This is a genomic window from Streptomyces sp. NPDC054847 (assembly GCF_053610925.1).
Map to the genome: position 1 here is coordinate 1 of NZ_JBSGZJ010000011.1, position 41,584 is coordinate 41,584.

Sequence of the window (41,584 nt, forward strand, 5' to 3'; positions counted from 1 at the left end):
CCCGCGTTCAGGGGCCGTTACGGGACCTCGACCCACACCGCCTCGGACGGTGTGCCGGCCTCGTCCGTCACGAAGAACATGTAGTAACCGGACGGCACGAGTGCCCTGTTCCTGGGCACGGTGATCTCCACGCCGTCCGCGGTCTTCTTCATGTCCAGCGCGATCGAGCGCTGGTCGACGTCGGTGACGTGGGTGACCGCGCTGGGACGCATCAGCTTCGCCGTCTTCAGTGCCTTCCCGCTCTTGACCTTGAAGGTGCCCTTCTCGCCGCGTCCGATCGTCTTCGGCCCGCCGGTCACCTCGGGCCTGCTGTCCCGGTAGAGGTAGGGCGGGGTGTAGATCTCGATGCGCTGCTCGAAGACGCCCGGCCGGGTGTTGGCCTTGTCGGAGAAGAGGGAGTCCGAGCCGAAGATCATGACTCGCCCGTCGGGCAGCAGCACGGAACCGGAGTGGTAGTTGCGGCCCACGGCCGGGTCGGCGACGCGCTTGTACGTCCCCGTCTTCGGGTTGTACGTGCGGGCCTGGAGCACATCGGATCCGCCGCGCCCCCGGTAGTCCTCCGAGCCGCCGGTGACGAGTACGGAGTCGTCGGGCAGCAGCGAGGCGCTCGGGTAGCGGGTGCCCCTGTCCAGCGAGGGTCCGTCCTTGAAGCGGGGGTTGTCGGCCTTGAGATCGACCAGCCGGGACTTCTCGCTCGACTTCTCCGACTCGCCGACCCCGCCGCCGCCGATGACCATGAACTTCTGGTCCTGGGCCGGCGGCAGCATGACCGTCGCGGAGGTCTCCATCCGGTCGGGGTCGGACAGGCCGGGGATCTTGGTGAACTTGTTGGTGTCCAGGTCCCAGACGCCCGGGTCGCGGCCCACTTCGGCGGGCCCGTAACCGGCGTTGGAGCCGGAGTAGAACAGCTTGCCGTTGTCCATCAGGAAGATCGCCGGGTAGGTGGGGAACTTCCTGATGACCCCGGTGTACTCCCAGGTCTTCGTCTTCGGGTCGTAGATCTCGTCCTTGCCGGGCACGATCTGCCCGATCTCGTCGAGGCCGGAGAGCGAGAGGACCTTGCCGTCCTCGAGGGTGGTCAGCGTGGGATACCAGCGGGCCTCGTTCATGGGGTCGACGGGGACGTACTTCTCCGCGACCGGGTCGAACTCGAAGGCCTCCTTGATGCCCTGGAAGTCCTTCTTGTCGAGGGCGAGTTTCTGGGCGATGCCGTAGACGTTGCGAGCGTCGGATCCCTTGAGGCCCTGCACACGGTAGTTGTCCTCGGTGCCGGTCTCGTACTGCTTGCCCGACTGCTCGGCCTCGACGTAGATGCGGCCGAGGCCCGCCTCGGTGCGCAGGAAGCGGCCGGTCTTCGGGTCGAAGATCTTCTTCGCCTTCTCCACCAGGACCGGGTCCTTGGAGACGAACGTCCTGCCGTTCTTCTTCCCGGTGAACTTGGTGCCCGCGGGCAGGGTCTTGGGCGCGTCCGGGTCCTCGTTGTGGACGATCATCAGGCCGCCGGCCTTGGTGACGTCGCCCTTGAGCTTCTCGTACCGCTTGGTGCCGCCCGCGACCAGCAGCTTGCCGTCGGGCAGCTGGGTGTGCCCGGCGCAGAACATGTCCTTGGGGGTGGGGATCTTCTTGAACTTGTTCGTCTCCGGGTCCCACAGCACCGACTCGAACTTCTTGGCGTCGAAGTTCTTCTGGTTGTTGCCGGAGCCGGCGATGAGCAGCACCTTGCCGGTGTGCAGCAGCGCGGCGTGGATGCTGTTGATCCTGAACTCGGAGGGGACGTCGAGGAAGTCCCAGTGTCCGTTCGCCGCCTTGTACTCCGGCTTGTTGATCTCGTAGTCGTGGTACTGCTCCGAGCCGAAGCGCCAGATGGCGGGCCCGTTGAACCCGGCGACCACCACGATCACCGCCGCGCCGATGGCTATTCGGCGGGCGCGGTTCTTGCGGTGGTTCGGCCGCGCGGGCATCGTGCTCATTTCTTACGTCCCCCAAGGGCGATCTGCATGGTCTGGTCCGTGGCCGCTCCGGGACCTGGTCGGGGGTCCGCGAAGCGGGGCCGTTGCTGCGGCACATGAGGTCCGCCGGAGCCCGGCCCGTCCGGGGGCCCGTCTCCCGTGCGCCCTCTCCTGCGCTTCTTCTTCTCCGCGGCGATGCCGTGCCGCCAGGCGAAGATGGGCGCGGCCGTGATCAGCAGCGCCAGCGACGCCCAGGTGATCATCGCCGGATGGTTGTGCCCGAACCAGAACGACGAGGCGAGCGAGCCCCCGAAGACGGCGATGAAGAACAGGTGGATGCGGAACGTGCCGAACAGGGTGTCGGGGCTGGACGAGTCGCCCTTGGGGGTCACCACGAACGAGCTCTTGCGCCGCAGTACGGCGTCCATCAGCGAACGGGCGTAGATGGGCGCGGAGAGCGCCGACATCACCATGCCGGCGAGACCGCCGGAGCCCTCCGGCTCGTGCGGCGACACGTTGTGCCGGCGGTTCCAGATGTACAGGCCGATCTGGAGGGCGGAGGCGTTGCCGTAGAGCATCATCCAGATGGCCGGGTCGATCTGCACGCCGGAGGCGCCCATGCCCAGGAACAGCGCGCAGCTCAGCGCCGCGAGGATCCAGTTGAGGGCCGACATCGGATAGAAGATGATCATCATCGTGTAGTTGAAGAGCTTGCCGGGCGGCAGAGTGCCGAAGCCCTTCCAGTACTGCTTGAGGATCGTCTCGTACGTGCCGCGGGACCAGCGCAGCTGCTGGGTGAAGAAGTCGGTCCAGGCCGTGGGGCCCTCGCCGACGGCCAGGACGTCGGGCGTGTAGACCGAGCGCCACTTGTTGCCGGTGGCCGGGTTCGTGGCGCGGTGCATCTCGAAGCCGGTGGCCATGTCCTCGGTGATCGAGTCGTACAGGCCGCCGATCTGCTTGATGGCCCTGATGCGCACGGCGTTGGACGTGCCGACGAACATCGGTGCGCCGTAGCGGTTGCCCGCCCGCTGGATCAGGGCGTGGAAGAGGAACTGCTGCGACTCGGCGGCCTTGGTGACGAAGGTGTCGTAGTTGCCGTAGACCTGCGGGCCGATGACGAAGCCGACGTCCGGGTCGCGGAAGTAGCCGAGCATCCGCTCCAGGTAGTTGGGCAGCGGGACGTGGTCGGTGTCGACGGAGGCGAAGAAGTCGTAGTCGCCGCCGTGCGCCTCGAGCCAGGCGTTGTAGTTGCCGTGCTTGGTCTTCGCCCGGTGCGCGCCCTTCTCCTGGTTCCACCTGGCGACGCCCTTGCGGGAGAAGTGGTGGACACCGAGACGGGCGCAGACCTCCTTGACGGCCGGGTCGTCGCCCTCGTCGAGGAGCCAGACGTGCATCGGACCCCGGTGCCGGATCTTCACCGCCGCCTCCAGGGTCTTCGTCACCATCTCCAGGGGCTCCTTGCCCGGCACGAAGGAGGTGAGGAAGGCGACGCGGGTGCCGGATTCCGGCACCACCGGCACCGGGTCGCGTGCCACCAGCGTCGCGTGGGCGTTGGACAGCACGTTCATCGTCCGGAACAGCTCGATCAGACCGATCGACACGAGCATGACGATGTCGAGGACGAGCAGCAGGTCGTTCTTGAGGTTCGGGTCGCGGTCGGTCCAGTGCTGCGGCTGCATCAGCCAGGCGAACAGGCCCAGCGACAGCAGCGGCGCCGCGCCGAGCAGCAGCGCGGCACGTATCCGGTGGGGCTCCTGCGAGAGCAGGGAGCGGTACCGGACCTTGTACGGCCGGTTCGGGTCGGGCTGCGTGAGGGGGCCCGCCAGCCGGCTGTAGTGCTCGTAGTCGTAGCGCGGCAGCGCCTTCCTGGGGCGCAGCCGCGCGGTGGCGGCACGCAGGTGCGCGGGCACCCGCAACTGGGTGGTCCGCGAAGAGTCTTCCGGCTGCCCGGTGCCGTCCGGCATCGACGTCATTGATCATCCCCCCGCACGCGGGGTCGGCGCGTGCTGTGGTCGGTCGTGTCACCTGGGGCCGCAGGATCCCCTGTACCTGCTGTCCCGGGCGTGTCAGTGGTGGCTGGCCACCGTCCCTACAGACATGAAACGGTCACCCTTCGGTTGCATGATGCCCGCCTCGTGTTCCGACCGTGACAGGGCCCCCGCCCCTTGCTCCGCGCACCGGAAGCGGCCCCCGAAACCGCACCCAACTGCCCAAACCGGGCGTCCAATTGGGGTGACCGGCTCCACCATAGGTTCTCGGAGCCCCGTCATGATCGCAAGGGTGAAACGGGCCGTTAACCGATCGTATGCGCGATTTGACACCCTCTCGGGCCGGAGGTTTCCGACCGGTAGGCATTGGCCGGAAATGATCGTACGCACGGCCATGAGAGCGTCGGCGGTACGACCGAGGCCCCCTCGCCTGTGGCGAGGGGGCCTCGGTTGCGCGTGCGCCGCCAGGGACTCGAACCCCGGACCCGCTGATTAAGAGTCAGCTGCTCTAACCAACTGAGCTAGCGGCGCCTGCTGACCTGGAGAACTCTACCGGAACTCCGGGGGTGCTCCGTGCCGACACCCGCGTCGCGAGGGCGCGCCACGGCCTGTCGAATCATCGTTTTTAACCTTTGATCCGTCAAAATGCATTATGTCCAGACCGCTGGGACACTGGCGCCCGTGAAACATCGTCAGAAGATCTTGCTGAGTGCGGAGGGGACAGACATGGCTGCCGTACCGGTCTTCGAGGAGTTCGAGCCCGCCGCGGACTGCGACTGCGCGGGCTGCGCGCACCGCCGCCGCACGCTCGCCGCCGGGGAACACCTCTCGGCGCAGGGCCGCCGCAGGGCGCTGGTCGTGGTCACCGCCGCCGGGGTCGTCCTGGGAGCCACGGGAACGGGGGCGACGGCGAAGAACGCCTCGCCCGCCGCCGTGCGATCCGGGGAGCGGACCGTGGACCCGGGGCCGCCCACCGAGCAGGGCGGCACCGCGCCGCTGCACGGCCCCGCCGGCCGGCCCGCCACCACGAAGGCGCCGCTGCGCGCCAGCACCCGCGCGGAGATCATCAACCGCGCCAAGAAATGGGTCGACGCCAAGGTGCCGTACAGCATGTCGAAGTACTGGTCCGACGGGTACCGCCAGGATTGCTCCGGCTATGTGTCGATGGCCTGGAACCTGGCGAAGAACGAGTGGACCGGAAGCCTCGCCCAGTTCGGCGACCGGATCATGCGCGACGATCTCCAGGCCGGGGACATCCTGCTCTTCCACAATCCCGCCGACCCGTCGGGCGGCTCGCACGTCACGATCTTCGGCGGCTGGACCGACTACACGCACACCTACTACACGGCGTACGAGCAGACCAAGCCGCACACCCGCAAACAGGCCACGCCGATGGCCTACTGGAACAACTCCGCCTCCTACGTCGCCTACCGCTACAAGGGCCTCGGCACCGGCGCCGGCGGGGGGCAGCGGGACGCCGTTCCGTTCCCGGGCGTCTCCCGCTTCGGACCCGGCACGGACAACGCGTCCGTCACGCGCCTCGGCGAGATGCTCGTGGCGCGCGGCGGCAAGCGGTTCTACCGCGAGGGGCCCGATCCGCGCTGGACGGAGGCCGACCGGCGGGCGACCCAGGCGTTCCAGCGCGCCCAGGGCTGGCGCGGCAAGGAGGCGGACGGCTATCCGGGGCCGCACACCTGGCGGCTGCTGGTGAACAAGCAGGGGAAGCACATCCCCGCGGCGAAGCCGGCGACGAACGGTCCGAACGCCGGCAAGCCGGCCTTCCCCGGGCGCGCCCACTTCCGGCCCGGCCGCTCCAGCGCGTACGTCACCCAACTCGGCAAGCGCCTGGTCGAGCGCGGTTACGGCAAGCACTACTCGTCCGGACCGGACCCGCGCTGGCGCGAGGCGGACCGCCGCAACGTCCAGGCGTTCCAGCGCGCCCAGGGCTGGCGGGGCAAGGAGGCGGACGGCTATCCGGGGCCGGAGACCTGGAGGCGTCTCTTCTCCTAGGACCCGGTCCCACGGCACCGGACACGAGCACACCCGACGACACAACAGCGACCAGCTAAGGCGGCAGGCATGAACACCACGACGTCGGAGCCGGAGGGCACCGTGCCGTCCGAGAGCCCGCGGCGCAACTTCGTCATCGCGAGCGAGACCACGACCGAGATCCCCGTCCACCTGCTGTTCAGGGACGACGCGGCCCCGCTGCGGCCCACCGTCGTCTCCCGGCGGCAGGGCACGGGGGAGCAGCCGAGGGTCGGGCACGAGCCGCCCGCCACGCCCGAGGGCGCCCGGCCCGACACCGAGCCGGGCACCCTCGACCTGCAGAAGACGGACCTGCAGAAGACGGACCTGCGGAAGACGGATCTGCGGAAGACGGATCTGCGGAAGGCAGACGCCCGGAAGGCAGACGCCCGGAAGGCCGATACGGACCAGGCCGATCCGACCAAGCGCCGCCCCCACGAGCACCCGGACGGGCCCGATCCGCGCCGGCCGGGCCAGGACGGGTCCCGACCCCCGAAGCCGGAGCGGCAGAAGCCCGGACCGCAGCAGCCAGGACCGCGGAAGTCCGCCGCCGCGGCCCGGCCCGCGCCGTCCGTCGATCCGCAGCTCGCCGAGCGCCCCGGACCCGTACTGCCGGGGTGGACGGCGCTCGTCGCGGGCGGCTGCTCGCTGGCCGGGATCGGTGCGGTGATCTGGGGGACGGGTGCGGTGCCGGACGCGCTCGCGACGCCGTTCGGGCTGACCCCGCCGCCGTACGGGGGCATCGGGATCTGGTTGTGGTGCCTGCTCACGCTCGGGGTGATCCTTGCGCTGTTCTCGCTCGGCGGACTCGGGCGGGGCGAGGTCGGCCGGGCGTGGGTGCTCACGCTCTGCGGCGACTACCGCGGCAGCGTGCGGCGTACCGGGCTGGTGTGGGTCAGCCCGCTGGTGCTGCGCCGGCGGATCGACGTACGGCTGCGGCACTGGCGCAGCGAGCCGATGGCCGTCGTCGATGCCGAGGGAACGCCGCTGCGTGCGGTGGTGCTGGTGGTGTGGCGGGTCAAGGACACGGCGCGCGCCGTGCTCGGCGTCGCCGACCACGAGGCGTATCTGCGGGAACAGGTGGAGGCGGCCACCGCACGGGTCTTCTCGCAACTGCCCGCCGACGCCTTCCTCCCGGCGGTGCCGACCCTGCGCAACGCGGAGGCGGTCGGGGACAGACTGACGAAGATGCTGGTGGCACAGTGTGCGGCGGTGGGGATCGAGGTCTTCTCCGCGCAGCCGGTGGCCATCGACTACGCGCCGGAGGTGGCGGCGGCGATGCAGCGCCGCCGCGTCGCGGCCATCGACGCCAAGCACCGGAACACCGTGCTGACTTCGGTGGTGGACGCGGTCGAGGAGACGGTGGGCCGGCTGACGGCGCGTGGACTGGTCGATCTGGACGACTACGAGCGCAAGGCACTGGTCAAGGATCTGACCGTTGCCTTCTACACGGGTCGGGCGGGTGCCGTCGAGGCCCCGTGATTGGTCTGGACAACACCAACGGGCGTCAATACATTGGAACTTGGTCTAGACCGGAACAAGCGATACCGCACGCGTGCAGCAAGTGCCTCGGAACTCCCCCACGTTCTACCAGGAGCCAAGCATGCGAAAGAAGATAGGCGCGGCCGCGGTCGGCCTCGTCGTGACGGGTGCGACTCTGCTCGCCACCGGCAGCGCGAGCAGCCACGGCTACACCGACTCACCGATCAGCCGGCAGAAGCTCTGCGCCAACAAGACGGTGAGCAACTGCGGCCAGATCCAGTGGGAGCCGCAGAGCGTCGAGGGCCCGAAGGGCTTCCCGGCCGCGGGTCCGGCCGACGGCAAGATCTGTGCGGGCGGCAACGGCCAGTTCGCCGAACTGGACAACCCGCGCGGCGGGGCGTGGCCCACCACCAAGGTCAGTTCGGGCCAGAACTACACCTTCCGCTGGCAGTTCACCGCCAGGCACCGCACCACCGACTTCAAGTACTTCATCACCAAGGCCGGCTGGAACCCGAGCCAGCCGCTGACCAGGGCCGCGTTGGAGTCGCAGCCCTTCCTGACCATCCCCTACGGCGGTCAGCAGCCGCCGGCCACCCTGTCCCACTCCGGCAACCTTCCCCAGCGGTCGGGCCGCCATCTGATCCTGGCGGTGTGGACGGTGCACGACACGGCGAACGCCTTCTACGCCTGCTCCGACGTGCAGTTCTGACCGCAGGCCGGTCACACCGCGGCGACCCCTTCCGCCGGGGGTCGCCGCGGTCGTGTGCCCGTTGTGCCCCGTGATGGTCATGGAAAGCGGGTGCACCTGGCAGGATCATCGGATGACCGTGAATCGATCCCTCCTCCGCCGTCCGGAGGGCCGCCCACAGCCATGCTGATCGATCTGGAGAAAACCGAACAGCTCCCCGGCGGACTGTGCCTCGCTCACGCCCGCACCCCCATCGGACCGGTCGTCGCCCGCTGGTGCGGTGACCCCGCCGCGCTGCCCGGCCGGTACGACGCCGAGTGGACGGTCGACGAGGACGTGGCCTGGCTGGCCAACACGCATCCCGCCCCCGAGCAGTCCTACCGGATCGGCCCGCTGCCGGACGGTCTGCTGCTGCGCGGCCGGCTCGACGAGGTCGCCCGTGCCGCCGCCGTCCTGGACCTGGCGGGGACCTTGATCCTCCTGGACCTTGCCGGCCCGCTGCCGGACGGGGCCCTCGGGACATGGATCGACATCCACGCGGAGCGGGAGAAGGTGGCCCTCTATCCGTACGAGCTGTGAGGAGGGCCACATCGGGGCAAGGGGCCGGCGCCGAACGGCCGAGGCGCACCTCGCACGGAAAACCCTGTGGGGCATCCCGGATCACCGGAATGCCCCACAGGGTTTGGTTGTGCGCCGCCAGGGACTCGAACCCCGGACCCGCTGATTAAGAGTCAGCTGCTCTAACCAACTGAGCTAGCGGCGCCTCTTTCGTCTGCCGCTCCGCGGCTGACTCATTAATAGTACCTGGTCCGAAGGGGTGCTCCGGACCAGGTACTAGGAGGCGGCGCCGCGGACGGCTCTAGATCGCGAGCGAGAGCACCACCGGGGCCGCCCGGCGGTTCAGGGTGGCGGCGGCCGAGCGCAGCCGGTGCGCGTGCTCGACCGGGAGGGAGAGCGCCAGACAGCCCACGGAGGAGCCGGCCGTCAACGGTACGGCGGCGCAGACGGTGCCCACCGCGTATTCCTGGAGGTCCAGGACGGGGACCGTCGGCGGCTGGCTGTCCAGCTTGGAGAAGAGCAGCCGCTCGCTGGTGATCGTGCGCGACGTAAGGCGGGCGATCTTGTGCCGGGAGAGATGGTCGCGGCGGCCGTTCACGTCGAGCTGGGTCAGCAGGCACTTGCCGACCGCGCTGGCGTGGGCGGCGGAGCGGAAGTCCACCCACTCGTTCACCTTGGGCGTGCCCGGGCCGTCGGCGAACTGGGTGATCTTGACCTCGCCGTCGATGTAACGGCTGATGTAGACGGCGGCGCCGACCGAGTCGCGCAGCTCGGTCAGGGTGTCCTGGAGCTTGGCCGCCAGCGCCTCCTTGCGGGTGGCGCCGGAGCCCAGCAGGACCAGCGATTCGCCGATCACATAGGCGCCGTCGGCGACCTGCTCCACATACGCCTCGCGGCGGAGCATGGCCAGCAGCGGGGCGAGGTGGCCGGTCGGCAGGCCGGTCTCCCGTGCGATCTGGACGTCGGTGACTCCGCCACTGTGCTTGGAGATCGTCTCCAGGACGCGCAAGACGTATTGCACCGAGTGGAACGGCGCGGTCGGCTCGGGCTTCAGCGCCACGGTTTCCCCCTAGCAGGTTGTTACCGCAAGCTTCCCTACCACGATAGCCGCCAAGACCCGTTCATTGGGCGTCTGTTGGCGTAAATGATGAGGCGCCCCGCGTCACACGCTGGGGCGCATCACCATGGCATATGTCAGAGGCATTCCTGATCGACGGAGTAAGAGGTCAGAGCACCGCACCGAGGAATTCGCGAGTACGTTCGTGCTCCGGATCCGAGAAGATTTTTTCCGGCGGACCGGACTCGATCACCTTCCCGGCATCGAACATGAGCACGTCGTCGGAGATGTCACGGGCGAAATTCATCTCATGGGTCACACAGAGCATCGTGATGTCCGTGGTGCGCGCGATGTCGCGCAGCAGGTCCAGCACGCCGGCGACCAGCTCGGGGTCGAGCGCCGAGGTGACCTCGTCGAGCAGCAGAACCTGCGGCCGCATGGCCAGCGCCCGGGCGATCGCCACCCGCTGCTGCTGGCCGCCGGAGAGCTGCGTCGGCTTCGCGTCGCAGCGGTCGGCCAGCCCCACCAGGTCGAGGAGCTCCTTGGCGCGCACCTCGGCCTCGTCCTTGGATAGACCCAGAACCCGGACCGGGGCCTCCGTCAGGTTCCGCAGCACGGTCATGTTGGGGAACAGGTTGAACTGCTGGAAGACCATGCCGATCTTCTTGCGCGCCTCGCGGCGCTCCTTCTCGGGGGCCGGGTAGAGCCGGTTGCCGTTCACCTGGATCGTGCCCTCGTCGGGCCTCTCCAGAGTCATCAGCAGTCGCAGGATCGTGGTCTTGCCCGAGCCGGACGGACCGATCAGCGTGACGTGCTTGCCCGGGCGGACCGTGAAGCAGAGGTCGTCGAGAACCGTGTTGTCGCCGAATCTCTTGGTGACGTTGTCGAACCGGATCAGGGTGTCGGGCGTGGTGCCGGTGAGGTCAGCGGACAAGGCGGCGCTCCAGGGCTCGTACGAGAAGTGAAGCCGGATAGGCGATGAGGACGAAGGCGATGCCGATCAGGGTCAGCGGCTCGGTGTACTGGAACGTCGACGCGCTCTCCAGCCGCGACTGCTGGAGCAGCTCCAGCACGCCGATGGCGGCGAGCAGCGGAGTGTCCTTGAGCATCGCGATGACGTAGTTGCCGAGCGCAGGCGTGATCCGGCGCACGGCCTGCGGCAGGACGACCGCGATCCAGGTGCGGTGGGCGGGCAGGCTCAGTGCCGTCGCCGCCTCCCACTGCCCGGGCGGCACGGCTTCGATGCCGGCGCGGTAGACCTGCGCGGTGTACGTCGAGTAGTGCAGCCCGATCGCGATCGTGCCCGTGGTCAGGGCGGAGAACTGCACGCCCCACTCCGGCAGCACGAAGTAGAGGAAGAACAGCTGCACCAGCAGCGGGGTGGTGCGGATGAACTCGGTGACGAGGTTCACCGGCCACCGGACGAAACGGGTCGGCGCCCTGAACGCGATCGCCCAGACGAGGCCGAGGGTGAACGAGATCAACGAGCCGAGCACCAGCACCTGCAGCGTGATCAGCACGCCGTCCCAGAAGCGCGGCATGAAGTCCGCGATCGCGGACCAGTCCCAGGTCACTTCGAAGCACCCCCCGCCACCGCGGTACCGGCGAGCTTGTCCTCGGCGCGCTCACTGCCCGGGCCCTTGGCGAACAGGCCGCCGAGCAGACCGGGCGGCGACTCGATGCCGATGTTCCGTTTGGTCCTGCGCTCCAGCGCCTTCATGGAACGCGTCAGGGCGAAGGCGAGCACGAAGTAGATGACCAGGCTGATCGTGTAGATCTGCGCACTCTCCTGGGTGGCCAGCCGCACCAGGTAGGCGGCGAAGGAGACGTCGCCCACACCCAGCAGCGACACCAGGGCCGTGCCCTTGAGCAGCTCGATCAGCAGGTTGCAGAACGACGGCATCATCTCCGGCACCGCCTGCGGCAGCAGGATCAGCCGCAGCCGCTGCCACGGCGTGAAGCTCAGCGCGATGCCCGCCTCGCGCTGTGCGACGGCCACCGAGTTCAGCGCGCCTCGCACGATCTCGGCGCCGTACGCGCCGTACGACAGGCCGAGTGCCAGCACGGCGGCCCACATGGGGACGAGCTGCCGGCCCATCAGCGGGGGCACCACGAAGAACAGCCAGAACATCAGCACCAGCGCGGAGGTGCCCCGGAAGATCTCGGTGTAGAAGCCCGCCAGGAAGCGGACGGTCCGCGAGCGGTGGGTGCGTGCCGTGCCGACGGCGAAGGCGACGACGGCCGCCAGCGCCGCGCTGTAGACCAGCAGTTGAACGGTGATCCAGATACCGGGCAGCACCCAGTTCTGCCAGAGTCCGGCTGTCATCGGCACAGCTCCTCGGCAGTGAGCGTGGTCATCTCGTTCTTCGTGAAGCCGAACGGCTTCAGGATGCGGAAGAGCTCGCCGCTCTTCTTCATCTTGTGGATCTCGACGTTGAAGGCGTCACGCAGTTCGGTGTCCGTCGGCCGGAACGCGAACCCGCCGCCGTCGATCTGCTTCTCGCCGTCGATGACGGCCGCGAACGGCTCGGTCGCCTCCGCCTTGGAGCTCTTCTTCACCACCTCGCGGGCGGTCAGTGCCGTGCCCGCGAAGACGTCCACGCGTCCGGACTCGACGGCGTTCAGCCCGGCCACCTGGTCCTGGAGGATGACGATGTCCTTCTCCGGAATGCCCGCGGCGACCGCGTAGGCGATCTCGGCGTAGCCCGTTCCGGTGGAGAATTTCGCCTTTGTCCTCACCACGTCCTCGTAGGTGCGCAGGTTCTTCGGGTTGCCCTTGCGCACGATGAACGAGTCGAGCATCTGGTACTCGGGGTCGGCGAAGATGACCTGCGCGCACCGCTCCTTGTTGATGTACATCCCCGCGGAGACCACATCGAACTGCTGCGAGTTCAGCCCGGGTATGAGGGAGGCGAAGTCGGTCGCGACCGGCTGGACACTGTCTATCCCGAGCCGCTGGAAGATGACCCGGGCCAGCTCAGGGGCCTCGCCCGTGAACTCGCCCTGTTCATCGACATAGCCGTAGGGCACCTCGCCCGCGATGCCGAGGCGCACGGTGCCCTGGGACTTCAGCCGGGCCAGCGCGTCGCCGGAAGGCACACGACTGCACCCCGCCGCACCGGCGACGGTCAGCGCGCCGGCGGCCGCCGTGCCGAGCAACAGGGCGCGTCTGCTCATCGATCCTGGTTGTCTTGTACGAGCCATGGGCGCGCGGCTACCCGGGCGCTCGTCGGGTATGCGTACGTAATGGCCGACCGATACCTGACCGTTGCCTTGAGCAAGCGAGGCGTGGAGTGCACCGCCCGCCTGCTCTTCGACAAAGCCCCGCTGACCTGCGCGGCGGTGTGGGAGGCACTGCCGCTCGCCGGAGATGTCTACCACGCGAAATACGCGCGCAATGAGATCTATGCGCTGCTGCCGGCCTTCGCCGCGCAGGAGCCACCGCTGGAGAACCCGACGGTCACTCCCATCCCGGGCGATCTGTGCTATTTCACCTTCACGGACGTGCAGTTGGGCACGGACTCCTACGGCTACGGGGCCTCCGCCGCGCACCGGGGGCGGGCGACGGTCGTGGACCTCGCGCTGTTCTACGAGCGCAACAACCTGCTGCTGAACGGGGACACCGGGTGGGTGCCGGGCATCGTCTGGGGCGAGGTCGTGGATGGGCTCGACGTGATGGCCGACGCGTGCCAGGACCTGTGGCGGACGGGGGCGGCGGGGGAGACGCTGTCCTTCCGGCGGGCGTAGCGGTCACAGTCCCGGTACGCCGGACTCGTACAGCGTGTGCGCCGCGCGCAGCACCACCGCGTCCGCGTGCCGTGGTCCGACCAGTTGGACGCCGATCGGCAGGCCCGCGTCGTCCGTGCCGCACGGCACCGACGCCGCGGGCTGCTGCGTCAGGTTGAAGGGGTAGGTGAACGGGGTCCACCCCGTCCAGCGGTGGTGCGGTGAGCCCGCGGGGACCTCCGCGCCCGCCTCGAACGCCGTGATCGGCAGCGTCGGCGTGACCAGCAGGTCGTACGACGTGTGGAAGCGGCCCATCCGCCGGCCCAGCGCCATCCGTGTGTCGACCGCCGCCAGATAGTCGAGCGCGCTGTACTCCGCCCCGGCCGCGACGATCTCCCGGAGGCCGGGGTCGAGCAGTTCGCGGTGCTTCGTGCCCAGGTGCTGCACCAACCGGGCCGCGCCGCTGAACCACAGGGTGTGGAAGGCCTCGACGGGATCGGTGAAGTCGGGGTCGGTCTCCTCCACGTACGCGCCGGCCTCCGCCAGCGCGCCCACGGCCCGCCGTACCGCCGCCGCCACGGCGGGCCGTACCGCGACCTGGCCGCCGAACGACGGTGAGTACGCGATCCGCAGGCCCTTGACGCCCTCGGCGAGGCCCGCGGCCACCGAGGAGGAGGGGCCCAGGTGGGACCAGTCCCGCCAGTCCTCGCCGGTGATCACGTCGAGCATCAGCGCCGCGTCCGCCGCGTCCCGTGTCAGCGGCCCGACGTGGGCCAGCGTCCCGAAGGGGCTCGATGGATACATCGGCACCCGCCCGTACGTCGGTTTGAGCCCGAAGACGCCGCAGAAGGAGGCCGGGATACGGACCGAGCCGCCGCCGTCCGTCCCGAGCGACAGCGCGCCCGCGCCCAGTGCCACGGCCGCCGCGCTCCCGCCGCTGGAGCCGCCCGCGGTGCGCGACGGGTCCGCGGGGTTGCGGGTCACCCCGTGCCGGGGAGAGTCGGTGACGCCCTTCCAGCCGAACTCGGGGGTCGTCGTCTTGCCGAGGAACACCGCGTTGTGGGCGCGCAGCCTGGCGACCGACGGCGCGTCCTCGTCCCAGGGGCCGTCACCGCCGATGGTCCATGAGCCGCGCAGTGTGGGGCCGCCGCGCTGCAGCAGGATGTCCTTCACCGTGACGGGCACCCCGTCCAGCAGCCCTTCCGGCTCACCGCGGTGCCATCGCCGCGCCGACGCCTCCGCCTGGGCCATGGCCTCCTCCGCGTCGACCCGGACGAAGGCGTTGACCCGTGGTTCCGTCTCTTCGATCCGTTCCAGTGCCGCGCGGGTCGCCTCGACGGGGGAGAATTCGCCCTTTCGGTAGCCGGCCAGCAGTCGACGTGCGGTGAGGTCAGTCAGGCGAGTCGTCATGCATGGGGACGTACCCACGTTTCTTGTCCACCACGTTCGGAAGGGGCTTTCCGGCGGACCACAGCTCGTACATGTCGACGAACTGTTCCCCCAGCCGGTCGCGCCAGCCGACCGTGTCTCCGCTCATGTGCGGAGAGACGATCAGGCCCGGCGTGTCCCACAGCGGACTGTCGGGCAGGAGCGGCTCCTGCTCGAAGACGTCGAGGGCGGCTCCGGCGATCCACCGCTTGTCGAGCGCGGCGACGAGGTCGCTCTCGACCACCAGCGGTCCGCGTCCGATGTTCACGAAGCGCGCGGAGGGCTGCATCAGGTCGAAGCGCCGGGCGTCGAACATGCCCCGGGTGTCGTCGGTGAGGGGCGCCGCGCACACCACCCAGTCCGCCCGGGCCAGCAGCGGATCGAGGTCGCGGACGCCGTGGATGCCGTCGCGGGGCGTCCGGCCGACGACGGCGGTGCGGACCCCGAGCGCCCTGAGCGTGCGGGAGATGGCCCGGCCGATGGGTCCCGCCCCGACCACAGCCGCCCGTGTCCCGGCCACCGACAGGCCCTCGCGGTGGCGCCAGCGCCGCTGCCGCTGGAGGTCGAGCGTGCCGGGCAGGTCCTTGGCCATCGCCAGGACCAGGGCGGCCACGTATTCGGCGATGGGCGCCTCGAAGATTCCGCGGGCGTTGGTCACGACGGTGTCGGATTCGGCCAGTTCCGGGCAGAGCAGCCGGTCCACTCCGGCGCTCGGGGTGTGCACCCAGCGCGGTCTCGGGCCCTCGCCCGGCCAGGCCCGACGGACCGCGTCGGAGGTGAAGTCCCACACCAACAAGGCGTCCGCGGAAGGCAGTTGGTCAGCGAGAGTCTCCTCGTCCGCGTAGGCCACACGGACCTTTCCGGTCAGCCGGCCGAGCCGCGGCAACGGGTCGGCGGCCAGTACGAGAAGTTTCGGTTCGGACATCGGGCGGAAACCGCTTCCTCACGTCTGACATGTACGGATTGACCACGCTCGCACCCGAACCTACCGTCGTCAACAAGACACCAAGGGGGCCTGCGATGGATGTCTCCTTTCTGGGTGGACCGCAGCCGCAGCACGGCGTGGGTGTGGTCGCCCCGTTCGACTTCGCGCTCGACCGCGAGCTGTGGCGCTGGGTCCCCGACGACGTCTCGCTGCGTCTGACGCGCACCCCTTTCGTGCCCGTGGGGGTCTCCCTCGACCTGGCCCGTCTGGTGAGCGAGCACGAGACGCTGCGTGAGGCCGTACGGGCGCTCGGCGCGTCCGAGCCCGAGGTCATCGCGTACGCCTGCGCCTCGGGCAGTTTTGTGGGGGGCCTCGCCGGGGAACGCGCCATGTGCGAGGTGATGAACGCGGCGGGCGAGGTGCCCTCCCTCACCACCTCCGGGGCGCTGCTCCAAGCGCTGGAGGAGCTCGGCGCCTGCCGGATAGCCCTGGTCACGCCCTATACGGAATCGGTCACCCGCTCACTGGAGGCCTATCTGGGAGAAGCTGGAGTGACGGTGACGGGCTGCGCCTTTCTGGGCCTGACCCGCCACATCTGGAAGGTGCCGTACCGGGCGGTGGTCGACATGGCGAGAACGGCGGTGGTCGGTGCGGCCGACGCGCTGTTCATCAGCTGCACCAACCTGGCGACGTACGACACGATCCCGCAGCTGGAGGCCGAACTGAGGATGCCGGTGCTGTCCGCCAACCAGGTGACGATGTGGGCCGCGCTGCGTGCCATCGGCTCCCGGGCCGTCGGCCCCTACCAGGCACTTCTCATGGAGCCGGAGGCACTCGCGGGGACGCTGCCGGACGGGCAGCCGGAGCCCGAAGAACAGGAAGGCTGGACATGACGACGGTCGGACTTCTCTACCCGGGACACTCCGCGGAGGACGACTACCCACGGCTCGAGGTCCTGCTGGACAGCGACATCAGGCTGCCCATCATCCACACCGACATCGGCGAGGACGCGCACCGCGTCGACGCGCTGCTGAAGATGGGCTCGCCGGAGCGGCTCGCCGCCGGTGTGGAGGCGCTGCGGCTGGAGGGGGCCGAGTCGGTGGTGTGGGCGTGCACCAGCGGAAGCTTCGTCCTCGGGTGGGAAGGCGCCCACGAGCAGGTCCGCGAACTCGCCAAGGCGGCGGGGATGCCCGCGTCCAGCACCTCGTTCGGCTTCGTGAACGCCGTGCGGCACCTCGGTACGCCGCGGGTCGCGATCGCCGCCACCTATCCGGCGGACGTCACCGAGTACTTCGCGGCGTTTCTCGAGAAGTCCGGCGCCGTGGTCGTCTCGGGCCGGGACGCCGGCATCCTGACGGCCGAGGAGGTCGGTACCTGGGGCCGTGAGCAGGTCCTCGACCTCGCCCGTTCGGCCGACCATCCCAACGCGGACGTGGTGCTGATGCCCGACACGGCCCTGCACACCATCGCCCACCTGGCCGACCTGGAGGAGGCGCTGGGCAAGCCGGTGCTCACCGCGAACCAGGTGACCGTGTGGGAGGGACTGCGGCTGGCGGACCGGCGTGCCTGGGGCGACAAGCTGGGCCGGCTCTTCGCCCGCCCCGACTGAGCGACCGCCCCTTGCCGGGACGACCGGCCGGCGTTACCCGGAGGAACTGCCGGCCGGCCGTCGTGCGGGGCCGCCCCGCCGGTCACGCGGACCGGGCAAGTGCTTCCGGGTGGACCGGATCGGCGAACGGCAGACCACGCCCGTACCGCTCCAGCTCGTCCAGCGCCGCGTGCGTCATACGGCCCAGCTCGTTGCCGAGTGAGCCCGCCACATGGGGCGTGAGCAGTACGTTCGGCAGGTCGTACAGCGGGGAGTCGGCCGGCAGGACCTCCGGGTCCGTCACGTCGAGGACGGCGTTCAGCCGGCCGGAGACCAGCTCGTCGGCCAGGGCGGCGGTGTCCACGAGCGAGCCCCGCGCCGTGTTCACGACCGTGGCTCCGTCCGGCAGCGCCGCGAGCCGGGCACGGTCGAACAGGTGGCGGGTCTCCGGCAGCTCCGGGGCGTGCAGGGTCACCACGTCGCTGCGGCGGGCGAGGGTGTCCAGATCCACCGGGAGGGCGCCGAGCCGCTGCGCCTCCTCAGCCGGGAGGTACGGGTCGTGCAGCAGGATCCGCAGGTCGTACGGACGCAGCAGTTCGACCACCCGCCGCCCGATCCGGGAAGCGCCGACCACCCCGACCGTACGGCCGTAGTTGCCGCCGGAGCCGATGACGTCGATGGGGCTCACCCAGCGGCGCTGCTCCCGGTACACGCGCGCCGTGTGCAGCACCCGCTTCCCGGCGAAGAGGACCGCGGCGACCGTGTACTCGGCGACCGGCAGGGCGTTGGCCTGCGCCGCGGAGGCGACCGTGATGCCCCGCTGCCAGCAGGCGTCGGTGATGTGGTGCTTCACGGACCCGGCCGCGTGCACGACCGTACGGAGCCGGGGCATCCGCTCGAGTGCCCCGGCGGTCAGCGGCGGGCAGCCCCAGCCGGTGAAGAGGGCCTCCGCCTCCGCGAGCCGGCCCGCGACCGCCGGGTCGGCGAAGTCGCCGACCACGCACGACGGATCGGTGTCCGCGACGGCGAGAAGCCGGGCGAGTGCCGCGTCGTCGAACAGGGCCCGGCTGACCGGCAGATCCATCGCGAGGACGGTACGGGGACGGCGGTACGGGTGGTGCTCGGACGTCACTTGACGGCTCCCGCGGTCAGGCCGGAGCGCCAGTAGCGCTGGAGCGCGACGAAGGCGGCGGCGAGCGGCACGATGGACAGCAGCGAGCCGGTGATGACGAACGCGTAGAACTGCGGCTCCTGCGCGAGGGTGGCGTTCCAGTTGAACAGGCCGAGGCCCACCGGATAGAGCGCGGAGTCGTTCAGCATGACCAGCGGCAGGAAGAAGTTGTTCCAGCTGCCGGTGAACGAGAAGAGGAAGATCGTCATGAACGCGGGCGACAGCATCGGCAGTGCCACGGAGCGGAACGTGCGCAGCTCTCCCGCGCCGTCGATCCGGGCGGCCTCCAGGGTCTCGCCGGGGACGTAGCTCTCCGCGAAGACCCTCGCGAGATACACGCCGAACGGATTGACCAGGCCGGGGACGAGCACGGCCCAGTAGGTGTTCACCAGGCCGATCTCCGAGGCCATCAGGTACATGGGCAGCGAGATCACCGTGTGCGGGACGAGGATGCCCAGCAGCACCAGGCCGTAAAGCTTCTCCTTGCCCCGGAAGGCGTACTTGTCGAAGGCATAGCCCGCGAGGACCGAGATCAGGGTCGAGGCGAGAGCGCCGGCGACCGAGTACAGCATGCTGTTCGCGAGCCAGCGGCCGAAGATCCCGTCCTGGTACGCGAAGAGATCGGCGAGGTTGGAAAAGAGGTTGAACTCGGCGAGGCGGAAACCCGGTCTGCCGAACAGGTCGCCGTTGTTCTTGGTGGCGTTGACCAGCAGCCAGCTGAGCGGCATGAGAGTGTACAGGGCGACGAGGGCGAGCAGCGTGTTGACGACGGTGCGCGACGCCCAGGTGCTGGTCGAGGCGGCCGGGGAGGTGCTCGGAGCGGGCATGCTCACGCCTCCTTCCAGCGGTTGCCGAGCCGTGTGATGACGAACGAGAGCGCGGCGCCGAGCAGCGCCAGCATCAGTGAGGCGGCGGCGGCGAGGCCGTAGTCGTGTTCGGTGAAGGCGGCCTGGTAGATGAACATCACCGGGCTCCACTCCTGGGATATCGAGGACGCCCGGGTGCGCAGCACCTCCGGCTCGTTGAAGAGCTGGATCGCGCCGACGGCGGTGAACAGCATGGTGAGCACCACGGAGGACCGGATCATCGGGAGCTTCACGGACCAGCCGGTCCGCAGCTCGCCCGCGCCGTCCACGGTGGCCGCTTCGAGGGTCTCCCTCGGCACCGCCTGAAGGGCCGCGTAGAAGATCACCATGTTGTAGCCGATCCACTGCCACGCGGCGGCGTTGACGAGCGAGAAGATCACCGCGTCCGGCCCCAGGAAGTCCCAGTCGGCCCCCAAGGAGGAGAGGAGGTCGATGACCGGGCTGAGTCCTGGCGTGTAGAGGAAGCCCCAGATGATCGCCGCGATCAGGCCGGGTACGGCGTGCGGCAGGAAATAGGCGAGCTGGAAGAACTTCTTCGCCCGGGCCATCGCGGAGTCCACCAGCAGGGCGAGGAGGAGCGCGCCGCCCACCATGACCGGGATGTAGATCAGGCAGTACAGGGCCACATGCAGGAAGCCGCGGCGGAAACCGGGGTCGCCGAAGGCGCGCAGATAGTTGTCGACGCCGACGAAGAGGGTCTGCGTGCCGCCGAACCCCAGGCCCGAGGTGGCCTGTTCACGGAAGAGGCTCATCCACACCGCGTAGCCGACGGGGGCGACGAGGGTGGCGAGGAAGAGGAGGAAGAAGGGGGCGATGAAGAGCACCGGTGTGCTGCGCCGCCCGAGGCCGGGCCGGGGTGTCATCGGCGGTAACTCCTTGGGACGATCGGCTCGTCGGGCCGGCTGGGAGAGCCCGGCCCGACGCGGGGACTACTTCGCGAGCTTCAGGCCCCGGTCCGTGATCGCCTTCTCCGCCGCCGCCTGTCCGGCCTGGAACGCGGCCCAGAACTCGCCGCTCTTCTGCGCCTTGCCGAACTCGGCCTGCATGGTCATGGTCGTGGAGTTGTGCACGGGGCTCCAGCTCCAGCCCGCGGCGATGGCCGGCACCTGCTCGCCCGCGACCGCGTAGATGTCCTGGCCGCCGAAGAATGAGGCGTCGAACGTCGACTTCGCGGTGGCGCGCAGCTTCTCCGCGGCGGGCAGGGCGCTGGACGTCCCGGCGGCGAGACGGGCCTTGACCGCCTCCTCGTCGGTGGTCGCCCACTTGATGAACTCCGCCGCGGCGGCGGCCTTCTTGCTGTCCTTGGTGATGGCGAAGGCGGAACCGCCGACGGCGCCGGTCACCGGCTCGCCCCAGTGGGGGAGCGGGGCCTCGGCCCACTTGCCCTGCTGCTTCGGGTACGTCGTCTTGATCGATCCGGCGCTCCAGGACGCGCCGATCAGGGCGATCGCCCTGCTGTCGGTGACGGCCTTGGTCGCCTCGGGGCTCCACGCCTTGTGGTTGAGCACGAGGTCCTGCTTGACCAGGTCCTTCCAGTAGTCGGCGACCTTCTTGGTGGCCGGGTCGGTGATGTCCACCTTCCAGGCGTCGCCACTGGAGCCGTACCACCGGGCGCCCGCCTGCTGGGCGAGGCCGGCCCAGGTGGCGGTGTCGTCGCCCCAGAAGTCGAGGAGGCGGGCCTCGCCCTTGGAGGCGGTCTTCACCTTCTCGGCCGCCGCCTTGAACTCGTCCCACGTCGTGGGGACCTCGATGCCGTACTGCTCGAACAGGTCGGTCCGGTAGTAGAGCGTCTGGGGGCCCACGTCGTAGGGAGAGGCCCAGGTCCTGCCGCCGAGTTCGACCAGGTCGCGGACGGCCTCGGGGGCGTAGCTCTCGACGGAGTCGCCGAGCTCGGCGGAGGAGTCGCGGAGCAGGCCCTGCGTGACGAGGTCCGGGACGGCCTGGTACTCGACGTTGACGACGTCGGGCGCGTTGCCCGCCTTCACCGCCTTGGAGATCTTGTCGTAGCCGCCGTTCAGCCCCGCGGGGATCTCCGCGAAGGTGACCTTGATGCCGGGGTGGCTCTTGTTGAACGCCGCGGCCATGTCCTTGGTGCCGGGCATCCAGGACCAGTAGGTGATCTCGACGGGCTTGCCGGCGGTGCCGGTGCCGGCGTCCGCCTGGTCCCCGCCGCCGTTGCCCCCACACGCCGTGGCGAGGACCGCGAGGGACACGACGGCTGCCGCGAGGGCTATGGAGGACGTACGGGAAGTGGTGTGCATGAGCGCTGCTCCTACGGGAGGCCTGGGGGCTCGTCCGGCCCTGACCCGCCGGACAGCCCCCGAGGGGGCGGCGAGTTGCTGCACATCTTTCGGCCAGCTTCGAACAGAGTCAATAGCAAATGAACAAACGAGCAAAAACGATCGCGACTTCGATCCCTTGTGTTCGGTCGCTCAGCTCGGACCCGGCCGCCGCGGCCCGCCTCGCCGCCGCGGACCCGCCTCAGCCGAGCTCGGGCGCCTCGCGCAGCTCCACAACCGGACGGCGGTCCCGGGGCAGCGGCCCGTCCAGCTCCAGGACGGCGATCTCGTTGCGGCCCCGCCGCAGCAGCGGCCACGGCACATGGAGCGTCCGCTGCGGGCCGCGCTCCCAGTAGCGCCCCAGGCAGAAGCCGTTGACCCAGACGTAGCCCTTGCGCATGGCGGGCAGCGCCACATAGCTGTCGGCCGGCTCCGAGACGTCCAGGAACCCCCGGTGGAAGACCGGCCCGGGGCCGGAGCCCGCCGTCCCCCACGGCAGACCGTCGGGCGTGCCGTGGCCGAGTTCCACGGCCCGCGCCGACCAGCCGTGGAGCATCTGCTGGGTGTGCAGCACCCGGGCGACCCCCTTGCGATCACCGAGGGCGATGCCGTAGTTGACCCGGCCCATCGACTCGACGAGCAGCTCCACCCGTGCGTGCGGCCCGGCCACGGCGATGCCGGGCAGCGACTCGACCGCGTCCCGTTCCAGCACACCGGCCTCCGCGCCGTCCACGAAGACGTGCGCACGGTCGGCGAGCCCCTGCACCGAGAGGGGATAGGGGCCGCGCGGGCCCGGTATCCGGCTGCCGTACAGCACCAGACCGTGGCCGATGCCCAGTTCCTCGAACGACGGCGGCTCCGCGGCCCGCACCTCGGGCCCCGCCAGCAGGTCCAGCACGTCGAATAGGCGTACGGACTCCTCGAGCGCCACCTCGCCGGCCGGCAGCAGCGGCGCCGGCGGCTCGGGAGCGGGCAGCGGCCCGTCCGCGTACCGCTCCAGCACCTTGCGGAACGCCCAGAACTTCTCGGTCGCCGCTCCCCGCTCGTCGACGGGCGCGTCGTAGTCGTACGAGGTCACGGTGGGCCGGTAGCCCGTACCGGTCGCCGGGTCCTCGGTGTTGGCGCCGGCCCAGGTGGAGAAGTTGGTCCCGCCGTGCGCCATGTAGATGTTGACCGAGGCGCCGGCCGCCAGCAGTTCCTCCAGGACGCCCGCGGCGTCGGCCGGGTCACGTACGACGTGGTCGGTGCCCCAGTGGTCGAACCATCCGCACCAGAACTCCATGCACATCGCGGGATCGTCCGGGCGCAGCCGCGCCAGGTCCGCGAGCGCCTCCGCCGGGCGGCTGCCGAAGTTGACCGTGGCCAGGTGCCCGGGGAGGGTGCCGCCGGTCAGGAAGAAGTCGTCGGGGCCGTCGGAGGTGAACAGCGGCACGTCGATGCCGCGTGACCGCAGCCCGGCCGCCAGGTGCTCCAGGTAGCCCGTGTCCGTGCCGTAGGACCCGTACTCGTTCTCGACCTGCACCATGAGCACGTTCCCGCCGCGGCTGACCTGGTGGGCGGCGACCACGGGGATCAGCCGGTCGAACCAGCGGTCCACATGCGCGAGATACGCCGCGTCCTGGCAGCGCAGCGCGCGTACCTCCGGGTCTGCGAGCAGCCACCAGGGCAGTCCGCCGTTCTCCCACTCGGCGCAGATGTACGGCGAGGGCCGGACGATCGCGTGCAGCCCGGCCTCGCGGGTCGCGTGCAGGAACCGGTCGAGGTCGGCGATCCCGTCGAAGTCGTACACGCCGGGGCGCGGTTCGTGGAGGTTCCACGGCACGTACGTCTCCACGGTGTCGAGGCCCATCGCGCGGAGCATCCGCAGCCGGTGGGGCCACTGCTCGGGCAGCACCCGGAAGTAGTGGAGCGCGCCGGACAGCAGGCGCAGGGGTCGGCCGTCGAGGGAGAAACCCTCGGTGGAAACACGGAACATGAGGGTCTCTCCGTCGGACGTGATGGTTGCCGGTCGATCAGGCGCTGGAAGAGCGGACGTGCAGCTCGGGCAGGATCGCCAGCCGGTGCCTGGCCCTGCCCGGATCGGCGAGCCGGCGGGCGAGCAGTTCGACGGCCGCCGCCCCGACGGCGTGCTTGGGCGGGGCGATCGCGCTGAGCGGGATGTCGGCGAGGGAGGCGACCTCGTCGTCGTAGGCCACGATGGCGACGTCACCGGGCACGTCGATGCCGCGCGCCCGCAGGCGCTGGAGCACGACGATGGCGTCGTGGTCGTTGTGGATCAGCGCGGCGTCGAGCCGGCCGTCGGTGACCGCCGTGGTGAAGTCCGCCAGCAGCCTTTCCCGTTCGGCCGCCTCGCCGGCCGGCGGCGGCAGCCGGTACGGACCGGCTCCCGGTGCGTCGAGGCCGGCAGCCGCGAGACCGCCGCGGTAGCCCTCCAGCACCGGTTCTCCGTGCGGACTGTCGTCGCGGAGCATCAGGCCGATGCGCCGGCGTCCGGTGCCGGCCAGATGCTGTACGGCGAGCCTCGCCCCGTGGACGTGGTCGGTGACCACGCGCTCGGCGCCGGAGGCGTCGTCGCCGGGGCGGCGCTCCACCAGCACGTGCGGCACGGGCAGTTCGGCGAGCCAGGGCTGGGCGACGGCGAAGCTGCACGGCGTGATCAGCAGCCCGTCGATGCCGTCGGCGAGCATCTGGCGCGCCTGCGCCCGTTCCTCGTCGGAGCTGTACTGGGAGATGCCGAGGACCAGCCGTACGCCGTGCTCCGCGGCCGCCTCGCGGGCGCCCTTGATGACCTCGGGGTAGTAGTAGTCGGCGGCCGGGACGATCAGTCCGAAGACCGGCTCCTCGCCGCGGGGGCGGGGCCGCGACTCACCACCCGCCGTCCCGGTGCGGGTCTCCGGCAGGACGGCCCCTCCGTGCACCCGGGCGACGAGGCCGCGTTCGGCGAGGGCCTCCACGTCCCGGCGGACCGTGACCGGCGAGACCTGCAACTCCTCGGCGAACTCGGTGACGCGCAGCGATCCGTGCTCGCGCAGCCTGCGGAGTATCGCCTGATGCCTCTCTTCGGCGTGCATCTGCTCGGGTTCCCCTTCCCTCGGGCTGAGCTGCAGTGTAGCCGCCCTCTGATCGACTGTGCACGTTTCTGCTCGAACAATCAATTCGAGCAGAGAATGCGCGATTCATTGACTCGTTGTTCGGGCCTGTGAGAGAAACCGCTCACCCCGAGCGTGGGCCCGAGGCCCACGACGCCCCCTGGCTCCGGAGGTTCCTCCGTCATGTCCTCCACCGTCCCCGCCGCCTTCCTGTCCCGCCGCGCCGTGCTGCGCGCCGCCTCGGTCGCCGCCCTGGCCGCCGCCGCGGCCGGCCCGCTCACCACGGCCGCGGCACCGCCCGCGCACGCCGCCGACGCCTACGACGCGCTCCGCCTCACCTGGCACGATCTGATCCTCGGCACCGGTTACAGCCCCACGGCGGAACCGTACGCCTCCAAACTCGCCGCCCTCGGCCGCACGGCCGCCGCCCTCCGCTCGACGATGGCCCCCGCGAACGGCTCGCTCTGGCCCGAACTGCCGTACGCCGACCCGGAGCCGGACACCGACGCCGAGTCGTACACCTACTCCGGCAACCTCGGCATCAGCTTCAACCGGCTGCGCACCCTGGCCGAGGCCCACAGCAGGCCCGGCACCGGCCTGACCGGGGACGCCGGCCTGCTCGCCGACATCCTCACCGGCCTCGACCACCTGCACGGCGAGGCGTACCACGCAGGCGGCGTCCGCTACGGCAACTGGTACAACTGGCAGATCGGCATCCCGCAGGCGCTGCTCGACATCGACGTCCTGCTCCACGACCACCTGGGCGCCGCCCGGCTCGCCGACCACTGCGCGGCCGTCGACCGTTTCGTCCCGGACAGCGTCGTGGCCCAGTACACCGGCACCTCCACCGGGGCCAACCGTGTCGACCTGTGCCGCGTCCTCGCCCTGCGCGGGGTGATCGGCAAGAACTCCGCCAAGCTCGCCCTCGCACGCGACGCGCTCTCGCCGGTCTTCCCTTACGTCACCTCGGGCGACGGCCTCCACGCCGACGGCAGCTTCATCCAGCACACCTACGTCCCCTACGCGGGGTCGTACGGCGCCGTCATGCTCGGCGGCCTCTCCCTCATGTTCGCCCTCCTCCAGGGCTCCGCCTGGGAGATCACCGACGCCGGCCGGCAGATCGTCCTCGACTCGGTGGAGAAGGCGTACGCGCCCTTCCTCTTCAACGGGCTCGCCATGGACGGCGTCTCGGGGCGCGCCGTCAGCCGGGGCGTGCAGAAGTCGGACACCACCGGGCTCCACCAGGACGACCACCAGCGCGGCCATTCGATCATGGCCTGCATCGCGCTGCTCGCCCGCAGTGCCTCCGCCGCGCAGAAGTCCCGCTGGGACTCGATGGTCAAGGGCTGGATCGACCGCGATTACTACCGCCCGGTCCTGACCAGCCAGGCGCTCGGGGTGGCTCAGCTGTCCCGGCTGAAGGCCGTCGCCGACGGCCCGGCGCTGCCGGGCCCGGAGCCGGTCGGCCACCGTTTCTTCCCCGCGATGGACCGGGCGGTGCACCGCCGCCCCGGCTGGGCCGCCGCGCTCTCCATGGCCTCCCACCGGATCACCTACTACGAGAACGGCAACGGCGAGAACCTCCGCGCCTGGCACAGCGGCTCCGGAATGCTCTACTGGTGGGGCGACTCCTTCGCCAACGGCCAGTACTCGGACGACTTCTGGCCCACGGTCGACCCCTACCGGCTGCCGGGCACCACCGCCTCCCGCAAGACGCTGGCGGACGGCGAGGGAGGCACCTGGGGGGCGGCCCGCCCCGACGTCCGCTGGGTCGGCGGCGCGAGCGACGGGACGTACGCGGCGGTCGGCCAGTACCTCAAGGGGCTGTCCTCCACGCTCCTCGCCAAGAAGTCCTGGTTCTTCCTCGACGACGCGGTCGTCTGCCTCGGCGCGGGCATCCACGGCCGGGACGGCACGGGCGTCGAGTCCGTCGTCGAGAACCGCAACCTCGGCGCGGACGGCGTGCACGGCTTCACCGTCGACGGCACGCCCCGGCCCACCGCGCCCGGCTGGAGCGCCACCCTGACGGGGGCCCGCTGGGCCCACCTCGCGGGGCACGCCGGCTACGTCTTCCCGGGCGGCGCCACCGTGAAGGCCCTGCGCCAGGCCCGCACCGGCGCCTGGTCGGACATCAACAAGGGCGCTGTGACCGACCCGGTCACCCGCCGCTATCTGACGCTGTGGTTCGACCACGGCACCGACCCGACGTGGGCGACGTACGCGTACGTCCTGATGCCGGGCGCGAGCGAGGCGCAGACCGCCGCACGGGCAGCCGACACGGAGTGGCTCACCGTCCTCGCGAACACCGCCGACCATCAGGGGGTGCACGTCCCCAAGGTGGGCTTCACCGGCGTGAACTTCTGGTTCGGCGGCACGGTCGGGGCGCTGACCGCGAGCGCGCCGGCCTCCGTGATGATCCGCGAGAGCGGGGCCGGCACCGCGACGGTGTGTGTCTCCGGGCCGTTGCGCGACGGCGCCACCATCGACCTGACATGGGACCGCCGCGTCTCCTCCGTGACCTCCCAGGACAGCTCCGTGCGGGTGCTCGCCACCGGCCCGTCCCTGAAGCTGCGGATCACGCCCGGCACGCTGGGCGCCGTGCACAGGGCGGTGGTCCGGACGGCCTGAGCGGGTCGCCGCCGGCGCGGGCCTCCGGACGTGCGGGGAATAACCGGAGTCGCCCTCCTGTTGGCTGTCGAGGCTACGTACGACAGACGCAGGAGGGCCCAGCGGTGAACGCAGACGCAGTGGACGAGATCCGAGGCACGGCGGCCGGGACCGCCCCCGTACCCCTGTCCGTGCTCGACCTCGTCACCGTCGGCAGCGGGCGCACCGCCACCGACGCGCTGCGCACCAGCGTGGACCTGGCACGGCTCGCGGAGAGCCGCGGCTACCACCGGCACTGGGTCGCGGAGCACCACTCCATGCCCGGTGTCGCGTCCTCGTCCCCGGCCGTGATCCTCGCCCACCTCGCCGCCCACACCGAGCGCATCCGCCTCGGCTCCGGCGGCGTGATGCTGCCCAACCACGCGCCGCTCGTCATCGCCGAGCAGTTCGGCACGCTGGAGGCGCTCGCCCCGGGCCGGATCGACCTCGGTCTCGGCCGGGCCCCCGGCACCGACGGCGCGACGGCGGCGGCCCTGCGCCGCACCGACCGGCTGAACGAGGGGGCGGACGACTTCCCGCAGCAGCTCGCGGAGCTGACCCGCTTCCTGGACGACGACTTCCCCGACGGGCACCCGTACGCCCGCATCCACGCCGTCCCCGGCCCCGTGCAGGCGACCGCGCCCGGCGGTGTCCAGTCGCCGGCCCGCCCGCCGCTGTGGCTGCTCGGTTCCTCCGGTTTCAGCGCACGGCTCGCCGGTGTGCTCGGGCTCCCGTTCGCCTTCGCGCACCACTTCTCCGCGCAGAACACCGTCCCGGCGCTGGACCTCTACCGCGAGTCCTTCCGGCCGTCCGCGGTGCTCGACGCCCCGTACGCCCTGATCGGCGTCTCCGCGCTCGCCTCCGACGACGAGAAGGAGGCCCGCCGGCAGGTCCTCACCGGCGCGCTGTCCATGGTGCGGCTGCGCACCGGCCGTCCGGGGCTGATCCCGACGCCGGAGGAGGCGGAGGAGTACGACTTCGGCCCGATGGAGCGCGAAGTGGCCGAGAGCTGGCTGCGCAACGTGGTGCACGGCACGCCGGACGCCGTCCGTGCCGGACTCGACGACCTCCAGAAGCGCACCGGCGCCAACGAGTTGATGATCACGGCCAACGCGCACGGCGGCGAGGCCCGGCTGCGCAGCTACGAACTCATCGCCGACGCGTACGGACTTCCGGCCGCGCCGGTTCCTTCCTGAGCCGTTCGGCAGTGGCTCATTAACGAGGGCTTAAACCGCTCGTCACCCAGGGTGTCGGGCGGTTTTTCGCAACGGGTGCAGGCCTCTGACAAGGTGCTTCTGGCTCAAATTGGTCTAGTCCTCATTTGGTGCAGACCATTGACGCGGACTTCGGGTGGCGGCTATCACTGCTCCAACTCCCGTACCACGCACCCCCTCGGAGGCCGCACGTGCACGTCCGCAGACCCTTGCTCGCAGCGCTCACCAGCGCGGCACTCGCCGCCGGAGCGCTGGCGGCCGTCGTCGGCCCCGGTTCCGCCCAGGCCGCCGACGCAGCGCCGGCGGCCGCTTCGACCGGTGGCGTCAAGATCGCCTACTACGACCAGTGGAGCGTGTACGGCAACGCCTTCTACCCCAAGCACCTCGACACCCGGGGCATCGCGGAGAAGCTCGACGTCATCAACTACTCGTTCGGCAACATCCACCCCACCGAACTGACCTGCTTCGAGGCCAACAAGGCCGCCGGCGACGACGCCAACCCCAACGCCGGTGACGGCGCGGGCGATTCGTACGCCGACTACCAGCGCTCCTTCTCGGCCGCCGACAGCGTGGACGGCGTGGCCGACACCTGGAACCAGCCGATCGTGGGTGTCTTCAACCAGTTCAAGGAGCTGAAGGCCAAGCACCCGCACCTGAAGATCAACATCTCGCTGGGCGGCTGGACCTACTCCAAGTACTTCCACGACGCGGCCAAGACGGACGCGAGCCGCAAGAAGTTCGTCGCCTCGTGCGTCAAGCAGTACATCGCCGGAGACCTGCCCGTCGAGGGCGGCTACGGCGGCCCCGGCACCGCCGCCGGGATCTTCGACGGCATCGACGTCGACTGGGAGTACCCGGGCTCGCCCGACGGTCACCTCGGCAACCACTACGGCCCCGAGGACAAGCAGAACTTCACGCTGCTGCTGGCCGAGTTCCGCAAGCAGCTCGACGCGTACGGCGCCGCGCACGGCGGCAAGAAGTACCTGCTGACCGCCGCCCTCCCGGCCGGCCAGGACAAGATCAGGCACATCGAGACCGACAAGATCGGCGCGTACCTCGACTACGCGAACATCATGACGTACGACATGCACGGCGCCTGGGACGGCGACGGGCCCGCGTACCACCAGTCGCCGCTGTACTCCCCGGCGTCCGACCCGACCGACCCCGTCAAGCCGGGCACCCAGAAGTACTCGATCGACAACGCCATCGACGCGTGGATCGACGGCAACAGCGCCTACGGCATCGCCGGCGGATTCCCGGCCGGCAAGCTCACGCTCGGGTACGAGTTCTACTACCGCGGCTGGAAGGGCGTCCCGGCGGGCACCCGCAACGGCCTCGGCGGCAGTGCCACCGGCGCGTCGGCCGCCCGGCCCGTCAGCCAGCAGGCGGGCATCGCGCACTACAAGGAACTCGGCGGCATCGTCGACAACCCGGCGACCACCTTCTGGGACGACGAGGCGAAGGCCGCGTACTTCTACAAGGACGGCGAGTTCTTCACCGGCCTCGACCAGCGGGCCGTCCAGGCACGGGCGGACTACGCGCACGAGCGTGGGCTGGCGGGGGCGATGATGTACTCGCTGCTCGGCCTGGACACCGGGGCGACCCTGTTCCACCAGATCGTGACCGCGGTCGGCTCGTCCCCGACGGACCCGGAGCCCACGCCGACCCCGACCGAGCCGAACCCGACGCCGACCGAGCCGACACCCACCCCGACGCCGACGGAGCCGCAGCCCGGTTGCACCGCGGCCGCCTGGACCTCCACCGCCGTCTACAACAACGGCGGCGAGGCCTCCCACAAGGGCCGTCTCTGGAAGGCCAAGTGGTGGACACAGGGCGAGGAGCCCGGCACCACGGGCGAGTGGGGAGTCTGGCAGGACCTCGGCGCCTGCTGAACCGACCCGCCACGTACTGATCCCCCACGGCCGGCGGCCGTGGGGGATCCCCGTGTCCGGACCGCGGCACCCCGCCGCCGTGAGCGGCAGGGCGAGGATTCCTCAGCCCGGCGTCGTGGCCGGCTGATGGCAGGGCCCCGCGCCCAGCATCTCCGCGATGCGCTCCGGACCGACCGCGCGTGAGTAGAGCCAGCCCTGGCCCGTGTCGCAGCCGATCCGGCGCAGCCGGGACGCCTGGCCCGAGGTCTCCACGCACTCCGCGGTGACGGTCAGGCCGAGCCGGTGGGCCAGTTCCACCAGGGCCTGGACGATCGTCTCGTCGGCCGGGTTGGCGTGGGCCTCGTCCTGGAAGCCGCGGACAAACGTTCCGTCGAGCTTCAGTACGGATACCGGCAGCCGGCTCAGGTACGCGAGGTTGGAGTAGCCGGTACCGAAGTCGTCGATGGCGATGTGCACGCCCATGTCGCTCAGCGCCTGGAGCGCCTGGAGCGGCCGGCCCGCCGACCCCATCACCGCGGACTCGGTGAGCTCCAACTGGAGCAGATGTGCGGGCAGACCCGTCTCCGCGAGGATCTCGGCGACATCGGCGACCAGGTCGGAGTCCCAGACCTGCCGCACGGCGACGTTGACGCTGACGAACAGCGGCGGGACGTCCGGGTGGTCGAGCTGCCACTGTCTGGCCTGCCGGCACGCCGTGCGCAGCACCCACTGCCCGAGCTGCACGATCGAGCCGTCCTCCTCGGCGATCGCGACGAACCGATTCGGCGTGAGCGTGCCGAACCGCGGGTGATTCCAGCGCACGAGCGCCTCCACACCACGCGTCACTCCGTCGGCCATGCCCACCAGCGGCTGGTACTCGAGGGTGAACTCCCCGCGTTCCACGGCCGGACGCAGCATCGAGGAGAGCGCCTGCCGGGTCATCCGGTGCGCGTTCCGCTCGGGGTCGAAGAGCGTCCAGCGGGACTTGCCGTCCTCCTTCGCCCAGTACAGCGTCGTGTCGGCGGCCTGCATCAGGCCGGTCGCGCTCGTCCCCGACACCGCACGCTCCACGACACCGATCGACGCGGACACCGACAGCCGCTGGCCTGCCAGGTCGAACGGCTCCTGGAGGGCGGCCAGTACGGACCTGGCGAGGTCGGCGACCTGCTCCGTGCCGGTGGAGTCCTCGACGAGGATCGCGAACTCGTCACCGCCGAGCCTGGCGACCAGATGGCCGCCGCCCCGCCCGGTGCCGCCCGCGTCCGCGCACTCGGCCAACCGGGTGGCGACGGCGGCGAGCAGCCGGTCGCCGACGCGGTGCCCGAGGGTGTCGTTGACGGCCTTGAACCCGTCGAGATCGAGGTAGCACAGGCCGATCCGGCCGGTGGAGCCCTGGTCGTAGGGGGAGGACTCCAGCGCGGCTGTCAGCCGCTCGAAGAACAGCGCCCGGTTGGGCAGCCGGGTCACCGGGTCGTGCATCTGGAGATGCCGCAGCCTGGCCCGTAGTTCGCGCCGGTCGCTGATGTCCGCGACGGACAGCAGCACGGTGCCGCTGTCGGGCACGGGGGAGACGGTCACCTCTGCCCACAGCGCACGCCCGTCCGGGTGCTTGAGACGGCGGGTGCAGCGGAACCGCGAGCGGCGGCCGCGCAGCACCTCGCGGTACGCGTGCCAGGTGCGGGCGTCGGAGGCGAGGTCGATGAGATCGGCCGCGTACCGGTCGCGCAGCTCCACGGGCCGGGTGCCCAGCAGCGCGGCGAGCGCCTCGTTGGCGCTGATCACCAGGCCCCGGTGGTCGACGACGGCCATGGCCAGTTGTGCCGCGTTGAAGGCGGCCCGGTAATCGCGCAGTTCGGACGACGTCCGGCCGAAGTTGTGACGCTCCGTGACCGAGGGTCGGATGCTTCCGGGGACTGCGACGCCCGCGGGCCCTTGTCCTTCGGAGGTTCCGCTCACCGCTCACTCCCGCAGTGCAGTTGTGTCGTACAGGGTCGTACAAATGTGGTCGGGGGACGGCCCGCCAAGGCAGTCGGCGAAGAAATCCAGCAAGAACTCGGGGAAAGTGTGCCGATCATAGAGGCAGCGGACGCGGCCCTTCCAGCGTGACCATCATGCGACAGGGCCTCCAGAGGGAACGGCCGATCGTTTCTGCATGGGTCCGGACCGGGCTCTGGCGACCCCTGACCGAATGTGACTTTCCGTGAGCCATCGGAGTGTCGTCGGGTCTCGGAGCGGCATCGGCCCGGTGTCAGGTCGGTCACCCGAGTGGGGCACCGGAACAGGGCGAACCATCAGAAAACATCACAGGGTGGGTGACGCAACCTGCATTCCGCAGCCGGAGGTCCACGTGGAGGGTCAGCAGTCGCCCGAGGGAACACCCGGGAGAGTGGAAAGGGTGCGGCTGCGGAGTGCCGCCGCCGGGCTCACTTCCCTCTTGGCGTTCGCGGCCACCTCCCTCGTGGCCGGTCCGGCCGTCGCCGATTCCGTGGGCGGCCCCTGCGCGCTGCCCCGGACCACGGCCCACCACTCGCTGGGCCTCGACACCTGGAACGCCGCCTACACCCGGCCGGCCACCGGCCTCGACGCGGTGATGATCTTCCTCTCGTTCCCGGACTCCGAGCCGCTGAACGCCCCCCACGAACTCGCCGCCGACCACTTCCCCGCCACCAGCGACTTCTTCCTGCGCGCCTCGTACGGGAAGTTCTCGCTGCGTGCCGAGCCGCTGACCGAGTGGCTGCCCATGCCCAAGCCCTCCGTCGCCTACGGGATACAGCGCGACTGGGACCCCGAGAAGCGCGCCGCCTATCTCCGGGACGCGATCGACGTGGCCGACCGCGAGGTCGACTTCTCCGAGTACGACATCGTCTACCTGGTCGCCGACCCCGACGCGCCCGGAGTCGACTCGGACGCGACCAAGGTCGTCAACCTGGACCGGCCGCTGAACGCCGATGGCACTGACATCCGGCGGGTGGTCACCGTCTTCGAGCGCCACCCGCCGGACCGCAACGTGCTCGCCCACGAGACCGGCCACGTCTTCGACCTGCCCGACCTCTACCACCGGCCCGTCGACGGCAACGGCGACTGGGACACCCACGTCGGGGACTGGGACGTCATGGGAAGCCAGTTCGGACTCGCACCGGACCTGTTCGGCTGGCACAAGTGGAAGCTGGGCTGGCTGACCCGGCAGGAGGTGCGGTGCGTCTCCGCGGAGCGCGGCAGCGGCATGGTGACCCTCGAACCCGTGGCCGCCGCGCCCGTGGGCGGCGGGAGCATCGGGACCCGGCTGGCGGTCGTCCGCACCGGACCCGACAGCGCGCTCGCGATCGAGGCCCGCGGAGCCACCGGCAACGACACCTACACCTGTACGGAGGGCGTGCTCCTCTACCGGGTGCGGGCCGAGACGGCGTCGGGAGCCGGGCCCGTCGAGGTCGTCGACACCCACCCGGACACGGACGCCTGCTGGGAGGAGTCGGTCTACCCGCCGCTCGCGGACGCGCCACTGCGGGTCGGTGAGACCTTCACCATGCCGGGGCCGCCGGGCGGACGGGCGCGGGTGGAGGTCGCGGAAAGGACGCAGACAGGGGCGTGGACGGTGAAGATCACCACTGCCTAGCGCCGTCCTGTTCCGGACACGAAGAAGGTCCCCCGCTCTCGCGAGGGACCTTCTTCCGTCTGTGCGCCGCCAGGGACTCGAACCCCGGACCCGCTGATTAAGAGTCAGCTGCTCTAACCAACTGAGCTAGCGGCGCCTGCTGACGTCGTAGACCTTAGCATCCTGATCGGCGGGAGGAAAAATCGATACCCGCACCCCCGCGGAGGCCTTCGCGCGGACCGCCCGTACACACGCCCACAGCAGGACCTCCGGGCCCGGGAGCCAGGGCCGGCGGGTGTCCGGGGCGACCACCCAGCGCGGTTCGTAGGCGGTGTTCGCGGGGATCAGCGGCGGGACGGTGACGGCGTCGCCCGTGCCGTGGCACAGCAGTGGCGGAACGGCGTCGCCCCACTCCTCCCAGTCGAGCAGCGACGGCAGCCGCTGGGCCGTGCCGGGCGCGGCGAACAGCATCATCCGGCCCCGGTGCACGGCGACGGGCCCGGACCCGGGGCCCTCCTCCCACAGCCGGTCCAGCATCCGGCGGCCGAAGATCGAAGGCACGGTCACCACGTCGAACACGGAGCCGCAGGGCAGCACGGCGGGGGCGGTCGGCCGCGCCTCCCACTGGGCGAGCGCCGACCGGGGGTACGTCTCCGCGGAGGCGAGCCAGCCGGCGCCGGGGGGTGTCACACGGGCCGCGGCGCGGTCCTCCTCGTCGGCGGGCACGTGCGTCAGCAGGGATGGGTCTCGAAGCCATGCGGTCATGCTTCATGCTTACCGGGGGTGATACTGCAATTTCACCGGGTTGGCAGAAACAAGGACAGGACGGGGCGGAGGGGAGTATCTTGCGCCGTCGGCATATGCGAAGTGATGTTGACCGGAGCCCCGCCCCCACTCCCCGTAGCGGCGGCTGCCCGCCCGGGCCCCGCGGAGCGGGCTAGGGCCTCTCGTTTGGATCATGCCGGGCTCGCGGACCCTGGCACGCACTCCCCCGTAGCCCTCCGGGCACGGGAGGTGCCCCCACGCCGCGTTGTCGTCGGTCGGCATGGCTCCTCCCCCGTAGCCCTCCGGGCACGGGGGCACCCCCAGCCTCCCTCCTCCGCCTTGCGATCGCACGCACCAGACCCCGCTCCCTGATCCGGCCTGATCCAAACGAAAGACCCTAGGTGACAGCGCCGCGCAGGAGCTCCTCGCCGAAGTCGATCATCTTGCGGGCATAGTCCTCGGTCCAGCCGGCCCGCTCCGCGATGTCCGCGGGCGTCAGCCGGTCGAAGCGGCGGGGATCCGCCAGCTGGGCCGCCGCGACGGCCTGGAACTCCACCGCCCGGTCCGTCGCCGCCCGGAAGGCGAGTGCCAGCTCCGTCGCGCGGGCCAGCAGCTCGCGCGGGTCCTCCATGGACTCCAGGTCGAAGAAGTGCTCAGGGTCGGCGGCGGCCTCCGACGGCTCGAAGAGCAGCGGGCCCGGCCGCATCCTGCGCTCGGTCGTCCGCTCCGGTTCCGCCATGTCCTTACTCCTCCTCGTCACGGCCCGCGCCCCGGACCGCCATCCATTGTCCCGCGCCGCGCAAGAGGGCCTCAGGCCATTCAGGGCCGCCACAGCACCCGGTGCTCGGCCAGATGGGCAAGCACCGCGTGATTCGCCTCCCAGCCGTCCGGGAACTTCACCGTCACGCCCAGCTGGACCGGCTCCGTGGACGGGTGCTCGTCGAGCAGCTCGCCCACACCGGCACGGCACACCACGATGCAGGCGTGCCGGTGCCGGGAGGCGAGGACGCACAGCCGGCCGGTCTCCAGGTGGAACGCCGTCGCGTCGGGCCGGCCGGACAGGGGATGGAGTACGACGGTCACGTCGTACTCACGGCCCTGGAGGCGGTTCGCGGTGTCGACCGTGACGCCGGTGACGCCCAGGTCCGCCAGCGCGGCGCGCACCGCGGCGGCCTGGTCGCGGTGGGCCGTGCCGACGGCGATCCGGTCCGAGGTGAGCGGCACCGGCTCCTCGGACCGCTCCGAGACCGCGGCGCCGCCGCGATCGAGCAGCCGGCGCACCACCAGCGCCACGGCCCGTACCGCCTCCGGATCGGTCCGCGGCGTGTGACGCGGGGGAAGCTCCAGCAGCCCCCAGCCGGAGGCGGCCGCCTCGTCGAGAACCCGGTCCGGCCCGGAGCCGTCGGACGGCACACCGAACGAGAGCCTCCGGTCCCCGTCGCCCGTGCCGCTGCGGAACGGTGTGTACGGGTAGAACGCGTCGGACACCAGCGGCGCCGCGGACGCAGGCAGCCGCCAGGAGACCGGCAGCCGGTGCTGCGGCAGCTCCGGGTTGTGCGCGAGGAGCGTCGACACCGCGCTCGCGGACGGGTCGTAGGAAAGGCCCGCCCACTGCTCTGCACCGACCACGGAGAACGGGTCGAGCTGGCCCGGGTCGCCGACGAAGAGCGCACGCTCGAACAGCCCGGCGACGGCCAGCAGCGCGTCGGAGCGCATCTGGTACGCCTCGTCGACGATGGCGTGTCCCCAGGGCTCGACGCCCTGCACATGCGCCCACTTGGCCGCCGTGGAGATGACGACGTCCAGACCGGCCAGGTCACCGGCCTTCGCCGACTTGCGGACGTTGTCCAGTTCGTCGAGAGCCTTGTCGTACGGGTCGGAGTCGTTCGAGTGCAGACGGCCGACGGGAAGCCCCGGCTCCTTCTCCGCGAGCCGCAGCACCAGGTCGTCCACCTGCGCGTTGGTCTGCGCGACGACCATCAACGGACGGCCCGCCGCCGCCAGTTCGAGTGCCGCCCGCACCACAAGGGTCGACTTGCCGGCGCCCGGCGGGGAGTCGACGACGACGCCCCTGGCGGAGCCGTGGAGGGTGTCGGCGAGGATGCCGGCCGTGGCACGCGCGGCCTCCGCGGCGGGATCGAACGGCGCCGTGGGAACCGGTGCCGTGGCCGGAGGGAACGGCGCGGCGGAAGGGGGTGTCACAGGAGGTCCTCCGGGGTGACGAGGTCCGGGATCTCGGCCGTGTCGGTGCGCGGCGGCCCGCCGTGCGTCCACGGCGTCTCCTCCGGATCCGGCAGCTTCGGCCCGCCCCGCTGGTCGTGCTCGAACAGAGTCCAGGCGATACGGTCCCCCTTGGCCGGCACCGACCCCTCCGCGGGGTCCTTGGCGCGGCCCATCCGGTCCATGACGCGCAGCACCAGCGTGCCCTCGTCCTCGTACCGCACGAACTCGGCCGTCTGAGGCTTTCCCTCGAGCGAGCGGTACACCTTCACCCGCTCGCCGAGGTGGGGGCGGTCGTCCGTGCGGACGGTCACCAGCGGACGGGGACTCGGCCGCTTCGACTCGGACCAGGCCATCTCCACGTCGATCACCTCCGACAGGAACGCCTCGCCCGCCAGCCGGCGGCCCGCCAGCACCAGCGGATCGTCCAGTGCCTCCTGGGCCTCCAGTTGCGCCTGCGCCGTCTCCCGCGCGGCCAGCTTCTGCGCGGCGGTCACCGCGTCGTCGCGCCGCGGCTGGGGCGGCTCACCGGCGCGGACCCGGTCGCGGTGCGCGGTGAACGACCACCGGTCACGGGTCCAGCGGTCCTCGACGCGGGAGCCCTCCGGCAGCGCGCGCATCAGCTCGACCGTGCGCCACACGGCGGACCAGGTGGGCCGCATCTGGTCCGCGACCAGGCGCCGGATCTCCCGCTCCGCGCGGTGCAGCTCGCCCAGCCGCTCGTCGGCGCTGCCGCCGTCCTCGGCCGTCGCCAGCAGTTGCCGGGCCCGGTCGTAGCGCTCCATCGCGGGCGCCAGCCGCCGGTTGTCGAAGACCGGGTCGGTCGCCGGCCCCGCCGGCGGGCACAGCAGCATGCCCTCCCGGTCCCGGCCCAGCTCGGCCCGCAGCGCGGCCTCCGCGCCGGAGTCGCCGTCCGGCGCGTCGTCCGCCTCGATCCAGGCGAGCAGTGCGCCCAGGTGCTGGTCCTCCAGCGAGGACTGGCCGGTCGCCCAGTGGCGGTTCAGCAGATCCGTCGCCGCGAGCAGCAGGGAGGAGCCCGGGACCCGGGCCCGCTCCCCGTAGTGGGTGAGCCAGCGGCCCAGCAACGGCACACGGGGCGGTGCCGGGTAGGGCGTGTCGGGGTCCTGCTCGGCCGTGCGACGGAACCGCATCGAGCGTCCCAGCAGCCGCACGAACTCCACGCCCGCCCGGCTCGGCACGATCAACTGCGGCGCGTCCGCGCACAGTTCGACCTCCACGGTGACCCTCTTGCCGGTCTCCGCGTCGGTCTCCTTGCGCTCGACGTGCTCCACCTCGTCCCCGAAGCCGTCGAGATACGGCAGGACCACGTCGGCCAGCTCCGCCAGGAACGCCGAACGCAGGTCGCGGTCGCGCGGCTGGGCCACGACCAGCAGCCGCGGCTCCTCGGGGTCCGTCCCCACCAGCGCGCCGAGCGGCGCCCCGGCCTCACCCGCGGTCGTCAGCGGCACGAACACCAACGGGCGCTCGGCCACCCGCCGGTGGCGGACCGTCGCCAGCGGCTGCGCCCGGCCCCTCTCGACCGCCTCCAGCCGGGCGAGGGTGGCGATCAGCGACATGCTCCGGCCTCCTGCCCCGCCGCCGCGCCCCGCTGCGCAGGATCCGCCTCGGCCAGCGCCTCGGCCCGCAGCGCGGCCGCCCGCCGGAGCGCCGCCACCGCCGGGTCGGCCGGGTCCCCGGCCTCGCCGCGTGCCGCCGCCAGCACCTCGCCGATGGTCGTCAGCCCGCCCAGCTCACCGCGGACCGACCGGCCCAGCGTCTCCACCGCACCGGCCTGCCTGGCCCGGTCACGGCAGTGGAAGGCCAGCTCGCAGGCGGCGAGGCACTCGGGCGCGTACGCGTGCGGGACGGACTCGACCGCAGCCGTCAGCTCGTCCGGCGAACAGCCGTCGAGGTCGAAGGTGACGCCCTCCGGGAGCCCGGCCGCGATGTCCTCGACACGGGTCAGCCTGGCCAGCTGACGGCGGGTCACCGACAGCTGCTTGCGCACGTCCACGGCGGACGCGGTCGGCAGGTTGGAGAAATCCTTGGGGCAGACCAGCAGGATGCTGTGCGCGACCCGCGCGCCGTCCGTGACGGCGGCGACCCGCTCCAGCGCCAGGACGTACACCGCGGCCTGGCGGGCGGCCGCACCCACCTTCGACGCGTCCGCCGACGCGTCGACCATCGGGAACGACTTGATCTCCACGACCGTCCACCGGCCGTCGGGGTGCACCACCACCGCGTCCGGCTCCAGATACGCGGGCGAGCCCGCCACGTCCAGGGCGAGCAACGGATGGTCGAGCAGCGTCCACGCCCCGGCGGCCGTCGCCTCGCGCAGCGCCAGCGCCGTACGCGCGGCACGCCCCTCGGGGCCGGCCGCCGACAGATCCGGCACCAGGGCGCCCGCCGGGTCGTCGAGCCCCAGCAGGCGCAGCAGCTCCTTGCCGCCGTCGGCCTTCACCTTCGCCTCGAAGGCGTTCCCGCGCATGAAGGCGAACTGCGACTGCCCGAACGTCCCCGGAGCACCCAGCGCGGAGGCGAGCGCCGCCTTGTCCACCCCGGCGCCGTCCAGCAGCGCCCGGCGCCGGCACCCCGGGTTGGCGGCGAGGGCCGCGAGGGCGCGGGCGTCCAGCGGATGGGGCTGCGCGGCAGGGCCCCGCAGCTCAGCGAGCCGTTGCCGGAGTGCTGTCGTCGGCGCCTGCGGAGGGGGTCCGCTGCCCAGGGATTCGCTCACCCGCGGAAGTCTCGCATCCGCCACCGACAACAGGGGAGGCGGCGACCGCCGCGGTGGGGCGCGGCCCGCCGGTGAACCGTTCGCGCGTGCGGTCGGCGAGACGCAGGGCGGGCCTGGTCAGCAGTGCCCCCGCGCACATGACGGCGGCGCCGGCCACCGCGTCGAGGAAGTAGTGGTTGGCCGTGCCCATCACCACGACCGTGGTGAGCAGCGGGTAGGCGACGGCCAGAGCCAGCACGAGCGGCGTACGGCCGTGCCGCCACAGCATCACACCGACCCACAACGCCCAGCCGACGTGCAGGCTCGGCATCGCCGCGTACTGGTTCGTCATGCCGCCGAGCCCCCGCGGCGCGCTCGCCTCCGCGCCCCACCAGCCGTACGAGCTGTACTGCGCCATCGTGTCCACGAACCCGTGGCCGGCGTCCAGCAGCCGCGGAGGGCAGGTCGGCATCAGTGTGAAACCGGCCAGCCCGAGGAGCGTCGAGAGCATCAGCCAGGTGCGGGCCGCGCGGTAGTGGAGCGGGCGGCGGCGGAAGAGCCACACGAGGACGGCGGGGGTGGCCAGGTAGTGGAGCGAGGCGTACGCGAAATCGGCGGGTATGCCGAGCGCGGGCATCTCCGTGAAGAGACGGTTCAGCGGATGCTCGGCGTTGAGCAGGAGTGCCTTCTCGGCCCGGAGTATCGCGAGTCCGTTGTCGACGGCCGTGGAGACGTCGCCGCGGGCGAGGAGCCGGCCGGCCGAGTACGCCGCGTAGACGACGGCGATCAGCAGCAGCTCGGTCCACCAGCGAGGCCGGTGGCGAGGCGCGGTCTGCGGCATCCGGTCGGTCTCCGTCCCCCGTCGGGATCACTCGTCCGGGGAGGGGGACGCCGAGATCGGCGCGGAGGTTGCCTGAAGTTCAGGTGCGGGATGATGGAGCGACATCGATCGTGAACCTCAGGAGAGCTCCCCATGGCACCGCGGATCCTGCTCGCCCGGCACGGCCAGACCGAATGGTCGCTGCTCGGAAGGCACACCGGCAGGACGGACATCCCCCTGCTCGAGGAGGGCCGGCGCGGCGCCAAGCTGCTGGGCGAGCGGCTTCACCGGGCGCCGTGGTCGGGGCTGGAAGGGGTCGAGATCCGTACCAGCCCGCTGATCAGGGCGAGTGAGACGTGCGCGCTGGCGGGCTTCGGGGAGCGGGCGCAGGCCTGGGACCCGCTGATGGAATGGGACTACGGCGCGTTCGAGGGCCTCACGCCGGCCGAGATCCAGGACATCCGGCCCGGCTGGCTCCTGTGGAGCGACGGCGCACCCGACGGCGAGACCCGCGCGGACGTGTCCGCCCGCGCGGACGAGGTCGTCGAATGGGCCCGCTCGGCCGACCGCGACGTACTGATCTTCGCCCACGGCCACATCCTGCGTTCGATCGGGGCGAGGTGGCTGGGCGAGCACATCTCCTTCGGGGCGCGCATCCGGCTGGATCCGACGAGCCTGTCGGTGCTGGGGTGGGCGTACGGGGAGCCGGCGATCGAGCGGTGGAACGACACGGGGCACCAGGAGGGGTGACGGTGGGGGCCGCGCCGGGTGGGTGTCGCCTGCGGCGGGCTTGTTCCCCTACCCACCCCTTCCCGCTGTACCGATGTGCGGCTCCGCCGCGTGGCGGGGCAGGCCCCGGGCCCCTTACCGCGCTCCGCGCGGTGTCCTCAAACTCCCCCTACGGCCCGGCGCTCGTGGGAG

General features: G+C 71.1%; 34 protein-coding genes and 3 tRNA genes. 12 read left to right on the forward strand and 25 right to left on the reverse strand.

Features of this window, described 5'->3' with window-relative positions; all coding sequences use genetic code 11:
* Window positions 1-17 precede the first annotated feature (17 nt).
* The 3 genes from ACWGH4_RS02785 to ACWGH4_RS02795 all read right to left on the reverse strand — a co-directional run bounded on the left by ACWGH4_RS02785 (window position 18) and on the right by ACWGH4_RS02795 (window position 4,468).
* Entirely contained in the window at window positions 18-1,970 is a 1,953-nt protein-coding gene (locus tag ACWGH4_RS02785) for a galactose oxidase-like domain-containing protein (protein WP_453454733.1), read from the reverse strand.
* Entirely contained in the window at window positions 1,967-3,922 is a 1,956-nt protein-coding gene (locus ACWGH4_RS02790; protein WP_441265560.1) for a glycosyltransferase, read from the reverse strand. Before ACWGH4_RS02790 ends, ACWGH4_RS02785 begins: the two co-directional genes overlap by 4 nt.
* Before the next feature lie 472 nt (window positions 3,923-4,394).
* Window positions 4,395-4,468: transfer RNA gene (locus tag ACWGH4_RS02795), tRNA-Lys, on the reverse strand.
* Window positions 4,469-4,663: 195 nt separating this feature from the next.
* Between ACWGH4_RS02795 and ACWGH4_RS02800 the strand changes: the two genes are divergently transcribed.
* The 4 genes from ACWGH4_RS02800 to ACWGH4_RS02815 all read left to right on the forward strand — a co-directional run bounded on the left by ACWGH4_RS02800 (window position 4,664) and on the right by ACWGH4_RS02815 (window position 8,714).
* Window positions 4,664-5,947, forward strand: coding sequence for a peptidoglycan-binding protein (locus tag ACWGH4_RS02800; protein WP_453454736.1), 1,284 nt, complete (start codon window positions 4,664-4,666; stop codon window positions 5,945-5,947).
* A 69-nt stretch (window positions 5,948-6,016) separates the two neighbouring features.
* On the forward strand, window positions 6,017-7,447 hold the full coding sequence (locus ACWGH4_RS02805; RefSeq protein WP_453454739.1) for an SPFH domain-containing protein: 1,431 nt from the start codon (window positions 6,017-6,019) through the stop codon (window positions 7,445-7,447).
* 121 nt (window positions 7,448-7,568) lie between these two features.
* Window positions 7,569-8,156, forward strand: a complete 588-nt coding sequence (locus ACWGH4_RS02810; RefSeq protein ID WP_189467560.1) for a lytic polysaccharide monooxygenase auxiliary activity family 9 protein — start codon at window positions 7,569-7,571, stop codon at window positions 8,154-8,156.
* 162 nt (window positions 8,157-8,318) lie between these two features.
* On the forward strand, window positions 8,319-8,714 hold the full coding sequence (locus ACWGH4_RS02815) for a hypothetical protein (RefSeq protein ID WP_453454742.1): 396 nt from the start codon (window positions 8,319-8,321) through the stop codon (window positions 8,712-8,714).
* A 110-nt stretch (window positions 8,715-8,824) separates the two neighbouring features.
* On the opposite strand, the gene ACWGH4_RS02820 is transcribed toward ACWGH4_RS02815, so the two are convergent.
* From ACWGH4_RS02820 to ehuB, 6 genes are all read right to left on the reverse strand, one after another.
* A tRNA-Lys gene (locus ACWGH4_RS02820) sits at window positions 8,825-8,898 on the reverse strand.
* Window positions 8,899-8,994: 96 nt separating this feature from the next.
* On the reverse strand, window positions 8,995-9,753 hold the full coding sequence (locus tag ACWGH4_RS02825) for an IclR family transcriptional regulator (protein ID WP_453454746.1): 759 nt from the start codon (window positions 9,751-9,753) through the stop codon (window positions 8,995-8,997).
* Window positions 9,754-9,919: 166 nt separating this feature from the next.
* Window positions 9,920-10,684, reverse strand: a complete 765-nt coding sequence (gene ehuA / locus ACWGH4_RS02830) for an ectoine/hydroxyectoine ABC transporter ATP-binding protein EhuA (protein WP_453454749.1) — start codon at window positions 10,682-10,684, stop codon at window positions 9,920-9,922.
* Window positions 10,674-11,324 (reverse strand): ectoine/hydroxyectoine ABC transporter permease subunit EhuD, encoded by a 651-nt coding sequence (gene ehuD / locus ACWGH4_RS02835; RefSeq protein ID WP_441265565.1) that lies wholly within the window; start codon window positions 11,322-11,324, stop codon window positions 10,674-10,676. The genes ehuA and ehuD overlap by 11 nt, the downstream gene beginning before the upstream one ends.
* Window positions 11,321-12,076 (reverse strand): ectoine/hydroxyectoine ABC transporter permease subunit EhuC, encoded by a 756-nt coding sequence (gene ehuC / locus ACWGH4_RS02840; RefSeq protein ID WP_441265566.1) that lies wholly within the window; start codon window positions 12,074-12,076, stop codon window positions 11,321-11,323. Before ehuC ends, ehuD begins: the two co-directional genes overlap by 4 nt.
* On the reverse strand, window positions 12,073-12,927 hold the full coding sequence (ehuB, locus tag ACWGH4_RS02845; protein WP_441265567.1) for an ectoine/hydroxyectoine ABC transporter substrate-binding protein EhuB: 855 nt from the start codon (window positions 12,925-12,927) through the stop codon (window positions 12,073-12,075). Before ehuB ends, ehuC begins: the two co-directional genes overlap by 4 nt.
* A 69-nt stretch (window positions 12,928-12,996) precedes the next feature.
* Here ehuB and ACWGH4_RS02850 point away from each other — a divergent pair, with 69 nt between their 5' ends.
* Window positions 12,997-13,497, forward strand: coding sequence for a DUF3830 family protein (locus ACWGH4_RS02850; protein WP_453454754.1), 501 nt, complete (start codon window positions 12,997-12,999; stop codon window positions 13,495-13,497).
* 3 nt (window positions 13,498-13,500) lie between these two features.
* Here the strand turns inward: ACWGH4_RS02850 and ACWGH4_RS02855 are convergent, their stop codons facing one another.
* Both ACWGH4_RS02855 and ACWGH4_RS02860 read right to left on the reverse strand, forming a co-directional pair.
* Complete coding sequence (locus tag ACWGH4_RS02855) at window positions 13,501-14,886, reverse strand: amidase (protein ID WP_453454756.1); 1,386 nt, start codon at window positions 14,884-14,886, stop codon at window positions 13,501-13,503.
* A complete protein-coding gene (locus tag ACWGH4_RS02860) occupies window positions 14,867-15,829 on the reverse strand; it encodes a D-2-hydroxyacid dehydrogenase (RefSeq protein WP_453454758.1) in 963 nt (320 codons plus the stop codon). Before ACWGH4_RS02860 ends, ACWGH4_RS02855 begins: the two co-directional genes overlap by 20 nt.
* Window positions 15,830-15,924: 95 nt before the next feature.
* Here ACWGH4_RS02860 and ACWGH4_RS02865 point away from each other — a divergent pair, with 95 nt between their 5' ends.
* A complete protein-coding gene (locus ACWGH4_RS02865) occupies window positions 15,925-16,722 on the forward strand; it encodes a maleate cis-trans isomerase family protein (RefSeq protein ID WP_441265571.1) in 798 nt (265 codons plus the stop codon).
* Window positions 16,719-17,438 carry a maleate cis-trans isomerase family protein gene (locus tag ACWGH4_RS02870; protein WP_453454762.1) on the forward strand — a complete coding sequence of 240 codons (720 nt, stop codon included), beginning with the start codon at window positions 16,719-16,721 and terminating at the stop codon, window positions 17,436-17,438. The genes ACWGH4_RS02865 and ACWGH4_RS02870 overlap by 4 nt, the downstream gene beginning before the upstream one ends.
* Window positions 17,439-17,520: 82 nt before the next feature.
* Here the strand turns inward: ACWGH4_RS02870 and ACWGH4_RS02875 are convergent, their stop codons facing one another.
* The 6 genes from ACWGH4_RS02875 to ACWGH4_RS02900 all read right to left on the reverse strand — a co-directional run bounded on the left by ACWGH4_RS02875 (window position 17,521) and on the right by ACWGH4_RS02900 (window position 24,804).
* Window positions 17,521-18,501, reverse strand: a complete 981-nt coding sequence (locus tag ACWGH4_RS02875; protein WP_453454798.1) for a hydroxyacid dehydrogenase — start codon at window positions 18,499-18,501, stop codon at window positions 17,521-17,523.
* A 44-nt stretch (window positions 18,502-18,545) separates the two neighbouring features.
* Entirely contained in the window at window positions 18,546-19,415 is an 870-nt protein-coding gene (locus tag ACWGH4_RS02880) for a carbohydrate ABC transporter permease (RefSeq protein WP_453454765.1), read from the reverse strand.
* A gap of 2 nt (window positions 19,416-19,417) precedes the next feature.
* Entirely contained in the window at window positions 19,418-20,317 is a 900-nt protein-coding gene (locus ACWGH4_RS02885; RefSeq protein WP_453454767.1) for a carbohydrate ABC transporter permease, read from the reverse strand.
* Between the two features lie 66 nt (window positions 20,318-20,383).
* A complete protein-coding gene (locus ACWGH4_RS02890) occupies window positions 20,384-21,715 on the reverse strand; it encodes an ABC transporter substrate-binding protein (protein ID WP_453454769.1) in 1,332 nt (443 codons plus the stop codon).
* 220 nt (window positions 21,716-21,935) lie between these two features.
* Window positions 21,936-23,708, reverse strand: coding sequence for a glycoside hydrolase family 35 protein (locus tag ACWGH4_RS02895; protein ID WP_453454772.1), 1,773 nt, complete (start codon window positions 23,706-23,708; stop codon window positions 21,936-21,938).
* A gap of 37 nt (window positions 23,709-23,745) precedes the next feature.
* Window positions 23,746-24,804, reverse strand: coding sequence for a substrate-binding domain-containing protein (locus ACWGH4_RS02900; RefSeq protein WP_441265577.1), 1,059 nt, complete (start codon window positions 24,802-24,804; stop codon window positions 23,746-23,748).
* A 201-nt stretch (window positions 24,805-25,005) separates the two neighbouring features.
* On the opposite strand from ACWGH4_RS02900, the gene ACWGH4_RS02905 reads away from it, so the two are divergent.
* The 3 genes from ACWGH4_RS02905 (at window position 25,006) to ACWGH4_RS02915 (ending at window position 30,574) form a co-directional block, all read left to right on the forward strand.
* Window positions 25,006-27,450: a polysaccharide lyase 8 family protein gene (locus ACWGH4_RS02905; RefSeq protein ID WP_453454775.1), complete on the forward strand. Its 2,445-nt coding sequence runs from the start codon at window positions 25,006-25,008 to the stop codon at window positions 27,448-27,450.
* A gap of 104 nt (window positions 27,451-27,554) precedes the next feature.
* Window positions 27,555-28,664, forward strand: coding sequence for an LLM class flavin-dependent oxidoreductase (locus ACWGH4_RS02910; protein WP_453454777.1), 1,110 nt, complete (start codon window positions 27,555-27,557; stop codon window positions 28,662-28,664).
* 209 nt (window positions 28,665-28,873) lie between these two features.
* A complete protein-coding gene (locus tag ACWGH4_RS02915; RefSeq protein WP_453454780.1) occupies window positions 28,874-30,574 on the forward strand; it encodes a glycosyl hydrolase family 18 protein in 1,701 nt (566 codons plus the stop codon).
* Window positions 30,575-30,676: 102 nt separating this feature from the next.
* Here ACWGH4_RS02915 and ACWGH4_RS02920 read toward each other — a convergent pair whose 3' ends face one another.
* Complete coding sequence (locus ACWGH4_RS02920; protein WP_453454800.1) at window positions 30,677-32,455, reverse strand: putative bifunctional diguanylate cyclase/phosphodiesterase; 1,779 nt, start codon at window positions 32,453-32,455, stop codon at window positions 30,677-30,679.
* 445 nt (window positions 32,456-32,900) lie between these two features.
* Between ACWGH4_RS02920 and ACWGH4_RS02925 the strand changes: the two genes are divergently transcribed.
* Window positions 32,901-34,166 (forward strand): M6 family metalloprotease domain-containing protein, encoded by a 1,266-nt coding sequence (locus tag ACWGH4_RS02925; RefSeq protein WP_453454802.1) that lies wholly within the window; start codon window positions 32,901-32,903, stop codon window positions 34,164-34,166.
* A gap of 62 nt (window positions 34,167-34,228) precedes the next feature.
* On the opposite strand, the gene ACWGH4_RS02930 is transcribed toward ACWGH4_RS02925, so the two are convergent.
* From ACWGH4_RS02930 to ACWGH4_RS02960, 7 genes are all read right to left on the reverse strand, one after another.
* Window positions 34,229-34,302 (reverse strand) — tRNA-Lys (locus ACWGH4_RS02930).
* Window positions 34,293-34,910, reverse strand: coding sequence for a bifunctional DNA primase/polymerase (locus tag ACWGH4_RS02935; protein ID WP_453454782.1), 618 nt, complete (start codon window positions 34,908-34,910; stop codon window positions 34,293-34,295). The genes ACWGH4_RS02930 and ACWGH4_RS02935 overlap by 10 nt, the downstream gene beginning before the upstream one ends.
* Before the next feature lie 397 nt (window positions 34,911-35,307).
* Window positions 35,308-35,649 carry a hypothetical protein gene (locus tag ACWGH4_RS02940; protein ID WP_441265582.1) on the reverse strand — a complete coding sequence of 114 codons (342 nt, stop codon included), beginning with the start codon at window positions 35,647-35,649 and terminating at the stop codon, window positions 35,308-35,310.
* Between the two features lie 80 nt (window positions 35,650-35,729).
* Window positions 35,730-37,112 carry an AAA domain-containing protein gene (locus ACWGH4_RS02945; protein WP_453454786.1) on the reverse strand — a complete coding sequence of 461 codons (1,383 nt, stop codon included), beginning with the start codon at window positions 37,110-37,112 and terminating at the stop codon, window positions 35,730-35,732.
* Complete coding sequence (locus ACWGH4_RS02950) at window positions 37,109-38,707, reverse strand: hypothetical protein (protein ID WP_453454789.1); 1,599 nt, start codon at window positions 38,705-38,707, stop codon at window positions 37,109-37,111. The genes ACWGH4_RS02945 and ACWGH4_RS02950 overlap by 4 nt, the downstream gene beginning before the upstream one ends.
* Window positions 38,698-39,864, reverse strand: coding sequence for a hypothetical protein (locus tag ACWGH4_RS02955; protein WP_441265585.1), 1,167 nt, complete (start codon window positions 39,862-39,864; stop codon window positions 38,698-38,700). Before ACWGH4_RS02955 ends, ACWGH4_RS02950 begins: the two co-directional genes overlap by 10 nt.
* Window positions 39,794-40,684, reverse strand: coding sequence for a phosphatase PAP2 family protein (locus tag ACWGH4_RS02960; protein ID WP_453454792.1), 891 nt, complete (start codon window positions 40,682-40,684; stop codon window positions 39,794-39,796). The genes ACWGH4_RS02955 and ACWGH4_RS02960 overlap by 71 nt, the downstream gene beginning before the upstream one ends.
* 132 nt (window positions 40,685-40,816) lie before the next feature.
* Between ACWGH4_RS02960 and ACWGH4_RS02965 the strand changes: the two genes are divergently transcribed.
* Window positions 40,817-41,413, forward strand: coding sequence for a histidine phosphatase family protein (locus ACWGH4_RS02965; RefSeq protein ID WP_453454795.1), 597 nt, complete (start codon window positions 40,817-40,819; stop codon window positions 41,411-41,413).
* Window positions 41,414-41,584: the final 171 nt, after the last annotated feature.

Coding starts and splice junctions, on each gene's coding strand:
- ACWGH4_RS02865 (WP_441265571.1), top strand. CDS start 15,925: ATGGATGTCTCCTTTCTGGGTGGACCGCAGCCGCAGCACGGCGTGGGT.
- ACWGH4_RS02880 (WP_453454765.1), bottom strand. CDS start 19,415: ATGCCCGCTCCGAGCACCTCCCCGGCCGCCTCGACCAGCACCTGGGCG.
- ACWGH4_RS02850 (WP_453454754.1), top strand. CDS start 12,997: ATGGCCGACCGATACCTGACCGTTGCCTTGAGCAAGCGAGGCGTGGAG.
- ACWGH4_RS02805 (WP_453454739.1), top strand. CDS start 6,017: ATGAACACCACGACGTCGGAGCCGGAGGGCACCGTGCCGTCCGAGAGC.
- ACWGH4_RS02875 (WP_453454798.1), bottom strand. CDS start 18,501: ATGGATCTGCCGGTCAGCCGGGCCCTGTTCGACGACGCGGCACTCGCC.
- ACWGH4_RS02800 (WP_453454736.1), top strand. CDS start 4,664: ATGGCTGCCGTACCGGTCTTCGAGGAGTTCGAGCCCGCCGCGGACTGC.
- ehuB (WP_441265567.1), bottom strand. CDS start 12,927: ATGAGCAGACGCGCCCTGTTGCTCGGCACGGCGGCCGCCGGCGCGCTG.
- ACWGH4_RS02870 (WP_453454762.1), top strand. CDS start 16,719: ATGACGACGGTCGGACTTCTCTACCCGGGACACTCCGCGGAGGACGAC.
- ACWGH4_RS02790 (WP_441265560.1), bottom strand. CDS start 3,922: ATGACGTCGATGCCGGACGGCACCGGGCAGCCGGAAGACTCTTCGCGG.
- ACWGH4_RS02960 (WP_453454792.1), bottom strand. CDS start 40,684: ATGCCGCAGACCGCGCCTCGCCACCGGCCTCGCTGGTGGACCGAGCTG.
- ACWGH4_RS02885 (WP_453454767.1), bottom strand. CDS start 20,317: ATGACACCCCGGCCCGGCCTCGGGCGGCGCAGCACACCGGTGCTCTTC.
- ehuC (WP_441265566.1), bottom strand. CDS start 12,076: ATGACAGCCGGACTCTGGCAGAACTGGGTGCTGCCCGGTATCTGGATC.
- ACWGH4_RS02900 (WP_441265577.1), bottom strand. CDS start 24,804: ATGCACGCCGAAGAGAGGCATCAGGCGATACTCCGCAGGCTGCGCGAG.
- ACWGH4_RS02810 (WP_189467560.1), top strand. CDS start 7,569: ATGCGAAAGAAGATAGGCGCGGCCGCGGTCGGCCTCGTCGTGACGGGT.
- ACWGH4_RS02965 (WP_453454795.1), top strand. CDS start 40,817: ATGGCACCGCGGATCCTGCTCGCCCGGCACGGCCAGACCGAATGGTCG.
- ACWGH4_RS02940 (WP_441265582.1), bottom strand. CDS start 35,649: ATGGCGGAACCGGAGCGGACGACCGAGCGCAGGATGCGGCCGGGCCCG.
- ACWGH4_RS02855 (WP_453454756.1), bottom strand. CDS start 14,886: ATGACGACTCGCCTGACTGACCTCACCGCACGTCGACTGCTGGCCGGC.
- ACWGH4_RS02785 (WP_453454733.1), bottom strand. CDS start 1,970: ATGAGCACGATGCCCGCGCGGCCGAACCACCGCAAGAACCGCGCCCGC.
- ACWGH4_RS02890 (WP_453454769.1), bottom strand. CDS start 21,715: ATGCACACCACTTCCCGTACGTCCTCCATAGCCCTCGCGGCAGCCGTC.
- ACWGH4_RS02935 (WP_453454782.1), bottom strand. CDS start 34,910: ATGACCGCATGGCTTCGAGACCCATCCCTGCTGACGCACGTGCCCGCC.
- ACWGH4_RS02905 (WP_453454775.1), top strand. CDS start 25,006: ATGTCCTCCACCGTCCCCGCCGCCTTCCTGTCCCGCCGCGCCGTGCTG.
- ACWGH4_RS02950 (WP_453454789.1), bottom strand. CDS start 38,707: ATGTCGCTGATCGCCACCCTCGCCCGGCTGGAGGCGGTCGAGAGGGGC.
- ACWGH4_RS02815 (WP_453454742.1), top strand. CDS start 8,319: ATGCTGATCGATCTGGAGAAAACCGAACAGCTCCCCGGCGGACTGTGC.
- ACWGH4_RS02860 (WP_453454758.1), bottom strand. CDS start 15,829: ATGTCCGAACCGAAACTTCTCGTACTGGCCGCCGACCCGTTGCCGCGG.
- ACWGH4_RS02895 (WP_453454772.1), bottom strand. CDS start 23,708: ATGTTCCGTGTTTCCACCGAGGGTTTCTCCCTCGACGGCCGACCCCTG.